The following is a 57,671-nucleotide window of genomic DNA, read 5'->3' as shown; positions in this document are numbered from 1 at the left end:
GCGCCGCCTTCCCCTGGCCTCTAGACGGGTCGCTGAACTCCCGCACGCGACGGCTTGACTCGAAGGCAAAGCGCCAACAGTCTCGCCCTAGGCCATATAGCCGCCATCAATCGCCGATACCGCATGCTCGGTGTATAGCTTGAGCACTCCATGATCAAAGCGCGAAGGGCGAGGGACCCATGCGGCTCGACGCTGGGCAAGCACCGCCTCGACCTGATTGGGGGGAAGCTCAACACCCGCAACGCCCACAATGTCGAGAGAACGTCCTGCAACGTCGATTCGAATCAGGTCCCCCTCCTCCACGAGCGCGATTGGGCCGCCCGACGCCGCCTCAGGAGAGACGTGACCAATTGCGGGCCCCTTCGAAGCGCCGGAGAAGCGGCCATCGGTAATGAGGGCGATGGACGTCCCGAGCCTCGCATCGGAGGAGATGGCCTCGGTCGTGTAGAACATCTCGGGCATGCCGGAGCCCTTCGGGCCTTCATAGCGGATGATTACCGCATCGCCAGGCTCGACCTCGTGATGCAGCACTGCCGAGAGCGCCTCCTCCTCGCTGTCAAACGGGCGAGCACGCAGGGTTGCGGAGAACATGCTCTCGGGAACCACCGTATGCTTTACGACCGCACCGTCAGGAGCAAGACTTCCATGCAAGATGGCGATGGAGCCGTTTGTCCCGAGGGGACGCGAGCTCGGCCGAATCACGTCATCCCAGCCGAGTCCTCGCGATGATAGCTCGCGCTCACAGCGCTCGTAGTATCCCGACGAGAGGAGCTCGTCAAGATTTTCACCCAGCGTCTTGCCTGTCACCGTCATGACGTCGAGGTGGAGCTGATCGCGAATCTCCTCCATGATTCGAGGGACGCCGCCCGCATAGTGGAAGAATTGCGCTGGCCACCTACCGGCAGGGCGCACGTCAGTCAGGAAAAGGGCCCCTCGATGGAGCCTGTCGAAATCATCGGCGGTAACCTCGACACCGAACTCCCTCGCAATAGTGGGGATGTGCAGGAGCGAGTTTGTCGACCCAGAGATGGCGGCATGCACGAGGATGAGATTCTCAAAACTATCGCGCGTCACAATCCTCCGAGCGGTGATGCCCTCTCTCGCAAGCCTCACCGCCTGTCTTCCTGCCTCTCGTGCCATGTCGAGCAGGGCATGGCTCGTCGCCGGCAGGAGCGCTGATCCCGGTAAGGCAAGCCCGAGCGCCTCGGCAGTGACCTGCATGGTGGTGGCGGTCCCCATGAAGGAGCAGGCCCCACAGCTCGGACAGGCATTGCACTGATAAAACCTCAGCTCGTCCCTAGAAATCTCCCCTCTTTCGTACTGCGCGGAATACATCCCGAGCTGCTCAAGGGTCAGCAGGTCGGGCCCGGCATCCATGACGCCGCCGGGAACCACGATAGAGGGGATATCGAGCCTTCCGACCGCAATGAGATGAGCGGGCATCCCCTTGTCGCAGCTCGCGACGAAGACCCCCGCGTCGAACGGAGTGGCGTTCGCGTGAATCTCAATCATATTGGCAATCATCTCCCGAGAAGGGAGAGAGTAGTTAATGCCGTCGTGCCCCTGGGCCTCTCCATCGCAGATGTCAGTCGTAAAGTAGCGCGCCCCATGGCCTCCGGCCTCGGCAACGCCGCTCCTGACCTCTTCGACAACGTCCAGGAGACCAACCGACCCCGGATGCGAGTCCCCAAATGTGCTCTCAATCATCACCTGGGGCTTTGACAGGTCCTCGACCGTCCATCCGGTTCCAATGCGCAGGGGATCGAGCTCCGGAGACAGCTCTCTGTATCTCTGGCTGCGCAGGGGACGCTCGCTTCCTGCGGACGCGGTGTGATTATCCATGAGACCTTTCCCTTCGCGCATCGGCTACGCGTCCATATGACGCACATATGCCTTGATGACCATTACTTCCTCCCCTTGGACCTCGGGCTCGATAACGTAGGGACCCACTGAGGCGGGAACGATGAAAGTCTCGGCATAATGGATCTTGAAAGGCGGGAATTCGTTTCCCGGACTCGTTATCAGCGCCCCCTTACCGCTGACGAGGTTCAGCACGTTGAGGGTCCCCTCGGTGTTGTGGCGGGAGGGCCCGGTCATGGTATACCGACGCGTCTCGATAAATTCCAGCTCATGAAGACCCGTACTCTCCACAAGGTCTGCCCCACAGGGCTCATCGACGGGAGTGGCGCGATTGACCAGGTTTTCTCGAACCCAACTTGTCGTACGACCCCATCGAATCACGCGGGAGCCGTGATCTATATGAACCGGGCGAGGACGCCCATCAAGTCCAACACGGCCCCAATCCCAGAGTTTGAACGTAAAGATGTATGGGGTGGCGCTAATCTCCAACACCATCGCGTTTCTTCCCGAGCAATGCACGGTGCCAGCAGGGATGAGGAAGTGGTCATGCTGATGGGCGGGAAATACGTTCACGTAGCGCTCTGCGTCGAATGGCTCTCCCCCGCTGTTAGCACGACGCAGGGCGTCCACCATCTCGCCCGGGTCGATTCCCTCTCTTAGGCCAAGATAGACACAGGCATCATCACCCGCATCAAGGATGTAGTAGCTCTCGTCTTGCGTGTATGCCATTCCAAACTGTCGATGAATGTATTCTGATGTCGGATGCACCTGTAGGCTGAGATTCTGTCCGCCCATCGTATCGAGGAAGTCGAACCGAATGGGAAACTCAGCTCCAAAGCGAGCAAAAACCTCCTCACCAAGCAGCTCAAGCGGCTTCGCGAGGGTAAGGTTCATCGCGGGAACGTGCAGGAGGCTCCCCCCGAAGTCGAAACAAATCTCGTTCTCCTCGGGAACCCCGTCAAAGCTCCAAGCATAGTTGGCAGCATCCGCGTCAAGCCCACAAACGCGTCGCATCCACTGGCCACCCCAGACCCCCGGGTCGAAGTAGGGAACGGTGCGGAACGGGCGACACGCCGCCTCGTCCAGCGCATACCGAAGCGTGCCTCCCTCGACCATGCTCCATTGGTCACGACGCGTCGCATCGATATACCAATCCACGCTACCGAGAAGCGCGGACTTCAGCTTGTCCGCAAGGCGCCACTCGACAAAATAGCCTCGCTTTATCTTGCGCAGCGGGTCCTCAGAACCGTTCAGACAATGGTAGTTGGGCATGCCATCCCTATAGCGCAGCTGTATCTCCCAGCGCGTGATATCGACCTGACATGTCATGTCACCCTTGGCCACCAGCGATGCCCCAAAGCCGCACACCACAGTAAGCCCAGTCGCGTCGGCCACGATGGCGCGAGCGCGACCGAGGGCATCCCCATCCATAAAGTCGGAGATGGTTCCGTAACACATTCTGCCGAAGACCCTATCCTCCGTGAGAAACGGCCTCATGCGTGCCGTCAGCTCGTCCTCGCTGGGAAACAGGTCCCGCGTATCAATCAACGTATCTGCCCCGAGGCCGGAGAAAAGCTCGAGAAGGGCATCGTCGTCAACGCCTGGATACGCCTCGCATACAACGGTAAGGGAATCGTCGGACGTACGTTGCTCCCCGATTGCCTCAGAGAGACGACCGGCAATCTCGTCCATGCCCGACCACACGGGACGTTCTTCAAGGGCTATCGTCGGGCTCTTGTCGTAGACGCCTTGCACCGCGTCACTCATTGCGTAACCTCCCCGCCCTGCCGGTTCTCGGCAACCACGCTGATCGAGCCGTCCTTCTCCTTGAACACCCGGGCTCCGAAGGGGAGCTGCTCGACAGCCCGATAGTCATGACCTGCGTTGCAGCCCCAGCAGGCCCCGACCGCAAAATCGACGTCGCCCGTATTGATGAGGCGGTGTGCCCAATGGCCATCGATGTGATGTACGGAACCGGGAAAGACATGCTCTGCCCACGTGCGTCCGGACTCGTCCATCAGCATCAGCAGGCCCGTGCCCGACAGCCCATAGTAGAACTCGACACACGCGCGCTCCTCGTGCCAGTGGCCGCGCGTCATGTTGCACTCTCCTGCGACCGTGACCGGGGAGAGGATGGTCACACCTGAGTTCAGGTTTCCTGAACGTGTGTTGTTCCCTTCGGTATAGCTATAAACGCGATACATCACGGTCTCGTCTGGGAGGCAGCCAGGGTGGAGGTACCAACCCTTCGCGTCAGAGAAGAGCTTAGCGCCAACCTGAACTTCCTCCCCCACGAGCTCGTGGTCCAATGTCAGCCTCACGGTGGGGTCAGTGATTTCAATCATGCGTTCCTCCAGACATCTTGGGCCAGCTCGGGGCGCGAAACAAATAGGAATCGATCCGGGCTGTCCTGGAATTGGCGGTATATGGGTACTCCTGGCTCAATTCCCAGTTCAGGATAGGTGCGGGCGGGAGACACGCGCAGCAGCGATTGCCTGTAGCTCCCGTTTGAGCTCCAGTAGATTCCGTCCTTCTCAACAATCGGGAAGTAGGCGAGGCCACCATGAGCGCGGACGTCATCGTACTCGAATCCAAAATCACGGACGCACCATGCCCCGAACGTCATGCGGCGACGAGGGTCAGCGTTCACCGTCGCATGCGCCCAACCGGGCGGAACTACCACCACGTCACCCGGTCCAGCATGTACGGCGATGCATCGGCCGGCTTCATCCGCAGCGCGTTCCTGCATGTAAATAAATGCCTCTCCGTCCCAGACCTCATACACCTCACACGTGGAGCAACCACAGGATGTCGATACTGCATGCACATGACCCTGTGACCTAACGGGTTCGTTCCCAATCTTGCCTGCGGCATAGGTAACTACGCCGAACAGCAGGTTTCGGTCAAGCATCGCGGCGCGGTCATTCTCAAGACCGACGTCCATAACAATGCTGTAGAGGATATCGGGGCCGTCACTGTCCGGATCAGCAAGTGATGGACGGATGTCATCAAGTCGACGAAGCTCTGGCTTGGGTCCGAAGACGCCTACGCCGTATCGATAGCCGGACGTAGTCTCATCGAAGGCGATGTCAAAACCAGGATCAAACTCCATGAGAGACCTCCTTTCCTTTGCGGCGGGCGATTGGCATCCAAAAGCGGGGACGGCCCTATCTGGGTCGAGAAGGCAGTCCCCGCCTCGAACGAAAAGTCCGCGCACCGCAGAGCCTTCGAACGCTACTTATTGAGCGACAAGGAGCGTGCGACTTTCTGCAAGTCGCTTGTGCCAGTAAGCAGACTTCTTCGGGATGCGCTTAAACCCGTCCTTCGGATCTACACGAACATACCCATACCGATTCTTGAACGCATTTCTCGGCGAGATGCAGTCCGTGAAGGACCAGAGCATGTAGCCCTCGCACGGAGCTCCCTCCTCGACCGCCTTGATAAGCTGAGACATATGGCGAGAAACAAAGTCGATGCGATAGTCGTCCTGCACTATGCCGCACTCGTTGAGAAAGGCCTCCTCGCCTTCCACTCCCATTCCGTTCTCGGTCACGACCCAGGGAATGCGTCCATAGTTATCAAGCAGGTAATGGGCAATGTCGTACATGATTGGCGGATAGATTTCCCAACCACGCGAGAAGTTCATCTCGCACCCTGGCAGGCGATACTCGTCATAAAGCATGTCAGGCGCGAATGGCTCCTCCGGGTGGCGGACAAAGCGCGGCGCGCAAACGCGCTGCGGAAAATACGAGTTAACACCAAGGTACTGAATCGTGTGGTTCGCAATCACGGCAAGGTCATCCTCATCGAAAGCAACCTCAATGCCGTGCTCTGCGCAGATCTCGACAATCTCTGAGGGGTATACTCCCTTAATGAGCGGGTCGAGATAGATTCGGTTATAGAATAGATCGAACAGGTGGGCAGCCTCTCGATCGCGCTCCGAGGAGGAACGTGGGTACGCAAGGTGGATGTTGATGATGCATCCGATTCTGCCTTCGTATCCACCCTCCTCGAACTCCTGCACCGCACGTGCTGTGGCAAGCACCTTGTGATAGTTCCACAGCAGCCACGTTCCCGTTTCGCCGGGACGATGTGGCCATGCGCCTCCGTCAAGGAAGATATGGGTGGGGACTACCACAGGCTCGTTGAAGGTAAACCAGGTCTTTACTCGATCCCCGAAACGGTCAAACGCATCTCGGGCATATCGTGCGAAGAGCTCGACAACGTGACGCGAGGACCAGCCGTCATATCGGTCGAACAGCTCCTGGGGAAGTTCGTAGTGCTGAAGGCAGAGCATCGGCTCCACTCCCGCCGCAAGAAGAGCATCGATGACGGCATCGATGTGGGCGGCATACTCCTCGTCAACGATCCCTTGCTCGTAATCAGTATAAAAGCGGGACCAGTTAATTGACGTCCGGTAATGCGTGATGCCAAACTCGTGCATGAGGGCGGCATCCTCCGCGAAGCGGTTCATGAAGTCCGTCGCGACATCAGGGCCGAGGCGATCTTTCCACACGTTAGGTTCACGCTGAAACCAAGCGTCCATGAAGGAGTCCTGACCGGGCTTCTTGCCCGACCAACCCTCGGTCTGCTCGGCAGAAGCCGAGGCTCCCAAGATAAACCCTTCGGGGACTTGAACGAGCTGCATGCTAATCCTCCTCAAGCTGAGCCGCGGAATCGGCGTCGGCGTCAGCATGACGATCCATCGCCTTGACAAAGGGGAGGTAGATGAGCACGCCGACAACGATGCAAATCAGCTGGGTGATAACGGCGCCGATGTTGCCGCTCGTAGCGATGAGAGCATTGATGATGGGAGGCGTAGGCCAAGGCACGAGGAACACGGCGGGGGCGGCGAAGCCAATCACCGTCGCAAAGTAACCGATGCAGCCCGTAACGAGGGAGACAATGACAAAGGGAATTGCAAGGATCGGGTTGAGCACGATGGGAAGACCGAAAATCACAACCTCGCCAATGTTGAATAGGTTACAGGGAAGGCTGAGCTTGGCAATCTCGCGGAAGTCCTTACGACGAGCAACGATGAAAATCGCGATGGCGAGGCAGAGAAGCATGCCGGAGCCGCCAACCTTCATATACATGCATTCGAAGGAGTCAGAGAAGATGTTGGGGATAGGCTCACCCGCGGCGAACGCCTCAGTGTTGGCGGTAATCGCCGGAATCATGAGCGGGTTGTAGATTGCCGAGATCAGGCTGTTGCCGTGGATACCGAACACCCAGAAGACCTGCGCAATGAGCTGCAGCAACAGAACGGTCGGCAGACCCTGGGACAGACCGAGCAGCGGCACGGTGATGACTGAGTACACGATGTCATACGGGTACATGCCCGTAAGAGACTTGACGACGAAGCACACGACGCTGAAGACCACCACGGTGATGATTGTCGGAATTAGTGCCGAGAAGCTCGCGGACACGTTCGCGGGGACCGAGGGGGGCATCTTGATGCGCAGAGCGTCCTGCCTACCGAGGAAGCACCAGAGCTCACTTGCGGCAATCGAGACAACAATGCCGATGAACAGGCCGTTCGCATCGGTGTATTTTGAAGCAATCACGTTGCTAACCGGTACCGTGAGGTCGCCCGACACCGCCTCCATGATCGTAGGGGTCAGCGCGATATAGGACATCACAGCGACAATGCCCGCGAAGTAACCCTTCACCTCGTTAATCTTTGAAACCTCGAGGCCAATCAGGAACACTGCGTAAATCGTCAGAACTTTGAGAGTGGCATACGCGACGCCATCAGCAATAGGCTTGAACGTTGCCAGAAATGCCGCCCACTCAAACTGGGCCAGACCCATCGAAGGATCAAAGACCATCGTCTTGAACAGAGTCGCAAAGGCGCCGACGATAACGACCGGGATCAGATGCTGGAACGCATTCCTGATCACAATGATGTAACGCCAGCTTTCGATACGCGTCGACGCGCGACCGAGCACATCGCTCATGCGATCCATAATGCCGTCTACATTACTCACCTTGTTTCTCCTAACTCGTCTTTGGTGGCCGTCTGACAACCACCACTTCCATTCCAAAGAGCTACCTTGTGCCTCCCTCCACCTGATCGATACGCCGGTAAACATCTATGAACGCATCAGCAAGGATGCCGAATGCCTCTGCACTCATGAGCTGGTCCTCCGCATGGGTGAGAATCAGGTTCATCGAGGTGTTCTCGCCGCGCGCCTCGGCCTGGATGAGGCCGGTGTGGGCCTTATGGCCATTTGAGAAAGCCTTTCGAGCCGTCTCGATGAGCTCGTTGGCCTGCTCATAATCTCCGTCATGTGCTGCCTTGATGGCATCGATGTAGCAGCTTCTGGCGTTGCCCACCTCGACGATGATTTCAAACGCCGCGCTGACCATCTCGTCCTCTTCCCTAATCATCGAGCACCTCCCGCGCATTCCTCAGGATTGCGGCGCCATCCATCCGCCCATAGGCCGAGAACTCAATGGGCATCACCGGGCAGGCAACCTGCGCCTCAATCGCTTTCTGCCGAAACCTCACCTGAGGCCCAAGGAGAATCAGGCTGACATCGGCGTCGAGCTCAGCTATGTCAGATGCCGCGAATGCCGACACCCTGCAGGGATAACCAGACTCGTCCGCAGCATCCTGCATGCGCGCGGCAAGCAAGCTCGTAGACATACCTGAACCGCAAATCAAAACGATCTTCTTCATTGCTAATTCCTCTCGATCGAAGCGATAATCTGGGACATCGCATCCCAGCTCTGTTCGGCCATAAGACGTTCCAGAGCCCCCTTATCAGTGATGAGCTTGACCATGTCCTCGTAGAATCCCTGCACCTCCTTTCTGTTGGTCGCGGAGATGGTCACAAGGAAGACAACGCGAACCTGGTGCTCCCCCCATGTAACGTCTTGATCGAGCACCCCCACGCATACGATGGTTTTCTCGCCCACTGGGCGTATTGGATGAGGCATTGCAACACGCCCTCCGAACGCCGACGGGGCAACGCTCTCCCTCTCCCAGACAAGCTGCTCGTAGTCCTCAGGCTCCTCGATTACGCTTTGTATTCGCTCGCACATGAAGCGAAGGACCTCTTCGCGCGTTGTTTGGGGCAGGTGAGGCAGAAATAGCTCCTCAGAGAAGTAGCACGCAAACGACCCCGACCGCTGCTCGCCCTCGAGGAAATCTCGAATATCCCGGCTATCAAGCTCGTCAAAGAGCATCCCGACCTGTCGTACAGGAGCAGGCAGTTCCTTGTTGAGCGGCACGGTGCTGAATATATAGTCGATGGTCTTGAAATCTATCGAGTCAAGTTCTGAGGGGTCGCAGGTCTGAGCGGACTCGATGTAGGAGCCAAACTCCTTCAGGTACTGCCACTGGAGAAGGCGCGCGGTTCCAGCACCAGAAGCGCACACAATCAAAATCCTCTTCTTACATGGCTCGACGCGTCGTTCGAGGGCAAGGGCATAGGCGAGGGCGAGAAATCCGACCTCGTCGTCACTAAGCTCGGTTTGATAGCTCCGCGCAAGCACCGAGGCCGACTCCCGCCCCATGGCCCACGCAAGGGGGAAGCGCGCGACAATATCCTCGAGAATTGGATTCTTTACGTCCAAATGAAACCGAAGTCTAGTAACCAGCGGTACGAGATGCTTCGCGAGGTTCATCCTGAGCTCAAGGTCATGTCGCAGGTCAAAGCGAAACGTTTCCCAGACGGAATCAAGCATCTCGCCGACCATGTTCCAAATCTCATCGGAGATAACCATTCCCTCGCCATCCGAGGCGCTCTTCACGTGCTTGCTGGTGAGATGAATGCAGATGTAGGCAATCTCATCCTCTGGCAGATGGACTCCGAAGCACTTCTCGATCTGAGCCGCGATAGCCCCTGCTACCTCATACTCCTCCGATTCGGCCAGAGCATCGACTTCCTGCCTGCCCACAGAGACATAGCTTCCATTTCGAATTCGCATAATCGCAATAATGATGTGAATCAGAAGGTTTTGATAGACGGCGGAACCGATATTCAGGCGCCCCTCTATCTCCGCATTGATTATCCCTGCGACGTCGTCAATCTCACGATCGAGCTCGTCTGTCCCTATCATCCCGCGAACGTTCCTCGCCCAGGCATGCGCAAGGCATATTCGACGGCTCATCTCAGGGCCCAACACGCGAATCCCGTAATGGGGCTTCCTCTCAAGTGTGAGACCGTAGCGCGTCAGCTCCCGCTCCACATGAGAGAGGTCATCCTGAACTTTGCGCCGTGAGGTGTAAAGCGCCTCGGAAAGCTGGTCAATCGTGACCCACCGCGTCCGACACAGCAAATCGTTCAACAGGTACTGAACCCGACTCTCACTATCATCGGGGAGCCCGCTTCGGAGGGCACGTTCGGCAGATCGATAACAACTCTCGAAACCCTCCGCATCGGAGATATCAAGAGAGTAGCCGTGCGATCGCTCTGAGACGATGCACGCATAGGGACTGAGTTCGCTGTTCGCCTGGGCGATACGCGACCGAATCGTCCGAGTGCTTACTGAAAAGCGCTTGGCCAGGCCCTGCGAATCCACGCCAGGTTCACTGAGAATGGCCTGCACGATGTCAAACACGTTCTCGTTCACGCTTTCCACCTCCTGAATTCAGGATGCGTCTACCGCGAGACGCTTTCCACGCCGCATATTTCCGCAATACTGGAAGAGCGGCGGCGTAATCGCGCGGTAAGCAGATTTGTCGTTTACAAAACAATATATCTATTCGTTATGTTATTGCTGGGAGCTTCCCCCGTTGTTGAACGGTCTATGAGCTCGAACAGGCGCCCCTATTTGGGAACACCGTAAATCTAACGTCTTGTCCCGGAAAAGGACATACTGCTAAATGTGCCGCCAGCCACTACACGTGCACCCTCACCGCGCCGCGCGGAACCGGCACGCCAAAGAGCGCCCGCTCGAGCCCCATCCCGCACCGCGTTGCGCGCAGGAGCCGCTGGTGCAACTCTGCCACCTCCTCCTCGGAGGCGGGACCGCCCGGCTGGCGCGGGACGGCGCCCTCGAAGAGCGCGACCGCGCGCATGAGGGCCGCATGGTCTGCCATCTGGTCGAGCTTGATGGTGTTTATCGTCCACCCCATGTGCTCGAGCGCCTCCTTGCGACGCAGGTCCTTCTCGGGGTCGAGGTGAAACGCCAGGCTGTCGTACTCCACGCCGCGGCGAACGCCCGGCCAGGCAACGTCTATCGAGCAGCTCCTCGTCCCCGTGATGACCGCCGCCACCTCATCGAGCGGTACCTCGTAGTTGAGCTCGGGCCTCACGAAGGCGAGGCCCTTGTGCCGTCCGGGCAGGAAGAGCTCCGCCGACAGCGCCGTCTCCATCGGCGAGCGGGCGCCGTCACGCACCCAGCGCAGGGCCTCGCGCGCCCGGCTGACGCCATAGAGCCCGGGAAGGGCGCTCACGGCCTCCCCGATCTTCTCGACGGACGTGAGCGGCGGGCGCTCGTAGTATCCGGAGACCATCTCCGAGAAGTGCGAGTATCGGCCGCAGAGCTCACAGCCCAGCACGACGGCGCCCACGAGGGAGGACTTCCTCGCCATCTGGATGAAGCAGAGCTCGGGACCGGCGGCATACACGCCTGGGGAGAGCTCCAGCAGCAGGCCGCCCGGCATGACGGCGGGACCGAAGTGATGCGTCTTCACGCCGGATGACTGAATCTCACGGGCGGACCTCGACACGAGGACGTGGATGGGATCCCTTCGGATGCCAAACGAGCGCACGTCGAGGGAGCGGAGCTCGCGAGAATCAGTCGAGATGTCCGCGAGCCGCAGCGGCTCCGCCACGTGCGGATACATCCTCACCTGCGGCGGAACGCCGCGCAGGAGCTCAAGGGCGGAGCTGTGAGAAAGGATGACCGGCATACCACTCCCCTCGCTTGGGAGCGATGGGGGTCGCCTGAGGACACTCTATCACAGGCGGGTTTGGCGGTCAGCCCGGACCTCACGATGGTAGTTCGAGAATTTACCTACTTCAAAACCATGTAGCAACTCGCCTCGGAAGGGCCGTTTCCGACATTTGGCCCGGGTTGCTACATGGTTTTCCATGTAATAAATACCTGAATCAAGGAGGAGGTCAGCGCCGGGCGAGAAGAACGGGCGGGTCCGTCCACGGGAACGATCCGGCCCGGACTCGGGGACGACCCGGCCCGGGCTAAAAAAGGGGACGGGGCCGAAGCCCCGTCCCCTTGGACGTGCGTATGCCGAGAAGGACTAGTCCTGGTTCTTCTCGATGCCGCGCATGACGGCCTTGTAGACCTCCATGATCGGGATGATCAGAAACGCGAGGCCAAGGGCCGCGGCGAGGGCCTCCACCGGGAGCTCCATGAAGCCGAACATCTCGGCGAGGAACGGGACCTCGACGACGATGACGGTGAGGACGAGCGCGAGGATGGCGGCGCCCCAGAGCCACTTGTTCTGCTTCTTCATGCTGAACAGCGACTGACGGCGGCTGCGCATGTTGAAGCAGTGGAAGATCTCCACCATGGACAGGGTGATGAACGCCATGGTGACGCCCTCCTCGTCGGCGGTGCCGGCGATCATGTCCGCGATGTTGATGTAGCCCATGTCGAGGTAGACGCCCACGAAGAACGAGGCCAGCACCAGGATGGTGATCACGATGCCCTGGAAGAGGATGTCGACGCCCATGCCGCCCGCGAAGACGCCGTCGGACGCTTTGCGCGGCTTGCGCTTCATGATGTCACCCTCGGCCTCCTCCATGCCGAGCGCGAGCGCCGGGAAGCAGTCCGTGATGAGGTTGATCCAGAGCAGCTGGACCGGCTGGAAGATCGTGAAGCCCACGAGCGTGGCCACGAAGACCGAGAGCACCTCGGCGATGTTGGCGGAGAGCAGGAACTGGATGACCTTGCGGATGTTGTCGTAGATCCTGCGGCCCTCCTCCACCGCGTTGATGATGGTGGCGAAGTTGTCGTCCGCGAGGACCATGTCCGCCACGTTCTTGGTGACGTCGGTGCCGGTGATGCCCATGCCCACGCCGATGTCGGCGCGCTTGATGGACGGGGCGTCGTTCACGCCGTCGCCGGTCATGGCCACGATCTTGTCGCGGCTCTTCCACGCGTCGACGATGCGGGCCTTGTGCTCGGGCTGGACGCGGGCGTAGACGCTGTACTGGGTGACGGCGTCCTTGAAGTCCTCGTCGGAGATCTTGTCGAGCTGGGCGCCGGTGATGGCCTCGGAGGCGTCCTTGCAGATTCCGAGGTTCTTGGCGATGGCCACGGCGGTGTCGATATGGTCGCCGGTGATCATGACCGGGCGGATGCCGGCCTCCCTGGCCTCGGCGATGGCCGGGGCGACCTCGGGACGCTCGGGGTCGATCATGCCGGAGAGGCCCAGGAAGGTGAGGTCGTGCTCGAGCGCCTCGGGACTGCAGTCGGCAGGCTTCTCGTCATGCACGCGCATGGCGGAGGCGAGCACGCGTAGCGCCTGGTTGGCCATGTCCTTGTTGGCGGCCATGATCTTCTCGCGGCGGGCGTCGGTGAGCTTCTCGACGGAGCCGTCGGCGTTCATGACCGTGGTGCAGCGGCCGAGGACCACGTCGGGGCCGCCCTTGGTGTACTGCTCGAAGGTGCCCTCGGGGGTCTTCACCACGACGGACATCATCTTGCGGCCGGAGTCGAACGGGGCCTCGCCCACGCGCGGGTACTTGTCGGCGTTGCCGCCCTCGTAGAAGCCGAGCTTGGCGGCGTCGTTGACGAGCGCGCACTCGGTGGGCTCGCCCACGGACTCGCCCTTCTCGGGGTCCCACTTGGCGTCGGAGCAGAGGGCCATGGCGCGGACGTGCAGGTCGTCGGGGCCCTCGACCTCGTGCTTGACGACGGTCATCTTGTTCTGCGTGAGGGTTCCGGTCTTGTCCGAGCAGATGATCTGGGTGCAGCCGAGCGTCTCGACGGCGGTCATCTTGCGGATGATGGCCTGGCGACGGGACATCTTGGTGACGCCCATGGAGAGCACGATCGTGACCACGGCCACGAGGCCCTCGGGGATGGCGGCGACGGCCAGCGACACGGCGACCATGAAGGTGTCGAGGATCATCTCGGGGTTGGAGCCGAGCTCGGAGCCGTGGCGGATGAGGTCGACGGCGAAGATGATCACGCAGATGGCCAGCACCAGCTTGGTGAGGATGCCAGAGAGCTCGTTGAGCTTGATCTGGAGCGGGGTGAGCTCCTTCTTGGCGGTGGTGAGGGCATCGGCGATCTTGCCCATCTCGGTCTTCATGCCAGTGGCGGCAACGACGGCCTTGCCGCGGCCGTAGACCACGGTGGAGCCCATGTAGCACATGTTCTTGCGGTCGCCCAGGGGCACGTCGTCGGTGCCGGCGTCGAGCGCGATGGCGTCGGTGTGCTTCTCCACGGGCACGGACTCGCCGGTGAGGGCGGCCTCCTCGATCTTCATCGAGGCGCTCTCCAGGACGCGGCAGTCGGCGGGCACGGAGTCGCCGGCCTCGAGCAGGACGATGTCGCCCGGGACAAGCTCGGCGGAGGGCAGGTGCGCCATCTTGCCGTCGCGGATGACCTTGGACTGCGCGGCGCTCATCTGCTGCAGGGCCTCGAGCGCCTGCTCGGACTTGGCCTCCTGGACCACGCCGAGCACGGAGTTGATGATGACGACCGCCATGATGATGATGACGTCGGCCCACTCGGACTCGCCCTGGATCATGCCGGTGACGGCGGAGATGACGGCCGCGACGATGAGCATGATGACCATCGGGTCGGCCATCTGCTCGAAGAAGCGCTTCCAGAGCGGGGTCTTCTCCTCCTTCTCCAGCTCGTTGGGCCCGTACTGCGACAGGCGGCTCGAGGCCTCCGCCGCGGTCAGGCCGCTCTCCTCGTCAGAGGAAAGCTCGCCCAGGACCTTGTCCTTGGACTCTAGGTACTCCTTCATTCAGTTCCCCTCCTGGGAATTCGGCGCCCGGCAGATTGATGCCCGATCATAATTCCCCAGGAAGGGGCAAGGGCCCATCAAGGCTGCCATGCCGGACGCATGGACAAGAAACACGAGGCTTATTCTACCCGACGCCGGACCTACATTTCCCTGTTCCTTTTACTCCTCTGGCGGTTGCGTCCCGCGCCGGCGGATAGTGCGGCGACCACGACGGCCACAGGCGCCGTCAATGTGAGCGCCGGGAAGAACCATGCGAGGTCGACCGACCCAAAGAGCGCCCCGCCGATCACGGGGCCGAGCGTCATGCCGACGTCGAACCCCATGTAGTACGTGCTGTTGGCAAGCCCCACGCGCCCCGCCCCCACCGCGCGCACGGCCGTTGACTGGCAGACCGAGCACATGACGCCGTAGCCGCCGGCCATGAGCGGCGCCGCGAGCAAAAGCCCCGCCGGGCCGTCCATGGTGGCGAGAAGGGCGAGCGACGCCGCGGACGACGCGCCGGACGCCACCACGAAGGGCACGAAGCCCACCCGGTCGAACGCGCGGCCGAGAAGGACGCGCAGCGCCATGAGCGCGGCGGCGTAGACCGTGAAGAAGGCGCCCGTGGGGACGTCCAGCCCGCGGGCCTCCGCGTAGCTCACGAGGAACGACTGGGTGGCCATGTACGGGATCGTGAAGAGCGCCACCACGACGGCCGCCGGGACGGCGCGACGATCGAGCAGGCGGAGCCGGGGGCGCACGTCCTTCTCGCCCTGAGCGCCCCGCCCGCCCCGCGTGGCTCCCCCGTCACGGACGAGAAGAACGCCTGCGAGCGAGAGCGCCGCGAAGGCGGCGGAGAGGCCGAGCGCGGGACGGTAGCCCAGCGCGTCCGAGACGGCGATCCCGAGCGCGGGCCCCACGGCCATGCCGAGGGCGTTCATGAGGCCGAAGATCCCCATCCCCTGCCCCAACCGCGCGGGCGGGAGCGTCTCGGCGAACCACGTGGACATGCACACGGAGCAGAGCGAGTAGCCGGCCCCGTTGGCGAGGCGCATGACGGCGAGAAGGGCGGTGCTCGGCGCCAGCGCCTGCCCGAGCGCGGTCACGAGCATGAGGGCAGCGCCCGCGAGGGCGAGGCGGCGCTTGGGGAGGCGGTCGGAGAGGTTGCCGGCGACGGGGCGCACGACGAGCGAGCACGCGTTCATGAGCGCGGTGAGCACGCCCATCATCGCAGCGGTGGCGCCGAGCGTCCCGGCGAAGCCCGCCACGAGCGGGTTCGCGAGCATCGTGCTCGCCAGGTAGCAGAACGTCGCGGCGAGAAGAACCGCGCCGTTGCGCGTCACCAGCATCTCCTCACCTCCCCTCGCGCACGGCAGGGGGACGGAGCGGTAGCGGTCCCTCCGTCCCCCGTCACATGCTAGACCTCATCCCAGAACTGGTCGCCCACGACCTTGAAGCATATCTTCTTGATTGCTCCGGGCTCCGCGCCCGGGGTCACGAGGTTGGGCATGTGCGGCTCGCCGATCATGAAGACGACGAAGCGCCCGCCGGCGAGGCACCCCTCGAGGAGGTCGTCGTTGCCCTCGGCCGCGTGGCAGTAGCCCTTGTCCGTGGCCTCGTCGAAGTCACCGGCGGGCACCGTGGCGCCCGGGGTGGTCTTGAAGCACTCGGCGCCCTCGAGGTCGATCTGGACGTCCATGTACTTGCGGTGCGTCTCGAAGCGGGCGTCCTTCTCGTACTTGGTGCTCGCGTTCATGACGTTGGCGTAGACGCGGTTGCCGTCTATCTGGGTGATGCCGAGCGGCAGGTCGGCGGGGTCGTTCTGACCCAGCCAGTCGATGAGCACGTCGAGGCCGCGGGAAAGCCCGCGATAGAGCCCGATGGCGCCCAGTCCGTCGTAGATCATGGTGTTCTCCTCTCGTTTCTCTGACAAGCCTGTCAAGGTTGCGCGACTAGCGGCAGCCCTCGCCCGAGGTGGGGTTATAGGTGCCGGCACCGCGCTTCTCGCCGATGACGTCCTCCTCGCGCAGCGTCACCCACTTCACGCCGCGACGGGTCTCGAACGCGTACGCGAGGTGCAGCATGCCGTCCGCGGCCTGGATGAGGCAGGGGTACTCGTACTGCATGTTGTTGGAGCGGTTCTCGTCGCCCACGTAGCCCTGGCCGCGCTCGATGTGACGGATGAGCGGGAAGGTCTTGCCCCCGTCCTCGGACAGGGCGATGGAGACGGGGCAGCGGAGGCCGGGCCAGGCGCCCTTCTTGCCGTATGCCTGCGGGGCGCTCGAGTGGTTGTAGGCAACCGCCACGCGGCCGCTCGCGAGCCTCGTCGCGGCAATGCCGGAGTTATTGTTGGGCAGCGGCGTGGGCTCGGGAACGCTCCAGGTGTCGCCGTAGTCGAGCGACTCGCTGCGATAGACCCAGTCGGCCTCTCGGCTGCGCATGAAGGCGACGAGGTGGCCGTCCTCGAGCTCGACGACGCTCGGGTGGACGCGGCCGGCAGAGCCCGGCATGTCCACGCGACGCCACGTGGCGCCCTGGTCGTCGGAGATCGCAAAGGCGCTCGGGTCGCCGGCGAGGCCGCTCGCGCTGTCCGTGCAGAGCCACAGGCCGTAGATCCAGCGGCCGTTGGAGAGGACCTGAATCGCCTGGCGGGCGAAGGTGCCCTCCTCGGGGAGGACGACCTCGGGCTCGGACCAGGTGAGGCCGTCGTCCGTGGAGACCTGACGCTTGATGACCGAGGTGTACTGCATGTTGTCCTTGCCGGGCTCGCGGCCGCGCTGCGAGGTGTACATGCACCAGACCTCGCCGGACGGCGCCAGGAACAGCGACGGGTTCTGGTTTGAGAACTCGTTGTCACAGGAGACGTAAATGGGCTTGCTCCACTGGTCGGAGCCCTTTTCGAGGCGCGACACCACGATGTTGATGTCCGTATCCCCTTCGAAGGTGCCCGCGAACCAGCAGCACAGGAGCGTGCCGGCAGGCGTCTCCACGAGGCCGGGGCCGTGGGCGGACGCCCAGGGGCCGGGCGGGAGCATGGCCTCGGTGAGCTTCATCTCAGGGTCGAAGTAGATCTGGCCGTCGGGCGTGAGCCCGGGGAGGGTCTTGACTGCCATCTTGCTTCCTCTCTTCTTTCATGTGACGAGAAGGGCCCGCCCCGTGGGGAGCCAGGGCGGGCCGGGGGAGAAGCTACATCGGGAAGACGATCAGCGCGCCAGCGCACAGGAAGAGGATGCGGACGATGTACTGCGGGATCGTGAACTTCCAGAACTCGACCATCGTGTACTTGCCCATGCCGTAGGCCATGGCGGGCAGGCCGTCGATCGGCATGTAGTGGCCAGCCCAGCCGGAGAGCGTGACGGCAACGCAGGCGGCCATGGGGTTGTAGCCGAGGCCCTGGCACACGGCGATGGCGAGCGGGGCGAAGATCATGACGATGCCCACCTGGGAGCCCGTGAAGCACGCGAACGTGGAGCAGAGCACGGTGAAGATGACGAGAAGGACGAACGGCGGGATGCCGGTGCCGATGAATCCGGCGACAGTGTTGCCGACGAGCGTGGAGAGGCCGGAATCGGCGAGGGCGTTTGCCACGGGGATGACGCCGGCGGTCATGAGGATGATCGGGCTGAAGAGGTTGTCGCGGAACTCGTTGAAGTCGAGCACCTTGATGAGGAGCATGAAAATCGCGGCGGCACCGGGGATGATGTAGGAGAGCTGGCCGAGGGTGTCGACGAACATCATGGCAACGATCGAGATGACGAAGGCCAGAATCGTGGCGACCTCCTTCCAGGAGGCCATGGCAGCGGGGCCCTCGCCCGCGAGCGCGGCAGCGTTCTCGACGGTGGGCTCGGCGACGGGGTGGCTCGGGAGGAACTTGTAGCCGATGATGGCCCAGACCAGGAAGCCCGCGGACAGGAAGAACGTCACGATGGCGAACTGCACCATGGTGATGCCCTCCTGGAGGCCGGAGGCGGCAAGCACGGACACGGCGACGCCATACTGCAGGGCGACATTGATCGGGATGAGCGGGTGGTTGGACGCGATGCCGAGCGGGAGAACCAGCTTGGAGCTGGGAAGCTTATCGCTATAGGGCATGGTGACCACGAGCGAGAAGATCAGGACGTAGAAGGCGGTGGAGCCCATGCCCAGGATGGAGGCGCCGAGCATGACCACGATGAGCAGCATGACGTAGCTCTTGAAGCCGCCCTTCTCGACGAGCTTGGTCATGACATCCTTGACCTTGTTGATCATCTGGGTCTTCTGGATGGCGGCGAGAATGACCATGAAGAACGCGAGCATCCACGTGGTGTTGTTGGTGAAGCCCGCGAACGCATACGAGATGTCCCATGCCTTGGGCAGCTCCGTCATCTGGCTGCCGAAGAGCGAGCCAAAGATGACGATGAGGACGCAGCACGCGATCGGCGGCATGCCGAACGGCAGAACGTCGAAGAGAATCATCGCGATCATCGCGACGAGAACGACAAGCGAGAGAATCATCGCAAGTGTCATTATTCTCCCAACTCCTTTCAAAAATAGACAGACGTGCGAGAATCACTTGCGAGGGCCGTCGTCCGCCGGATGACGGACCCCCGCTTTCATCGGGCTCTGCGAGGCCTCCAGTCGCCAAACCTCGGCCTCGCAGAGCCCACCCCCCTACTCCTGTGCCTTGGCGGCCCTCCCCGCCGCCATGCGCAGTGCGTAGTCAATGGCGTTCACGAGCGAGAGCTCGTTGGACGTCCCCTTGCCGGCGAGCGCGAAGCCTGTGCCGTGATCGACCGACGTCCTGATGATGGGGAGGCCGAGCGTGACGTTCACGCCCTCGACGGCCTTCCAGGAGCCCGCCTCGCGGTCGTACACGAAGCCGAGCGTCTTGGTGGGGATGTGTCCCTGGTCGTGGTACATGCAGACGACGATGTCGTACCAGCCGCCGTTCATCTCGGAGAAGACGCTGTCCGGCGGGCAGGGGCCCACGGCGTCGATGCCCTCCGCACGAGCGAGCTCGATGGCGGGGATGATCTCGTCGATCTCCTCGGTGCCAAAGAGGCCGTGCTCGCCCGAGTGCGGGTTGAGGCCCGCGACGGCGACCTTGGGGCTCTCGATGCCGAGGTCGCGGCACGCCTGCCACCCCAGCCTGATGACCTCGAGGACGCGCGGGGTCTTCACGCGGTCGCACGCCTCGCGCAGCGAGCAGTGCGTGGACACGTGCACCACGCGGAAGTCGTGGTGGGCGAGCATCATCGCGTAGTGCTTGGTGCCGGTGTAGGTGGCGTAGATCTCCGTGTGGCCGTCGAAGTGCATGCCCTGCGGCGCGAGCGCCAGGTTCATGGCCTCCTTGTTGAGGGCGTTGGTGACGGTGGCGTCGACCTTGCCCTCCATGGCCAGCTCGATCGTGCGCTTGACGCTCTGGAAGGCGGCGTTGCCGCCCTCTGCGGAGACCTCGCCCAGCTTGAAGGAGGCCACGTCCTCGATGAGGTCGAGGTGGTAGACGTCGATCGTGCCCGCCTGGAACTTGGCGTCCGCGACGTCAGAGACGGGGTTTACCTCGATCTCCGGATGGTTCACGAAGCCCTTGGCCTGCTCGATCATCTTTGCGTCACCGACCACGATGGGACGGCAGCGCTCATAGAGGGCGGGGTCGGAGAGCGCCTTCACCGTGATCTCCGGGCCGTTGCCGGCCGGGTCGCCCATGGTGATGGCGACGATGGGGAGCTCGGCCGCCATTAGCACATCCCCTTAGCCTTGTCGGCCTCGAGCGCGGCGCTGAGCGCCTCGACGCCCTCAGGGCAGAGATAGTTGAACGGCGCGCGGCACTTGCCGACGGGATAGCCAAGAAGGTTGACGGCGGTCTTCACCACGGTGTTGGGGTTGCCGTACTTGAAGCAGTCGCGCAGCGGCGCCACGGCCGCCTGGCAGGCCTCGGCGGCCTCGTCGTCGCCCTTGGCCCAGTTCTCGTAAATGCCCACCATGTTCTTGGGGTAGACGTTTGCGCAGCCGGCGATGGCACCCTTCGCACCGCGGCGCAGCGCCTTGAGGATCAGGGCGTCGTTACCGGAGAGCACGCCGAAGTCCATGTCCTTGGTGAGGTCGATGTAGGCGGAGAGGTTGTCCCAGTTGCCGGAGGAGTCCTTGGCGCCCACGATGTTGTCGATCTTGGCAAGCTCGACGATGGTCTCGGGCTCGAGGGCGTTGCCGGTACGCGCCGGGATGTTGTAGAGGACGATCGGCATGTTGGGCACGGCCTCGGCAACGGTGGTGTAGTGGACGATCAGCTCGTGCTGGCTCGCCTTGGCGAAGGACGGCGTGATGACGGAAAGGATGTCGGCGCCCGCGGCCTCGGCCATCTTGCACTGCTCGATGGTCTCCTTGGTGGAGATGCAGCCGGTGCCGGCGTAGACGGGCACGCGACCGGCGACCTGGTCGATGACGGTCTCGAGGACGAGCTTCTTCTCGTCGCCGTTGAGGATGTAGCCCTCGCCGTTGGTGCCGAACGGGAAGATGCCGTGGATGCCGGCCTCGATCTGGCGGTCGACCTGGCGACGCAGCTCCTCGAGGTTGATGGACTCATCCTCGTTCATCGGGGTGACGATGGGGACGACGATGCCCTTGAGCTCAGTCATGTCCGTTTCCTTTCTTCTCATTACCGGGCGCACCCGGTCCTTCCTGACGTTTTTCTCGGCCCCTAGAGGACCTGCGCGTAGATGGCCTTGGCGTCCTCGAGCGTGACCTCGCGCATGTTGTTCACGAGCAGGCGCTGGACGGTCATGCCAGCGGCGGCGAGCTGGTCGACGTTGGCGTCGGTCACGCCAAGCTCGTCGAGCTTCTTGGGGATGTCGAGGTGCTCACGATTTGGTCCATGCGCTCGATGACGGCGGCGGACTTCTCCTCGACCGTGGCTGCGTCGCCGCGGATGGCGCGGTCATAGGCGGCGGCGAGGCGCTCGCGAATTGCCGGCTCGTTGAAGTGCATGACGGGGCTCAGCAGGATCGCGTTGGAGACGCCGTGCGCCACGTGATACTTGCCGCCGAGCGGGTAGGACAGGGCGTGGACGGCCGTGGTGCCGGAGGCCGTGATGGCGATGCCGGCGTAGAAGCTCGCGATCTGCATGGCGCGCTTGGCGTCCATGGCCTCCGGGTCGTCGCAGGAGGCCTCGATGTTGTTGATGATGAGGTCGAAGGCCTCGAGGGCAAAGACGTCGGAGAAGGGGTTGGCCTTCGTGGACGTGTAGCACTCGATGGCGTGGCAGAGGGCGTCGATGCCCGTGGACGCCGCGATCGGGCGCGGGAGGTTCTTGATCATGCGGGCGTCCAGGACCACGTAGTCGGCGATCATCGCATCGTTCACGATACCGACCTTGAGCTCGTCCTCGGGCACGGCCACGATGGCGTTGGGCGTGGCCTCGGCGCCGGTGCCGGCCGTAGTGGGGACCATGAAGGTCGTGAGCTGCTTGGTAGCGCGGGACGGGTCGGCGAGAAGGTCGTGGACGGTGTAGGCGTCCGTGGCGCAGACGCCGGCGAGCTTGGCCGCGTCCATGACCGAGCCGCCGCCCACGGCCACGATGGCGTCCGCGGAGGCGCCCTTCACCTGGTCTACGACGTTCTGGACCTGGGAGTAGGTGGGCTCGGCGGGGATGTCGTCGACGATCTCGTAGGTGGCACCTGCGGCCTCGACGGCCTCGAGTACCGGGTTCACCAGGCCGAGCTTGTGCAGGGACGCGTCCGTGAACACGACGACGCTCTTGGCACCCTCGCGGCGCAGCGCCTCCGCGAGCTCGTCGGTGGGGTTCTCGCCCCCGTAGACGACCTTGGGGAGCCTCAGGGAATACTTGCTAAGCATGGGCACACTCCTTTGCCATCTCACGGGAGCGGCCCGCCATCTCGACGAGGAGCTCCCTGCTTCCAAACCCACCTGACTTTGAGAAGATCACGAGCCTCTGGCCCCGGAGATCGAGCTCGAAGCCGACAATCCCCGGCGCGGGCTGGTCGAGCGGGCGCACGCGCTCGACCCCCGACTGAGCGAGGAAGCTCGCGAGGATGTCACCGCCCGTAACGAGCACGCGGCCGTGGAGGCCCTGCTCGCAGATGCTCACGAGAATCGCGCCGATGTGGTCCGCGACGACCTGGCGGACATCCGTGCCCTCGGGCACGAGCCCCGTGAGGTCCTCGAGCCCCGACCCATCGACGACGGTGAGGGGGGCATTCCCCCACGACTCGCTCGCGCGGGAGACGAACGAGCGGCCGTCCTCCGAGTCGAGCCAGGAGTCGTCGCACTTCTCGCGCTCCCCGATGCGCATGACGCGGGCACCGGAGCCCTCCGCGAAGCGGCACTGGGCGCGGGAGGCGCTGTTGACGCTCCCGCAGACGGCGAGCAGGTTGCCACTGTCAAGGCTCTTCTCGCCGTGCATCCGACCCAGGTCGAGGACGCCGGCGAGGGCGTCGGTCACGCCCGCGCACCCGGCGACGACCCCGAGCTCCCCCGCGTCGCGCAGCTCCCGGACGCGGGCGACCATGGACTCGGTCGAGGTCGCGTCGTAGATCACGATGCCGCTCGCGTCGAGCGGGGCGGGAGAGCCCTCCTCGACGAGGTGCACGGGGGCGTCGGTCTGGGACGAGACGAGCGCGCGCACGTCCGAGACCCTGACGGGCTCAAAGGGGTCGCGCCCGAAGGCGCTCTCGGCGACGGGAACCCCGTCCACGTAGTGGACGCCCCCGCGCGTCACGCGGCCCATCTCGGGCAGGGCGGGAATGAAGTGGATCCTCGGAAGGCCCGACGCGCGCCAGGCGGCGGTGAGCTCGGCGCCGACGTTTCCGCGCAGGGCGGAGTCCGTCTTCTTGACGACGCAGGGCACTCCCGCCTCGCGCGCGACCTCCACGAGCGCGGCGACGCGCGCGGCAGCGGAGACGGCATCGAGGTGCCGCGTCCCGGCGTTGACGGAGATGGCGGCGGGGCACGAGCTCACGAGCTCGCACGTAACCCCCTCGGGGGACGTGGCGACGAGGACGTCGGCGGGGAGCAGGCACACGCCCGCGTCGAGCGCGCCGGTCAGGTCGTCCGCTATGAGCATGGTCTTTGCCATGGTGTCCCTCCTTTTCTCTAGGCTCATCTTGCCGGTCCTGATTTGGCCGTTTAAGCCTCTCCTAAGGCAATTACTGTTACAATCTGAAACGTCTTTGCCGAAGAAAGCGTTTCAATATTGGACGATTGGAGACGCATGGCGGAATACCGGGTTCTTCTCGTCTCCCCCTACCCCGAGCTCGTGGAGGTGGTGGGTCGCGTATCGCGCGAGTTTCCCGACCTCGACGTCGTGGTCCACCAGGGCGACCTCTCGCAGGGCCTCGAGGTGGCGCTCGGCAACATGGAGTCCGACTTCGACGTCATCGTCTCGAGGGGCGGGACCGCCCAGATGCTCGAGGACGAGCTCTCCCTCCCGGTCGTGGAGATCGACGTGTCCGCGGCGGACCTCCTCGAGGCGCTCGCGATTCACAACCCGCGGGGACGGCGTTGTGCCGTCGTGGGGTTCTCCAACGCGCTCGACGCGGTCCGCGAGGTGGCGGACTTCTCCGACTTCGACCTCGACATCTACGACGTCTCCTTCGAGGACGAGCTGCCCCTCGTGCTTGAGGACGTCTCCGCCGGGGACTACGAGATCGTCCTGTGCGACACGTTCTCCCAGGACGCCTGCACGAGGAGGGGCATGGACGCCCATCTGCTCATGTCGGGCGAGAAGAGCGTCGCGAAGGCCCTGCGACAGGCGCTCGACTTCTGCGAACGAACGGATGCGCTGCGGTCGCAGAACCACGTGCTCTGGCAAATCATCCGAAGCCTCCCCACCAAGACCGCCCTGTTCGAGGGGTCGGGCAAGCTCGTCTACGCCAACCTGGGCGAGCACCGCCAGTCCCTTCTCGCCCTCATGCGCAACCATCTCGGCGGGCCCATGTCGGAGCGCCTGGTCCTGCACCGAGGAAGGCGCACCTACCGTGTCTCCAAGACCTCCTTCGAGCTCGAGGGGGGGCCTCTACGTTGCCTACAGCGTCCTGGCGCAGAGCACGCCCTCCGCGGAGAGCCTCACGGGGATCGTCCGTAGGAACCGTGACGAGGTCGAGCGGACCTACCACGAGAGCGTCTTTCACGCCGTGGAGGCAGAACAGGGGTTTTTGCCCCTCATCGCCGCGGCGTCGCGCGCGAACCGCCCGGTCATGCTCGAGGGCGAGGTCGGAACTGGGAAGGCACGCATCGCCGAGCTGCTGTACCTGAGCGGTTCGTGGAGCAGGAGGCCGTTCGTCACCATCGACTGCCCGCTCATCACCGAGAAGAGCTGGGAGCACCTCATGGACTCCCCCTCCTCGCCACTCTACGGCGAGGGTGAGACCCTCTGGTTCAAAGCCGTGCACGCCCTCTCCCTCGAGCGGGTGCGCCAGCTCGTCGACGTCATGGTGCAGACGGGTGTCTGCGAGAGAGACCACGTCATCATCTCTGCCAACGACAACCCTGACGCGACCGAGACCGACGTTGTCACCGAGCTCGTCGAGTCCCTGCGCTGCCACGTGCTCACGGCGCCGCCCCTCAGGAGGCGCCGCGACCTCCGCCGCGCCGTGGGCCTCTTCCTCGACTCGGAGGCCCGCCAGGCGGGAATCGCCCCTCCCCTCGTCACCGACGAGGCGATGGACCTCCTGCTCGCCCATCCCTGGCCGCGCAACTACATCGAGCTCCGCCAGGTCCTCCAGCGCGCAGGCGCCACGGCCGAGGATGGAACCATGCGGGCGCGCGACGTGCGCGAGGCCCTCGACCGCGAGGGCGCCACGCGCTTCTCGTCCCTCGACACGCCGAGCGAGACCTCGAGCATCGACCTCCTTCGCCCGCTGCGCGAGATAGAGCGTGACATCGTGCGCATGGTGGTGGAGAAGTACGGCGGCAACCAGACGGAGGCCGCGCGCACGCTCGGCGTGAGCCGCACCACAATCTGGAGAATCCTCAGAGACGAGACCCCCGCGTGACGCAACGCCATCCAGCTTCACCTGCATGAGAACGTTCTCTGAAGCAAGAAACACACGCCTTACGTTGCGTTTGCCTGTACTAAACTGAGTGGGCGTAGGATACGTGTCGCGCGCGTCCGAACGCGCGCTGTGAAAGGACCCCCCTATGAACATACTTTTCTATGGAACCGCAAGCTACGACAAGGACTCCTTCACGAGGGAGCTCAAGGACTACCCCGAGATCAAGATCGACTTCACCGAGACCAACCTCACGCCCATGACCGCCGCCCTCGCCAAGGACTATGACGCCGTCTGCGCCTTCGTCAACGCCGACTGCGGCGCCATGACCCTCGAGATCCTCGCCGGCCTCAACGTGAAGCTCCTGCTCATGCGCTGCGCGGGCTTCGACGCCGTCAACGTCGACAAGGCCAAGGAGCTGGGCATCAAGGTCACGCGCGTCCCCGCCTACTCCCCCGAGGCCATCGCCGAGCACGCCATGGCGCTCGCCCTGGCCGCCAACCGCCGCATCTGCAAGGGCTACATCCGCGTCCGCGAGAACGACTTCTCCCTCGACGGCCTCGTCGGCGAGACGCTCCACGGAAAGACCGCCGGCATCATCGGCACCGGCCGCATCGGCGCCGCGCTCTGCCGCATCTGCAAGGGCTTCGGCATGAAGGTGCTCGGCAGCGACCTCTATCCCAACCAGGGCCTCGTGGACGCGGGCGTCATCGACGAGTACGTGGACAACGACGAGCTCTATCGTCGCAGCGACCTCATCTCGCTCCACGCCTTCCTCAACGACGAGAGCCGCCACATGATCAACGACGAGTCCATCGCCAAGATGAAGGATGGTGTGATTTTCGTGAACACCGGGCGCGGCGGCCTTGTGGACACGCAGGCGCTCATCCGCGGCATCCTCTCCGGAAAGATCGGCGCCGCGGGCATCGACGTCTACGACGAGGAGGGGCCGAACGTCTACCAGAACCGCGCAGGTCAGGTCATTGATTCCATCACCGCGCGCCTCTGCTCCTTCCCCAACGTCGTCATGACGAGCCACCAGGCGTTCTTCACCCACGAGGCCCTCGGCGAGATCGCGCGCGTCACGCTCGACAACGCGCGGGCGTTCGCCAACGGCACTGACTTCGTTGAACGCAGCGTCGTCTGCTAACATCGGTCAGTTGGCTCAGGCCATCGCACATACAAGAGAGAGGTACACATGGCGTTCAACAAGAAGAAGACCAAGATCGTCTGCACGATGGGACCCGCGACCGAGGATGAGGAGGTGCTGCGCCAGCTCATCCTTCACGGCATGAACGTCGCGCGCTTCAACTTCTCCCACGGCAGCCACGAGTACCACCGCAAGAACATCGAGCGCGTCCGTGCCCTCTCCCGCGAGCTTGGCATCCCCGTGGCCATCATGCTCGACACCAAGGGCCCCGAGGTTCGCACCGGCCTGCTCAAGGACGGCGAGAAGGTCGCGCTCGAGACAGGCAAGACCTGCATCGTGACCACCGACGACGACGTCGTCGGCACCGCCGAGCGCTTCTCGCTCGACTACAAGCCGCTCCCCTCCGAGGTCGAGGAGGGCACGGTCATCCTCATCGACGACGGCCTCATCGGCCTGGAGGTCGTGGGCGTCGAGGGCACCGACATCACCTGCAAGATCACCAACGGCGGCCTGCTCGGCGAGCGCAAGGGCGTGAACTTCCCCAACCTCAACATCAACCTGCCGTCGGTGACCGCCCAGGACCGCGCGGACATCATGTTCGGCTGCGAGCTCGGCATCGACGCCATCGCCGCGTCCTTCATTCGCGACGGCAAGGCCGTCGAGGAGATCCGCAAGATCTGCATCGAGATGGGCGCGCCCGACGTCCTCATCTTCCCCAAGATCGAGAGCGCCCTCGGCGTCAAGAACTTCGACGAGATCCTCCACGTCTCCGACGGCTGCATGGTCGCCCGCGGCGACCTCGGCGTCGAGGTTCCCGCCGCGCAGGTCCCGCACATCCAGAAGACCATCATCAAGAAGTGCAAGCAGCACTACAAGCCCGTCATCACGGCAACGCAGATGCTCGACTCCATGCAGCGCAACCCGCGCCCCACGCGCGCCGAGGTCAACGACGTCGCCAACGCCGTCTATGACGGCACCGACTGCGTCATGCTCTCCGGCGAGACCGCAGCCGGCAAGTACCCGATCGAGGCCGTGAAGACCATGTCCGAGATCTGCAAGGAGACCGAGAAGTACCTGCCGGAGCGCAAGGAGTACTTCGACCGCGGCGGCGTGCGCAACGTCAACGGCGCCACCGGCTTCGCCGCGCTCGAGATGGCCGACCGCGTGGACGCCAAGTGCATCCTCGCCCCCACGAACTCCGGCCGCTCCGCGCGCCTGATCTCCACGTTCCGCCCGAGGATGCCGCTCTTCGCCACCTCGCCGCGCGAGCAGACCATCCGCCGCACCTGCTTCTACTGGGGCGTCTACGCGTACCGCACCACCGAGCAGGGCTCCCTCTCGAGCACGCTCTACGACGCGCTGCTCACCGCCAAGCGCAACGGGCTCGTCGAGACCGGCGACATCGTGGTCATCACCGCCGGCGACCCGCAGACCTCGCCGCGCCTGGGCGACTACACCACCTCCACCAACGTCGCGATGGTGGCCCAGGTGCAGTAGGCGGTCACCTCTTCCCGCGAGCTGTGAGGCCCCGCGATGCTTCCTCCAGGCGTGCTCTTCGAGAAACGCCCTCCGGAAGCATCGCGGGGCCTCTCGCTGTCGGGGCGCCCTTGTCGGCTGGGGTTTGGGGCGCGAGGTTCTTCTCGCTTGTTGCGCCAATTGGGGTTGTGGCAATCATGCCGCTTCCGGCGTTGTCCAGACGGGGGTTATGGCAGCAATCGGTCTGCCATAACCCCCGTTCCCGCAACGCATGGCGAGAAACGCCCTGTTGACGCGACCCGACGATTGCCGCAACCCCGATCGTCGCAACGCGCGCGAGACCCGGATTGCCGCAACCCCGATCGGCGCAACGCGCGCGGGAATCCGGACGGGCGCGCTCTCGTCCTTGTTGAAAAAGCTCCCCCGCTCGGAGAACATGGAGGGCATGACACGGCAACCCAACGAACGAGGAGGTCGCATGGGCAAGCTTGAGGGAAAGGTCGCCATCGTCACAGGGGCGTCCAAGGGAATCGGCGAGGGGATCGCCCGCGTCTTCGCGCGGCATGGCGCCAAGGTGGTCCTCGCGGCGCGCGGCGAGGACGTGATGGCGCTCGCGCAGGAGCTTCGCGACGCGGGCTTCGACGCGCTCGGGGTGCGCTGCGACGTGTCCAGCTACGAGGACTGCCAGCGCCTCGCCCAGGCGGCGCTTGACGCGTACGGGCACATCGACTTGCTCGACTGCAACGCCGGCATCTGCGTCCTCGGCGACTTCCTCTCGGCGGACGACTCCTGGCGGGACAGCCACATCGATATCAACGTCAAGGGCGTCTGGAACGCCTGCAAGGCCGTGGCCCCCGCAATCATCGACGCCGGCGGCGGCGCCATCGTGATCACGAGCTCGGTCACCGGCGACATGGTGGCGGACCCCGGCGAGGTCGCCTATGCCACCACCAAGGCCGCGCTCGTCGGCTTCACCAAGGCCCTCGCGCGCGAGCTTGCGCCAAAGAACGTGCGCGTGAACTGCATCTGCCCCGGCTACGTGCGTACCCCGCTCGTCGATGGCATGGCCCAGCAGTCCGACCCCGACGACCCCGAGCGAGCCATCGCCGCCATCGCGTCGGCAGTGCCCCTCGGCCGGCTCGGCACGCCCGAGGAGTGCGGCGAGCTCTGCGCGTTTCTCGCCTCCAGCGAGTCGAGCTACCTCACCGGCACGCAGGTCGTCATCGACGGCGGCTCCACGCTGCCCGAGACCTCGTCGATGGGCCAGTAGGGCGGGCGTTTCCTCCCGCGAGGTGTGAGGCCCCGGGCGTTCCTCCGAGAAGTGCGCTGCGCGGAACTTCTCTCCGGAACGCCCGGGGTCTCTCGCTGTCGGGGCGCCCTTACCGCTGGGAAAAGAGCTCCTCCGTCGGCTGTGGCCGGCACTCATAAGTGCCGGCTTGAGGCGGGATGCGAGCCGGCACTTCTCGCCAAATGCCGAGAGGCAGCCGACACTCCTCCGCGCACAGCCCGAAAGATGCCGGCACTCCTTGCCGGCACTCATACGTGCCGGCTGCGGCCTTATCGGATGGAGTGTCTGCGAGGCAGGCCGAGACGTCGCCCCTACCGCTCGCAGCGCCAGTAGTACGCCGAGTAGGGCCTGAGCTCCGAGCCGCCGCCGAAGTCGTGCTCCTCGCCGGTGATGAGGTCCACGGCGCGGCCGCACTGGGCGTCGAAGTGCACCGTCGCGGGCTCGCCGCTCGCGTTGATGGCCACGATCACGCGCTCGCCCTCGCTGCGGCGCTGGAAGACTAGCTGCTGCGGCTGGCACTGAAGCTGCGTGTAGTCGCCCCACACGAGCGCCTCGCTCCCGGCCCGCGCCTTCGCCAGCGCGGCGATCCAGTCCGTGAGCTCGTTCCACTCCGGCGCGTCGAGCGCGGGGCGCAGCTCGTGGTCTCCGGGGAGCTGCTCGCCCTCGATGCCCCACTCGCTGCCGTAGTAGACCGCCGGCACGCCGCTCATGGCAAAGAGCAGGCCGTAGAGCGGGACCAGCTGGTTCTTGTCGTCAAGCTTGGTGGCGATGCGCGGCACGTCGTGGTTGTCCACGAAGTCGAGCATGTGTCGGCCGGTGTAGAGGTCCCACGGGTGGCTGCCGCTCTGGCGCTCCAGCGCGTAGGCGATCTCGTGCATGTTGGCCGCGTTCATGGAGGACCACAGGCCCTTGTAGGCCTCGTAGTTGGTCACGGAGTCGCAGAGGTCCTCGCCCATCCACTGGTTGTAGTCGCCGAACATCGTCTCGCCCACGAGCGGGAACTTCTCGCCGCGCTCGCGCCCGATCTCGTCGGCAAGGCCGCGCAGGGAGCGCAGGTAGCCCTGGTCCAGGCAGTACGCCACGTCCAGGCGCAGGCCGTCGATGTCAAACTCGCGCACCCAGCCGCGGATGACGTCGGCCAGGTAGTTATTGAGGTCCTGGTTCCAGTGGTTGAGCTTCACCAGCGCCGCCGCGCCCTCCCAGCAGCTGTAGGAGAGGCCGTCGTTGAAGCAGTTGTTGCCGTTGAAGTCGATTTCGAACCAGCCGACGTACGGGCTCTCGCCGCGGCGCTGCAGCACGTCCTGGAAGGCCCAGAAGCCGCGCCCCACGTGGTTGAACACGCCGTCGAGAAGGACCTTGATGCCGGCGGCGTGGCAGGCGTCCACCACGGCGCGCAGGTCCTCGTTGGTGCCCAGGCGGCAGTCCACGCGCGTGTAGTCGCGCGTGTCGTAGCCGTGCGCGTCCGACTCGAAGACGGGGTTGAGCAGGAGGCACGTCGCGCCCAGCTTGGCCATGTGATCGACCCAGCCGTCATCAATGAGCTTGAGCAGTCGGTGCTCGAGCACGCCGTCGTTCTCGTGCGGGGCGCCGCAGAGGCCAAGCGGATAGATCTGATAGACAAAGGAAGGCTCGTACCAGCTCATGATGGAGCTCCTCTCAAAGACAGCGGACCCCCAACATTCTAGCGGCCTCCCGCTCGCCTAATTTCGCCATGGGCGAGCGGGAGGCGGAGCGGGCGGGACGCCAAAGCGCGCCCCCGGGAAGACCCCGGGTCGGGGCGAGAAGAACGCGCGGCACGGACGAGGCGGCCCCGTATGGGGCCGCCTCGGAAGGGGGCTGTGAGCCGGGACTACGCGCGCTCGTAGACGGTGCGTCCGCCCACGATCGTGCGGACGACGTCATAGGAGTCGTCCATGAGCACGAGGTCGGCATGCGCGCCGACGGCGATACGGCCGCGGTCCGTCCAGCCGAAGAGGCGCGCGGGGTTCTCGGAGAGCGGCTTGGCGGCCTTCTCCACCGGCGCCCCGGTGAACTTCATGAAGTTGCGCAGCGCGGTGGCCTGCGTGAGGGTGGAGCCGGCGCGCACGCCGGTGGAGGCGAGCTTGGCGTCGCCGTCCTCCACCACGACGTCGTTGACGCCGAGCTTGTAGTTGCCGTCCGGCAGGCCGGCGGCCATGATGGAGTCCGTGATGCCGAGCAGGCGGTCCCACCCCTTGGCCTTGACGTAGAGGCGCACCGTTCCCGGCACGAGGTGGCGGCCGTCGCAGATGGTCTCCGCGTAGATGTCGCTCTCGAGCGCCACGCCAAAGATCGCGGGCTCGTGCTGATGGAAGAGGCGCATCGCGTTGCCCACGTGCGTTGCGGCCTTGGCGCCCGCGTTCACGCACGCCCAGGAGAGGTCGTAGCCGGCGCCGCTGTGCCCGATGGCACAGGTGATGCCCAGGGCCTCGAGCTGCGGGATGAGCTCGGGCACGCCCGGGACCTCCGGGGCGAGCGTGGTGTAGAGGACGTGCCCGCCGGCAGCCTCCTGGTACTGGCGGAAGAGGTCGGCCGAGGCCTCGTGCATGAGCAGGTGCTCGGGCATGGCGCCCTTGTACTCGCTCGAGAGGCACGGCCCCTCCAGGTGGATGCCGAGGAGCGCGGCGCCGTCGTAGGGGCCGCCCTCGATGACCTGTCGGGCCTGCTCGATGCACCAGAGCGTCTGCTCCGGCGTGTCCGTGAGGATGGAGCAGAGCCAGCCCGTGGTGCCCTGGGAGGCGAAGAAGCGGCCGATGGTGCGCAGGCCCTCGACGTCGGCGGCGTTCACGTCAAAGCCCGCGGCGCCGTGCGTGTGCACGTCGATGAAGCCCGGCAGGGCGAGAAGCCCGCTCGCGTCGACGACCGGAAGGTCCTTCTCGTTGTCATAGGCCGAGGAGAGGCCGGTGACCACGCCGTCCTCGACGGTGACGTTGAGGCGTGCGAGCTCGTCGCCCGCGAGCACGCGCGCGCCGGTGATGTAGCAGTTGGACAGCATGAGCGCGCCTCCCTAGTACGCCTGGTGACGGGCCACGTCGTTCACGTAGATCTTGGCGTCGGGGTGACCCTGCAGGAGCGTGGCCGGGAAGGCGGCGGTGGGCTCGCCGTAGGCGGCGCGGCGCACGACGCCGCGGTGCCAGTCGCGGAACACGCCAAGGCGGACCTTGCGGGCGCCCAGGATCTCGCGCATGCCGATGGTCACGCAGCGGTGCGGCATGTCCTCGAGCGCGCCGCCGAGGTCGCCCACGGAGTTGGTGGCGCGGGTCTCGGGGTGGATGTCGAGGGCGCGGGTCTCGAGCGCGGCGAACTCCTCGCAGGTGAGCTCCGGCTGGGGCTCGTTGAAGGCGAGGTGCCCCGTGATGCCGATGCCGCCGAAGGCGATGTCCACGCCGCCGAGCTCGTCGATCACGCGGCCGATGTGGCCGGGGTCGTGCGGGTCGGGGAAGATGCGCTGCTCCTCGGGCATCACGAGCTCGGGGTCGATCCTGTCGTAGACGTTGCGCGCCATGAAGCCGCGGAAGGAGAGCGGGTTGTCGATGCTGATCCACTCGTCGTTGTCGTCCAGGTACTCGTCCATGTTGATGAACCAGCAGTCCTTGAGGGAGATGCGCTGGTCGTTGACCATCTTCACGAAGTAGGGGTAGTGGCCCACCGGGCCCACCGGGCAGATGAAGACGGTTTTCTCGCCACGGGCGTTGTGCTCGCGGATGGTGCTCACCATCTCGAGGGCGAGGTCGAAGAACACCTCGGCGGAGTCGGCGGCGCAGACGAGCGGGACGCGCGCGTCGCGACCGAGGTCCTCGGCGGAGATGTGATAGTAGTCCATGCTTCCTCCTTGTCTCGCATGAGCGAAACGGCCTCCCCGCGCGGATGGGGAGGGACACCCCGCTGCGGAGAGGCCGTAAGTTGGGGGGACCGGTAGGGGCCCTCAGGTTCCGATCACCTCAGAGCGTACTACTTGATGGTCTCATAGAGCTCGTCGGACTCGGTGATGACGTCGACCAGGACGTAGTCCTCGACCGGCACCTCGGCCTCGATCTGACCGCCGTCCAGGAAGACCTTCTGCTGGGCCTCGTAGTAGCCGGTGATGACGTCAACGTTGCCGATGGCGTCGACCGCGCCGGCCCAGTCGCCCTCGCCCGTGGACTGAAGGAGCGTGTCCTCGGGGACGCCGAGCTCGGAGGCAAGGAGCTTGGCCACGTCGTCGATGTGCTCGTTGCGGTAGACCTTGCCCTTGTCCAGGGCGGCGCCAAAGCGGACGAGGACGTCGTGGTTCTCCTCGGCGTACTCGGGCAGGCAGACGTAGGAGCCGGGGAAGGCGACCTCGTCGGAGTAGTCGGTGTTGGTGCCGAGGACGAGGTAGTCGTCGCCGAGCTGCTCCTCGAGGGTGACGGTGTTGGGCGACCAGGTGGCGGCGGCGTCGATCTGGCCGGAGATGAGGGCCGTCGTCATGCCGGAGACGTCCATCTCGACGGTGTTGATGTCGTCGGTGGTGAGGCCGGCGTCCTTGAGCACGTACTGGAGGATGATCTCAGAGGAGGTGCCGGAGGCGACGCCCACCGTCTTGCCGGCGAGGTCGGCGCCGGTCTCGATGCCGTGGGACTTGTTGGCGACGACGCAGTCGGCCTGGGAGAGCTGGTCGAAGGCGAAGATCTTGGCCTGGCCCTGGATGCAGAGGGAGTGGGCGCCGTGGCCGATCTGGGAGATGTCGACGGAGCCGGACTGCATGGCCGTGATCTCGGCCGGGCCGGCCTGGAACTGCTCGGTCTCGACGGTGATGCCGACCTCGTCGAAGTAGCCCTGGTCGATGGCCGAGAAGAGCGTGGCGGCAGAGCCCAGGTTGGGCATGAAGGCCACGTGCACGGTGACGGGCTCGTACTCGCTGCCGGCAGGCTCCTCGGAGGCGTCGTCGGAGGTGCTGTCGGCCTCGGGCTCCTTGGTCCCGCCGTCGCAGCCGGCGAGGACGAGGCCCGAGCCCACGACGCCGGCGGCACCGGCGACCTTGAGGAACGAGCGGCGGGTGAGCTGGTTCATGTCAAGCTTCTTCATTGCGTTTCCTTTCCTTCCGACGGCGAGTCCTTCTCGCCGCCCTCCCGTGTTGCGGGGGCGCACCCCCGTGAAAAACCTGCTGGAACGCTACTTGCGAACGGACAGGTACTCCTGGTAGACCTGGCTCCAGATGTGGTTCTTGAGCTCGAGGAAGCGCGGGCTCATCTTGGTCTCCTGCGTGCGGGGATACGGGATGTCGATGTCCACGATCTCCTTCACGCGGCCCGGGCGGGCGTACATGATGACGACGCGCTGGGCGAGGATGATGGCCTCCTCGACGTCGTGCGTGATGAAGAAGCAGGTCTTCTGCTCCTTCTCCCAGGTCTCGAGCAGCTCGGACTGGAGCTGGGTGCGGGTCTGGGCGTCAAGGGCGCCGAAGGGCTCGTCCATGAGCAGGACCTTGGGGTTGACCGCATAGGCGCGGGCGATGGCCACACGCTGCTTCATGCCGCCCGAGAGCTCCTTGGGATAGGAGTGCACGAAGTCCTGGAGCTCGACGAGCTTGATGTACTTGAGCGCGATCTCCTCGGCCTCCTTGTCGGACTTGCCTTGGAGCTTGAGGCCGAACTTGACGTTCTCGAGCACCGTGAGCCAGGGGAAGAGCGCGTACTGCTGGAAGACGATGCCGCGGTCGGGACCGGGGCCCGTGACCTCCTGGCCGTCCACCAGGACGCGGCCCTCGGTGGGCTCCTCGAGGCCACCGATGATGTTCAGGAGCGTGGACTTACCGCAGCCGGACGGCCCGACGACGCACACGAACTCGTTCTCGTGGATGTCGAAGTTGGCGCCGTTGAGGGCGACCACCTCGCCCTTGCGGGTGTTGAACTTCTTGACCACGTTCTCGATGTGGACCTTTACTGCTGAATCGTTTCCTGCCATCCCGTGAACCTCCTCTCAAGGAACCGAACGATCTTCTCGAAGCAGATGCCGATGATGCCGAGCAGGATGATGCCCAGGAGCACGACGTCCATCTGGTAGTAGCCGCTCGCCTGCTGGATCATCATGCCGATGCCCTTGTCGCCGCCGACGATCTCGGACGCCATGAGCGTGGTGAGCGAGGTGGAGAGGCCGAGGCGCGCCGCGACGAGGATGAACGGCGTGGAGGCGGGGATGGTGACCTTGAAGAAGATGTCCTTCTGGGTGGCGCCGAGCACGCGCGCCGCCTTGATGAGCGTGACGTCCACGCCCTTGACGCCCTGGTAGATGGTGATGACCATGACGAGGAACGCGGCGATGAAGATGACCGTGATCTTGGAGGTCTGGCCGATGCCGAGGGCGGCGATAATCAGGAAGACGTAGGCCAGCGGCGGGATGTTGCGGATGAACTGGATCCACGGCTCGACGACGTGGCGGAACGGGTCATACCACGCCATGAGGAACGCCACCGGGATGGACACCACGAAGGCGATGCCAAAGCCCGTGAGGACGCGGGAGACCGACGCCCAGACGTGCTCCCAGAGCAGGCCGCTCTCCGCACGCTCGAGGAAGGCCGCGAGGACCTTCTCAGGAGACGCGAAGACGGCGGGCCACGTGCCCGATGCGGCGAGCCACAGGGCCACGGCCAGCGCCAGGGAGATCAGCGCCCAAGCCCAGCTTGGCACCTTGCTCCAGATGGGTACTTTCTTCTCTTTCAATGACGGCCTCCTTCGTTCGATCCCGTCATCCCCCTCCTTCCGAACTGCGTGGGGGCGGCGGGAGCATCCGGCGTTTGAGCGTGCGCGGTGGTGCTATCAGAGCAAGAGCTGCAAGCGAGAAGAACGGGGAGAAACGAAGTGCGACTCAGTCGTTTTCTACTCAAACGATTAAGTTATGGACATGTAAACACGGCTTTTCGGGAATTGCTAGAGTTAAGTTCTCGTAAATACCGCTTGCAGCGAATTTGGTACCGCTCGGGACCTATCTGACCCTCTAGCTCGGTAAACGGTAGTTATTTGACCGTAAGCGTGTTTCTCGAAGTTTCTGAGCCTTTACCCCGCAGGTCATGGTAAACAGATAGTATCTCGCTTAATCGAAAAAGCGAGAATGACGATAGGAGGCGAGATGGGCAGGCGAACCACGCTCAAGGACGTCGCACAGGAAGCCGGGGTTACGGCGGCCACCGTCTCCTACGTCATCAACAACACCCCCGGCCAGTCCATCCGACTGGAGACCCGCGAGCGGGTGCTCCAGGCGGCGCGCAAGCTCAACTACATGCCCAACGCGCACGCGCGCACCCTGAGGAGCCGCAACATCCCCTGCGTGGGCGTCGTCCTGAGGAGGAACCTCGCCGTCCCCCGCTTCAGCCAGATGGCCTACGGCATCCAGACGCGGCTCGAGCAGGACGGCTACAACGTCCTTCTCCTCGGCAACAAGGTCGACAGCCTCGGGCACGCCGACTACGCGAGCGCCTACCTCGCCGGCCGCGTGGGCGGCATCATCTTCATCGGCATCGAGAACGAGGGGCCCGACGAGGAGAGCCTCAAGGTCCTCCAGGAGGAGCGCGCTCCGCTCGTGGTCTTTGACTGCCAACGGCAGGCGGACGCCTACAGCACCGTCGACCTCGACTACCGCGGCGGCGCCCGTCTCGTCACCTCGCGCGTGGTGGAGCGGGGCTGCCGGCGCGTCCTCTACCTGAGGCCCCAGATCGACACCGCCCAGGAGCGCCTGCGCGAGCAGGGCGTGCGTGACATCTGCCAGGCGTCCGGCGTGCAGCTCGAGGTCCGCGACGCCCCCATCGACCTCAGCAACATCGACATCTGGGACGAGCGCTACACGGTGGGCAACACCGAGGACGGCATCAGGCTCACCGCCCGGCTCCTCGAGATGGCCTCGGGCATCCTCTCCGAGACGCGTGACGGCGACGCGATCATCACCAGCTGGGCCACCTGGACCCACTTCTTCCGGAAGATCGACTCCGACCGCAACATCGTCTACGCCGAGCTCGCCAACAACGGCGAGAACTGGCTTGCCGCCAACTTCTATACGCGCCTTCCCAACTACGAGACGGGGGTCGCCTGCGCGGACGAGATCGTCTCGCTCATGCGCGGCGGGGCCCCCTCCGCACGAATCATCAAGCTCACCAACGTCATCGAGCCCAAGATCGAGCCCCGGCGGCACTAGCGGAAGGAGGGCCGCCCGCCGGCGAGCACAGAGCATACGCACCACCGCGAGAAGCACCGTCAGCACCGCAATCTGTCAGCGCCCGGGTAGGCCGGGCACGAACAAGGAGATGGTCACATGGCACTCGTTCCGCTCAAGCCCGTCCTGGACGCCGCGCGAAGGGGCGGCTACGCCCAGGGCGCGTTCAACGTCAACGCCGTCTGCCAGGCAAAGGCCGTGATCGAGGTCCACGAGATGCTGAGGAGCGCCGCCATCCTGCAGGGCGCCGACCTCGCCAACGCCTTCATGGGAGGGCGCGCGGACTTTGCCAACGGCACGGTCGAGGACAAGATCGTCGGCGCCAGGAACATCGGCGACGCCGTGAAGAGGTACGGCGAGAACAGCCCCGTCCCCGTGGTCCTGCACCTCGACCACGGCCGTGACATGGAGAGCGTGAAGGCTGCCATCGCCGGCGGCTACACCTCCGTCATGATCGACGGATCGTCCCTGCCGCTCGAGGAGAACATGGAGCTCACGCGAGAGGTCGTCAAGTACGCGCACCCGCGCGGCGTCTCCGTCGAGGGCGAGCTCGGCGTGCTTGCCGGCGTCGAGGACCACGTCTTCGCCGCGTCGAGCACCTACACCAACCCGCTCACCGCGGTCGAGTTCGTCCGCAACACCAAGGTCGACGCGCTCGCCATCAGCTACGGCACCATGCACGGCCCCTCCAAGGGCAAGGACGTCAAGCTCCGCCGCGAGATCCCCATCGCCATCCGCGAGTGCCTCGCCCACGAGGGGCTCGACTGCGCGCTCGTGAGCCACGGCTCCTCGACCGTCCCCGCCTACATCGTGCGTGAGATCAACGCCCTCGGCGGCAACATCCAGAACGCCTACGGCATCAGCCTCGACGAGCTCAAGGCCGCAATCCCCGCCGGCATCAACAAGATCAACGTGGACACCGACATCCGCCTCGCGGTGACCCGCAACATGCGCGAGCTCTTCGCCAAGCGCCCGGAGCTCCAGGAGAGCCCGTCGATCGGCGGCGTCTACCAGCTGCTCAAGGAGCACCCCGAGAACCCGGATCCGCGCGTCTTCCTCCCCGCCGTCTACGACACCGTCATGTACGGCGTGGTTGAGGACGACGACCGCGCGGCTCTGGTCGAGGTCATCGAGGCCGGCGTGAAGGAGGCCGTGGCCACCCTCATCGTCGAGTTCGGCAGCTATGGCCACGCGCCCGACACCGAGCTCGTCACGCTCGAGGAGATGGCCGAGCGCTACGAGAAGGCGGGGATCTAGCCATGGCGGCAGACGGCCTGCTCGTCGTCCACGGCGGCGGCCCCACCGCGGTCATCAACGCGTCGCTCTACGGCGCCGTCGACGAGGCCCTGAACACGCCGGGCGTCGGGCGGGTGCTCGGCGCGCTCGGCGGCGTGGGCGGCATCACCGACGGCAGCCTCGTCGACTTTGGCCAGGTGCCGCGCGAGAAGCTCGACCTGCTGCCCTTCTCGCCCTCCTCGGCCATCGGCACGAGCCGCAAGCCCCTCGAGGACGAGGACTACCGCGAGCTCGCGCACGCGCTCGACCGCCAGGGCATCCGCTGGCTCCTCTGCACCGGCGGCAACGGGACGATGGACACCTGCGGCAAGATCTGGCGCGCCTGCCATGAGGAGGGCGTGCCCATCGACGTGGTGGGCATTCCCAAGACCATGGACAACGACATCGCGGTGACCGACCACGCGCCCGGCTTTGCGAGCGCCGCGCGCTACATGGCGGCGACGACGTCGGCCATCTGCTGCGACGTGCGCGGGCTTCCCATCCACATCGTCATCGTGGAGGCCATGGGCAGAAACGCCGGCTGGGTCACGGCCGCGAGCTGCTTTGCCGACGAGTCCGGCACCGGCGGCCCCGACCTCATCTACCTGCCCGAGCGCGACTTCGACGAGCGCGCCTTCCTCGACGACGCCCAACGCCTCATCGACGAGAAGGGCTCGGGCGTCGTGGTGGTGAGCGAGGGCCTGCACGCGGCCGACGGGACCCCCGTCGCCCCACCCCTCATGACCGTGGGCAGGGCAACGTACTTCGGCGACGTCTCTGCGCACCTCGCCAGGCTCGTGATCTCCGAGCTGGGCTACAAGGCGCGCTCCGAGAAGCCCGGCCTCATCGGCCGCGCCTCCATCGCCTGGCAGAGCCCCGTCGACCGCGAGGAGGCCATCGACTGCGGGCGCGAGGCCACCCGCGCCGTGCTCGAGGGCGACTCCGGCAAGATGGTGGGCATCGAGCGCGTATCCAGCGAGCCCTACGAGGCGTGCCTCATCCGCATCCCCATCGAGCAGGTGATGCTCGACGAGCGCACGATGCCCGACGAGTACATAAACGAGCGCGGCAACGGCGTGACCGACGCGTTCCGCAGCTGGTGCCGCCCGCTGCTGGGCCCTGCCCTCCCCCGCTTCGCGAGCTTCGTGTGACGCGGGACGGGCGGGAAGCAAAGAGATTGGAGCCTTCATGAAGCACATCTTCCTCAACCTCAAGCGCTTTGACATCACCCCCGAGCTCGGCGGCGTCAACCGCCTCGCCGAGCCCGCGCGCTGGGGCGAGACCGTCGCCTCGTCCATCAGGGGCGTTGCCGAGAAGTACGCCGACGTCGCGGAGTTTGCGGCGTTTCTCCCGGAGGCGCACCTCGTGGGCGCCTGCGCCGGCGCCGAGGGCAGCCCGCTCGGGATCGGCTGCCAGGGCGTCCACGTGGCCGACACCGCCCCGGGCGGCAACTTCGGCGCCTTCACCACGCTGCGCACCGGCAACTCCGTCGCCCAGCTCGGCTGCGGGTGGGCCCTCATCGGCCACTGCGAGGAGCGCATGAACCTCCGCGCGATCCTGGGCGAGGTCGGGGCGGACCCGGCCGACGTCGAGGCCGCCGTGAGCCGCATCCTCTCCCGCGAGGTCCGCGCCGCCCAGGCGGCCGGCCTCAAGGTGCTCTTCTGCATGGGCGAGCGCGAGGAGGAGGTCGACGACTGGGAGGTCGTCCTCACCGCTCAGGTGACCCAGGGCCTCGAGGGCGCCGACCTCTCCGGCGTGCGCATCGCCTACGAGCCCGTCTGGAGCATCGGACCCGGCAAGACGCCCGCCGACGCACCCTACATCACCAAGGTCGCCCGCCTCGTCAAGAGCGTCGTCCCCGGCGTCGACGTGGTCTACGGAGGCGGCCTCAAGGCCGACAACGCAGAGATGCTCGCCAGCATCCCCGAGATCGACGGCGGCCTCATCGCCCTCACGCGCTTCATCGGCGAGATCGGCTTCTACCCCGAGGAGTACGCCCAGATCGTCGACCTCTACCTCAAGTGACGTGCAAAAGGGACAGTCACTTTTGCACGCCCCCTCACGTCCGTCCCACAGAAAGGAAACCTCATGCATCTGGACTTTGAGTACGGCAACGGCATGCTCGGGGCCGAGCTGCCCGACAGCACCGACGTCTTCATCACCGGCGAGACCGTCAAGGACCCCGAGTGCCTGCCGCAGGACTGGGACAGCCTCTACAGCGCCACGCTCGAGAGCATCCGCAACCCCATCGGCATGGAGCCGCTCGCCGACCTCGCGCACCCCGGCGCCAAGGTCGTCATCGTCATCCCCGACATCGTGAAGGGCGGCACGCAGCCCACCTCCCACCGCAAGGTGGCCATCCGCGCCTGCCTCGACGAGCTCTTCGCCAACGGCGTCTCCCACGACGACGTGCTCCTGCTCTTCTCCAACGGCCTGCACCCCCGTACCTCCACCGCCGAGGCCAAGCTCATCCTGGGCGAGGACCTCTACAACGAGTTCGAGGGCACGGGCCAGATCACGAGCCACGACTCCGAGGACTACGACCACCTCGTCGACCTCGGCTTCACCCCGCAGGGCGACCACGTGATCATGAACAGGTACGTCTACGACGCCGACATCGCCATCCTCATCGGCCACACGCAGGGCAACCCCTACGGCGGCTACTCGGGCGGCTACAAGCACTGCGCCACCGGCATCACCCACTGGCGCTCCATCAGCGCCCACCACGTGCCGCGCGTCATGAGCCGCCCGGACTTCGTCCCCGTCTCCACCTCCTCCCTCATGCGCGACAAGTTTGACCAGCAGGGCATGTTCATGGAAGAGAAGATGGGCAAGAAGTTCTTCTGCTGCGACGCCGTGCTCGACACCTGGAGCCGCCAGATCGCCATCTTCTCCGGCTACGCCGCCGAGATGCAGCCCGTCTCCTGGAAGCTCGCCGACAAGCGCACCTACGTGCACTGGGCCGAGAAGAAGTACGACATCGTGGTCATGGGCATGCCCACCAACTTCCACTACGGCGACGGCATGGGCACCAACCCCATCCAGATGATGCAGGCCGTCTCCGCCCAGGTCATCCGCCACAAGCGCATCCTCTCCGACCACTGCGTCTTTGTCATCGCCAGCTACTGCAACGGCTGGTTCCACGACGAGCGCTGGCCCTACCTGCGCGAGCAGTGGGAGCTCTGGCAGTCCGACAAGATGAACACCCTCGACGAGATGATCAAGTACGGCGAGTACTTCGCCACCAACGAGGAGTACATCCGCAAGTACCGCTTTGCCAACGCCTTCCACCCGTTCCATGGCTTCAGCATGATGACCTGCGGAAACCTTGCCGAGAAGTACCTCAGCGCCACCTACATCGTGGGCGCGCAGAAGCCCGGCATCGCCCGCACCATGGGCCTCAAGACCCGCCCGACCTTCGAGGAGGCCATCGCGGACGCCACGCGCAAGTTCACCGACGGCAACCCCAACATCCTGGCGCTACCGCACGCCTACAACCGCGCCGTGCCGCACCTCTGCATGAAGGACCCGTCCCAGAACAGCCACTTCCGCGACGACGCCCCCGCGCACCCCTGCGGCTGCTAGGCGCGACGGATGCTTCGGCTTAACGAGACGTTCCTCGGCGCCCGGGTGACCTCCGACGAGGTCGCCCGGGCCTCGGCCGCCCACGCCGACGTGCTTGCGCGCTGCCAGGCGGGCGAGGGGCGCCACGCCGGCTCCCTCGGCTGGCTCCACGTGGACGACTGGGCCTCGGACGAGAAGATCGCCCGGGTCGAGGGCCTTGCCGCGCAGCTGCGCGAACGCGCGGACACCTTTGTCCTTATCGGCGTCGGCGGCTCCAACAACGCCGCGCGCGCCGCGCTCTGCGCGCTGGGCGCGCGCGGCGGCTCGCTCGACGGGATGCACCGCGTGGTCTACGCGGGCAACACCCTCTCCGCCTTTGCGCTTCGGCGCGTTCTGGAGGACCTCGAGGGCCACGAGGTCGTCATCGACTGCGTGGCCAAGAACTTCGAGACGCTGGAGCCTGGGTCATCCTTCCGGCTGCTGCGTCAGTGGCTCGTCGAACGGCATGGCGAGAAGAACGCGGCATCGCGCATCGTCTGCTGCGGCACGCCGGACTCCCACCTCGAGAGGCTCTGCCACGACCACGGCTATACGTTCACGACCTTCCCCGGGCCCGTGGGCGGGCGCTACACGGCGCTCACCGAGGTGCACCTCCTGCCCCTCGCCTTCGCCGGCGCCGATGTCCGGGCCCTCGTGGCCGGCGCCCGCGCCGAGGAGGCCCTCCTGCGCGACGGCACGGAGGACCCCCTGGTAAACGCTGCCTGGCGCTACGCGCTCATCCGCAGGCTCGCCTGGGACGCGGGGCTGCGCGTGGAGCTCCTGAGCTTCTTCGAGCCTCGCTTCCGCTGGCTCTCCAAGTGGTACGAGCAGCTCTTTGGCGAGAGCGAGGGCAAGGACGGTCGCGGACTCTTCCCAGCCTCGGCCGAGTACTCCGAGGAGCTTCACAGCCTGGGCCAGTACGTGCAGGACGGCACGCCCCAGGTCATGGAGACCTTCCTCGACGTGCTCGAGCCCGGCGAGGGAGACTCCCTCGTCCTGGGGGGCTCGGACATCGACGACCGCTTTGGGTACCTCGACGGCGTCGACTTCTGGGACGTCAACAAGGCGAGCTTTGCGGCCACGCGCGCCGCGCACGCATCGGCGCTCCCCTGCCCCACTCTTGAGCTCGACCGTCTGGATGCCGAGCATCTGGGAAGGCTCTTCTACTTCCTCATGTTCTCGTGCTACCTCTCGGCGAGCCTGCTCGGCGTCAACCCCTTCGACCAGCCCGGGGTGGAGTCCTACAAGCAGCTCATGTTCCGCACGCTCGGGCGCCGCTAGGGCAGCGTCACACGCCCCCCAGGCGCGCCCCCGCGCCACGTCCTTCTCGCCACCTGCGAAGGTGTGAGAAGGACCGCGTGGGGGACGCGCCTCCCTTGTGCCGGGGCTAGCCTCGATGGCCGGCAAACGAGCGCAGGCCGCGCACGATGGTGTCATGCGCCTCCTGGCGGGCCGTATCGAAGAACTCGGCACTGAGCAGCTGATAGACGGGCACGCCGCTCACGTGCTCATCGCGGTTCTTCTCGACGATGCGCCGTGCGACGTCGGCCGCGGCACGCGCGTCGCGCTCGAGGATCGAGTACGGCGGAAACGCGGCACACTGGGCGAGAAGGGCCTCGTCGACGCTCGGGACCATCGAGATGTCGAGCGTGCGGCCAAAGAGCGCGAAGTCCGCCTGCTTGCCGATGCGCGCCCGCTCGCCGGGCTTCACCCCGATGAGCTCCAGATAGCGACGCGTATGGGCGTTGTAGACGTGGTCGGTCACGAGATGTGCCCACGCGCCGAGCGTGAGGTCGCTCACCTGCTCCTGGCGCGCCACGTAGAAGTTCCAGAACTCGTCATAGCTGGGCAGGGGGATGTGCTCGCGCAGGGCCTGGTGCGTGAGCTTGTAGTCGATGCGGTACGTGGTGTCGGGGACCATGTAGCCCACGTAGATGTCCGGGGCGAGGTTGCCCAGGAGAAACGCGTTGGCGTCGCGGACGCCCAGCGACTCGGCGCCCTCCTCCCGGAGGAGCCGCTCGACGTGCGCGGTGTGGATGTTCCAGCTTGGCATGGATGCCCTCCGGGGCTAGATGTACGCAGACCCGCGCGCCTGCTCGAGCTCGAGAATCGTCGCGGCGTTGCGCTGCTCGGTGTAGCTCAGGATCGAGCCGGAGCGGGCGTCGAAGTCGTCAGGCGAGTAGGTCGGGGTGTACCAGGACTTGTCGCTGAAGTAGCGGACGAGGTCGTCGTTTCTGAACTCGCGGCCATGGCGGGCATAGATCTCGTTTCTCGCGAGGTAGAGCTCCCAGTCGCTCAGGTGGGAGATCTCGCTCGTCGAGTACTCGTACGTGGCGCTGTACGGGAGGATGTAGTCGTCGTTCACGTGCACGACCGTCGATGCGGGCGGGGCGGGCGCTCGGTCGTTGCCCTCGACCACCACGACCACGTTGTTCTGCTGCGTGCCGACGGCATCCCCCGACGCGTCGTCGGCGCTCGCATCCTCCTCCGATTCGGCCTTCCCCGCTTCGGCCGCCTCGTCCTTCTCGGCCTCCTCATCAGAGGCCTCGGCCTCCTCCGCGGGGGCTGGGTCATCCGCAGGCTGCTCCTGGACGCTCTGAGCCGGCTCGTCCCGCGGGCCGCCGAAGGGGTTCGCCACCACGACGACGAGCGCGACCACCGCGACGAGCGCGACCACGGACATGACGACGGCCACGATGGAGCTGCCGTGCGGGCGCGCCCCGCCGGGCTGAGAAGGCGTGGAGGGGACGGGAGGGGCGGGCGCAGCCGGTGGGACGGCGGCGGTCTTGTCGGCATCGCCCGTGCTGACGGGGGCGCCGCACGAGTCGCAGAACTTCGCGCCGTCGGAAATCTCGGCGCCGCAGTTTGAGCAGAACATGGTCCCTCCTTGCAACAGCGTCACCCAGACAGTGTAACCCTAACGCGGCGCGGCCGGACGCAATCGCGCCCGGCCGCCGTCATGACAGATAAACCCGTCCCCTTTGTCAGGCTAGCTGCGGACCTCGCCGCCGGTGGACTTGCAGACCTTGGTCACGAGCTTGGAGTGGGCCTTCTCCACCTCGTCGGAGGTGAGGGTGCGGTCGGCCGCACGGTAGGTGAGCGAGAAGGCCATGGACTTCTTGCCCTTGCCCACGCGCTCGTCATCGCGGTAGACGTCGAAGAGGCGGACGTCAGCGAGCAGCTTTCCGCCGGCCGAGGAGATGCGCTGCATGAGGGTCTCGCAGGTCACCGACTCGTCCACGACGATGGCGAGGTCCACGTCCACGCCGGGCAGCGTGGGCACGTCCTCGTAGGGCAGCTGGTCCACCGCGAGGCGCAGCAGCGCCGCCTGGGAGAGCTCGAAGGCCACCACGGGCGCGTCCACGCCCATGGCCTTGAGGCCGCGCGGGTGGACGTTGCCGACCCAGCCGATGACCTGGCCGCCGCCGGCCGTGACCTCGGCGGCGCGGCCCGGCTGGAGCCACGGGTACTGATCGGGGTCGGCGACCTTGAAGCGGACCTTCGTGAGGCGCAGGGCGTCGAGCAGCTCCTCGACCACGCCCTTGGCGTCGAAGAAGTCGTACTCGTCAAAGTGCTGGTTCCACGCGTCGTCGGCGCGCTTGCCGGCCATGACGCCGCAGACGTAGCTCGGCTCGTCGGGGAGGCTCCGGCTCTCGTGGCCAAAGAAGACGCGGCCGATCTCGTAGAGCGCGACGTTGGCGACGCCGTGATCGAGGTTGTACGCCACGGAGCGGAGCAGCCCCGGCAGCATGGAGCGGCGCATCTCGGACTGCTCGGCCACGAGCGGGCGGATGATCTTCACGGGCACGCCACGACCGGTCTCGGGGATGCCCAGACGGGCGAGGTCGTCCGGCGCGGCGAAGTTGTACGTGGAGGTCTCCGAGAGGCCGCAGGAGCGCAGGACCTGGCCGATCTTGCGGACGCGGCGCTGCTCGACGGTGAGGCCGCCGGCGTGGTTCTTGGCTGCGGGCAGCGTGGCCTCGATGTCGCCCTCGCCCCAGAGGCGCACGACCTCCTCGATGAGGTCGACCTCGCGGGTGAGGTCAGGCCGGTTGGTGGGGGCGGTCACGACGTAGTGCTCGATGTCGTTCTTCTCGACCGTGCAGCCAAGGCGCTCGAGGCGGGACATCATGAACGAGTTGGTGATGGGGGCGCCGGCAAGCGCGCGGGCGCGATACGGGCGGAACTCGATGCGCGCCGGGGCGTCGTCCGCCTCCCCGGGGTAGACGTCCACGATGCCCGGGCAGACCTCGGCGCCGCAGCACTCCTCAAAGAGCGCGGCCGCGATCTCGGTCACGTTGGCGCAGTTGGAGCCGTCGACCTGACGCTCGTAGCGGATGGAGGCCTCGCTCATGAGGTCGAGGTTGCGCGAGGTGCGCGACGTATGGCCGCTCGAGAAGTTCGCGCTCTCGAGAAGGACGTCGACGGTCTCCTCCGTGATCTCGGAGTCGAGGCCGCCCATGACGCCGGCAAGCGCGATCGGGGTGTGACCGTCGTCGGTGATGAGGCACATGTCGTGCGTGAGCTCGCGCTCCTGGCCATCGAGCGTCACGAGCTTCTCGCCGTCGTGTGCGGCGCGGACCACGATGTGGCGGCGGCCGTCGCGCTCCGTGAGCTTGCCCAGGTCAAAGGCGTGGAGCGGCTGGCCGGTAAGGTACATCACGTAGTTGGTCACGTCCACGACGTTGTTGATCGAGCGTCCGCCGGCGGCGGCAACGCGCTGGGCGAGCCACTCGGGCGAGGGGCCGATCTTGACGTTGCGCACCACGCGAGCGGTGTAGCGCGGGCAGAGCTCGGGATCGTCAATCGTCACGTCGACGAGGTCGGCGGCATTCGGGCCCTGCTCGACCTTCACGGCGGGCAGCTCGATGTGGGTGTCCTCGTCGAGGATGGCCGCGACCTCGGTGGCGATGCCGGTCATGGAGAGGCAGTCGGGGCGGTTGGGCGTGATCTCGCAGTCGATCACGGTATCGGACATGCCGAGGTAGTCGGTGAAGTCCATCCCCACCGGCGCGTCCTCGGGCAGGATCAGGATTCCCTCGTGGTCGTTGCCGAGGCCCAGCTCCCGGGCCGAGCAGTTCATGCCGCAGGACTCGACGCCGCGCAGCTTGCTCTTCTTGATCTTGAAGTCACCGGGCAGCACGGCGCCGATCATGGCGCACACGATGTGGTCGCCCTCGTTGAAGTTCTGGGCGCCGCAGACGATCTGCAGGGGGACGGGGTTGCCGTTCGCGTCCACGTTCTTGTCGCCCACGCTGACCTGGCAGAGCCACATGTGGTCGGAGTCGGGGTGAGGCTTCTTGCTCACGACCTGGGCCGTGACCACGTGCTCGAGGTTGGCGCCGACCTTCTCCACCGCCTCGACCTCGGTGCCGGTGCGGGTGAACTCGGCCACGAGCTCGACGGGGTCTGCCGGCACGTCGACCATGCTCTTGAGCCACTCATATGAGACGCGCATTTCTCTTCTCCTTCTCGCGCGATTCGAAACATGTTTCCGTCAGTTCTGTGCCACTGGCGTCAGGTTTATTTGGCATGCCAAATAAACCTGACGCCAGTGGCGCGTTAGAACTGACGGAGGAAGCGCATGTCGCCGGTCATCAGCATGCGCAGGTCGGGCAGGTCGTAGCGAAGGGCCGCCACGCGCTCGACGCCGATGCCGAAGGCGAATCCGGTGTACTTCTCGGGATCGATGCCGCAGAACTCGAAGACGTTGGGGTCCACCATGCCGGCGCCCAGGATCTCAAGCCAGCCGGTGTTCTTGCAGAAGCGGCAGCCCTTGCCGCCGCAGACGCCGCAGGAGACGTCGACCTCGCAGCTGGGCTCGGTGAACGGGAAGAAGTGCGGGCGGTAGCGCGTGGCGCGGTCCTTGCCGAAGATCTCGCGCGTGAAGTAGTCAAGCGTGCCCTTGAGGTCGCCAAAGGTGATGCCCTCGTCCACGACGAGGCCCTCCACCTGCGTGAACTGCGGCAGGTGGTTAGCGTCGGCGGTATCCGGGCGGAAGACGGTGCCCGGGCAGATCATGTAGATGGGCGGCTTCTTGTTCTCCATAACGTGCACCTGGACGCCGGAGGTCTGGGTGCGCAGCAGGATGTCGGACTCGCCCTGGACGTTGGTCTCCTCGGCGTGGAGCATCGTGCCCGGCGCGTTGTCCACCACGTAGAAGGTGTCCTTGGCGGAACGGCTGGGGTGGTCCTCCGGCGCGTTGAGCGCGGTGAAGTTGTACCAGGTGCTCTCCACGTAGGGACCGTCCTCGACGGTGTAGCCGAGCCCCACGAAGATGTCCTCGATCTCCTCGCGAATCTGGCTGATGAGGTGCTGGGTGCCCTGGGAGAGGCGACGTCCCGGCAGCGTGACGTCAACGGCATCGGCGGCCATCTTCTGCTCCAGGAGCGCGGCGGAGAGCTCCTCCTTGCGCGCCTTGAGCGCGGCGTCCACGGTGGCGCGGACGGTGTTGGCGAGCTGGCCCATGGCCGGGCGCTCCTCGGGCGGCACCTTGCCCATCGAACGCATGATGGCCGTGAGCTGGCCCTTCTTGCCCAGGTAGCTCACGCGCAGGGCCTCGAGGGCCTCCATGGTCTCGGCGGCGGCCAGGCCCTCCTGGAACTGGGCCTCGATCGCCTTGAGGTCGTCGGACATCGACATCGTGCAATCCCTTCTCTACTAAAAAACCGCCCCTCGGCAGCCGTGCTGCTGCCCAAGGACGGAATGATCCGCGGTACCACCTCGGTTGGCGCGTCGGGTTGTCTCCCCCGAGCGCCCGCTCTTCTGCCCCGTGCCGTGGGACTGACGGCTTCCCTACTGAGCGTGCAAAGGGGACAGTCACTTTTGCACGTTCCGTGCGTGACCGCCCGAGCGTGCAAAAGTGACTGTCCCCTTTGCACGCCGCACGACCGTTCAGGTCGCGGCTGGTGGAGTGAACTCCGGGCCTCTGCCTTGGAGGGGGCTCTCAGCCGGTGACCCCCATCTCTTGTCCGCTGGCAACGCGACGCCCAGACCTCTCCGTCATCGCCTAGCGTGACATGATAGCACAGCCCGGGCAAGCGGCATACCCCTATGTGCAATTGTCCCGATAGTGTGAAACTTTCGAGCCAGTCTCTGCAATCAGGGGGATAGTGCGAAGCCATTTTTGCCGATTTCCTTCTCCACGAGCCCCAAATTTTGATTTGATTTCACATAAACGCAGATGTTTTGAGAGGCGCTACTCAGACGGAGGCGAAAAACCCTTCGCACTATCCCCCTGACTGCAGAGGCATGTCCGACTTTTTCGCACTATCCCCCTGACTGCAGAGGCATGTCCGACTTTTTCGCACTATCCCCCTGATTGCATCGAACGGCCGTCGAGCGCCGCTCCGATCTGGGCGTCACGTGCTATACGAATGTCAGGGCAGAGGCGTCCACGACATCGAGCCAGGCAATATAGGTGTTGGGGTAGTGACTGGCAAGGAGGCGCCCCGCGTCGACGCCAAGGCAGAGACGGGTCAGCGTGAGCAGGCCGGCAGGGGACGTGAGCTCGTCGAAGCTCGACACCTCGCTCCCCAGCTCGCCCAGCATCCCGTCCACCGTCTCCCGGTCGGAGGGGTCGTAGGGGCACTCCGTCCCCATGCTGCGCTCGTACGAGTCGCGCATGGCGCCATACGACCGGTCGAAGGCCGTCTGGCCCTCGGCGGGAAGCCACACGTCCTGACCGTACCGGCGGTAGCCCCACTCTGCGAGCGGCAGCTGGGGAACCAGGTCGGAGGGATTGAGCACGTTGAAGACGTTGTCGTAGGTGGCGTCACGCGCGTCTTCCGCCGAGGTGCAGTTGGGGGTGGCAAAGGTATACGCGCGCACGTCCCCGGCGGAGGGAATCGCACCGTGCGCCCCCGAGGCCCCGTCCGCGTAGCTCGCGAGGAGGTTGGCCACGGCACCACCGCGGCTGTGTCCGCAGAAGAGGTAGCTCCGCTCCACCCCGGGGTCCACCGCGACGGCACGCTCCTCGAGGTCGAGGACGATCTCGGCGGCGGCGAGCGTGAAGCCCAGATGGTCGGCATCTCCCAGCTCGCGCGCCACGTCCGAGGTGCCCTCGATCCGGATGTTGGAGAGCCACTCAGACCCATACGACCCGCGCACCACCACGACGCAGAGCTCCTTCTCGGCCCCGGTCTCCCGCGAGCGCAGGCGCTTCGTGGCGAGCGTGTAGGCAACGACGTCCGTTCCGTCGAGAAGCCCCCTCAGCTCGTCGAGCACCTCACTGCGATACCGGTAGGAAGCCGTCGACACCTCGTCGAAGCCCAGGCTCGCAAACGCGTTCTCCGCGAAGGCGGGCACGCTCGAGCCCTGCTGGTAGTAAGCGCTCTCGGCATTGGCGACGGCGGAGAGGACCGCGCAGGTGTGCGCGAGCTCGGCATTGTAGGCCGTCGGGTCCTGGAAGAACCACTCGTCGTCCCAAGTGACCTGTGAGGAGACCTGATGGCCGTCGCCCGAGAACAGCGCGGCGTACTCGATGTCCGTCGTGAACGAGGGAGGCCGCTCCACCGCGCTGACCTCCGGCGCGATGACCGCGTTTGCTCCCGTCGCCTGCTCGATGCGGCGCGCGTGCAGCACCGCTGCCCCGGCCAGCGTCGCGCTGTCGAGAAGGACGACCGTGACAAGCAGGACGAACAGCAGGCTCCGCCGCCGCCTCGTGCGTCTCCGTCCCTCGCCGCGCAGCCGCATCGTCACCTCCGTCCGCCCTTTTTACCATGATACCCGGCAACGCGCCGCAGCTGGCATGCGGCAGGCAACATGACGAAACCGTTAGAAAGGCGGCGGGGCGTCCGCTGGGGGACGCCCCGCCGCAAGCCCCTCGCAATCCGTTCAGCAGGCCCGTTTATTTCTTTTGCTCTTTTTTATTTCTTTTGCTCTTCAGAGAAAGCTCAGGTCAGATATGTCTTGTCCGGCCTACGCAAGCGCGAACTTCCAGATGTTGTACACGTTGATGAGGATGATCAGCACCATGAGGCCCATGAAGAGCTTGTCCACGGTCTTGTCGTCGATCTTGGCGTTGACCTTGCGGCCCACGATGCCGCCCAAGATGCCGCAGACCACCATCGCCGCCAGCAGCACGAGGTCCACGCCCACGTAGCCCCCGGTGACGATGGAGCTCGCGGTACTCGTGGCCTGGGAGAACAGGATGATGTAGAGCGAGCTCGAGGCGGCGCGCTTGGTCGCCATGGTGAAGAAGTAGAAGAGCACCACCAGGTTGATGGGGCCGCCTCCGATGCCGAGGAACGAGGAGCACACGCCCAGGACGAAGCCGATCGCGAGACACGCCACGGCGGACGTCACCTGAAGGGTGGGGATCTTCTCCTTATAGATGGTGTAGACGAGCGTCCCCAGCGTAATCACCAGCAGCGCCCCCGCCTGCACGGCGCCAGCCGTGTTGGGGTCGGGGAAGAGCCCCGCCACGAGGGAGAAGAGCTCCTTGCCCGCAAGGCCGCCCACCGCGGCGCCGATGGCGAGCGGCGTGTCGGTCTTGGGGTCGATCGTGGAGGTCCCGGAGAGCTTTGCCTTGAGGACGGAGTAGAGCGTCATCGAGAGCACCGTGCAGCCCGAGAGGAAGTTGATCGTGGCGACGTCCGCCACGCCCGTGGCGTCGAGCACCGGCTTGATGATGATGCCGCCGCCGATGCCGCAGATGGCGCCGACGGTGCATGCGAAGAAGCTGACGAGAAGAACGAGCACCTGCATGGAAGCCCTCCTTAGGACGGGAATGCGAACGACGGGAGCCGCCTAGCCCCTTCCCCCGTCGTCCGCGCCCGCATCGGGGCCGACCGCGGCCTCGAAGACGTCTCTGACCTGCTCAAGATACTCGTTCGCCCGCTTGACGTCACCCTTGTTCTCGTACTGGACGGAGAGCAGGTAGAGCAGCGTGGTGCGCTCCGGCCCCGTGGCGTCCTTGAGCTCGGCCTCCATCTGGTCGACGTAGGCAGAGCTCTTCTCGGCGAAGATCGCGTAGGTGCGCTCGCACCCGGCGAGCTGCTCGGGCGAGGCCTTCTCGCGCAGCTCCTCGAGCAGCTCGCCCGCGCGCTCGTAGTCCTCCTGCTCGACGAAGAAGTTGAAGGCGCGCAGGAGCAGCACGAGTCGCTGCTTGTCGCTCGAGTTCAGCTCGAGCATCTCGTCGATGGTGCGCCGCGAGGCGTCCGTGTCCGCGAGGCACATCTGCGCGTTGAGGCGCATGTAGAGCTGGTTGTAGCGCGGGTAGACGATCTTCGCGACGGGTCCCTCGAGAACCCGCAGGCAGCCCTCGAAGTCGCCCTTCTCGAAGAGCTTCTCGTACCTCGAGAAGATGAGGCGCTTCTGGACCTCGGTGTAGACGAGCGAGATGACGCAGAGCGCCACCACGATGATTCCTATCAGCCTGAGGTCCATGTGCCTCTCCTCCCGACGCCGTCAGGCGCCCTAGCCTCTCTCCAATACGGTCCTGGGCGTCCTGCCCACGACGAGCCCGTCGTTCTCGACGTAGCCCTCTTCGCGACCGCGCAGCTCGTCTATGAGTATGGCACTGAGCTCCGCGACGCGCTCGGCATGGGCCGGGTCACGGGCGAGGTCGTGCTCCTCGCGCGGGTCGGCATCGAGGTCGAAGTAGCGCTCCACGCCCGTCTGGGTGAACCAGACGTACTTGTCGTGCCTGGTCAAGATCCACTGGTTGGACTGCTCGTGGCTTCCGGAGTGCTCGCCGTGGAGGTACGCGCGCTCGAGGCTCTTCTCGCCCGTGATCTCGCCTCTGAGCGAGGAGCCCTCGACGGTCTCGGGCACCTCGGCGCCCACGAGGTCGAGCAGGGTGGGCATGACGTCCATGAGCTCCACCACCGCGTCCGAGCGCCGGGGCGCCGGCCGTCCGCCGGGCAGCACCTTGGAGCCCACGCGCACGATGAAGGGGATGCGCGCGCTCCCCTCGTAGGGAAGCACCTTGCGGAACGAGCTGTGGTCGAAGAGCATCTCGCCGTGGTCCGCCGTGAAGAGCACCACGGTGTTCTCGTAGGTCTCGTCGTTCTCGAGCGCCGTGATGAGCCGGCCGATCTGGTGGTCGAGGTGCGTGATGCAGCCGTAGTAGCCCGCCATGGCCTCGTGGCGCAGCGTGGCGTCGCGGCAGCCGTGCACGCTGTCGATGACCATGCCGTCGCGCTCGGTGGCCTCGGCGTCCTCCCAGTCCCCGTGCGCCGGCTCGCGCAGCTCGCGGTCGAGGTACGGCTGGTAGTAGGCCGCGGGGGCGTCGAAGGGCGGGTGCGGGCGAACGAAGCTCGCCATGAGGAAGAACGGGCGGGTGCGGTCACGCGTCTCGAGGAAGCGGATGGACTCGTCGACGACCCAGTTGGTGGGGTGGAGGCGCTCCTCGTAGACCCACGGACGCGAGATCCAGGAGTTGTTCTCCACGCCCGTGCCGTTGACATCCGCCTCGGGACCCAGCTCGGAGCGGAGGAAGCGCAGGTAGTCGTCAGAGACGTCCTGGTGCATCCAGTGCGGGAGGTTGGCCTTGCGGTAGTGGCCGATGTAGCCGTCGTGCAGGCGCAGGTGCTGGAAGCCGCAGGCCAGGCGCGGCGGGTGCACGTGCATCTTGCCCACCATCGCCGTCTGGTACCCGGCGGCCGAGAACTCCTCCGGCATCATGTGCTCGTAGCGCCAGGGAACGCCGTCCTGGTAGCCCACGCGGCCGTTGGTCGCGGGCGTAGTGCCCGTGAGCAGCGACGCGCGCGCCGGGATGCAGCTCGGGCACGCCGCGTGCGCGTTCTCGAAGTAGGTGCCCTGCGCGGCGAGCGTGTCCAGATAGGGCGTCTTCACGTCGGGGTGGCCGTCAAAGCCGAGGCAGTCCCCCCTGAACTGGTCGCACATGATCAGGACGACGTTGGGACGGCGGCTCTCGAGGCCGTCGCCTGAAATGCTTGCCATCAGTCCTCCCTGTCCGTGGGTTGGGGGCAGCCCCCCCGATTTGCAGAAACGTTCTATGCGAATTGGGGACCGTCCCCCATTCGCTGGCGCACGAGCGCGCGGGCCGTCTCGGCGAGGGGCTCGTACGCGTGCTCGAGAAACTCCCGGTAGCCGCAATACGTCTCGTCGTAGTACGAGGCGTTGAGCCGCTTGCAGTTGCGGTGGCAGATGCCCTCGAACGGGCAGTCGGCGCAGGCCGCGCACTCCCGGCGCGGCTCGGACAGAAACCCGCGCATGACCTCGCAGGAGGCCATCTCCTCGAGCGAGTCCTCCCGGATGTTGCCGCAGCGGTACTCGTCGAGGGCGTAGAAGTCGCAGGGATAGACGTCGCCGTTGCTCTCCACGACGAACTGCGGGGCGCAGCGGCCGAGCATCCCGCAGGCCTGGGGCCACTGGCCGAGCGAGAGCTGCATCACGTTGTCGAAGAGCCCCACCGAGAAGTAGCGGCCCGCCTGGACCTCGCGCAGCCACAGGTCGAAGAACGTGCGATAAAACGAGAAGAACGCGCGCGGGGTGAGGGCGTACTCCTCCCCCTCCCCGTCGAAGCCCGCCAGGCACGGGATGAGCTGCACGTAGTCGATCTTCTCGCGCTGGTAGAACTTGAACACCCGCTGTGGGTGCCGGGCGAGCTGAGCCGAGAGCACCGTGAGGACGTTGAACTCGACGCCCGCCTCGCGGAGCATCCGGATGGACTCCATGACGCGCGCGTGCGTCGGCTCGAGGCGGATGTCGCCGCGGAGGCTGTCGTGGAGCTCCCGGTAGGCGTCGACGGAGACGCCCACGAGAAAACCGTGCTCCCGGAAGAAGGCTGCCCACTCGGGCGTGAGGGAGTGGCCGTTGGTCTGAAGCGCGTAGCTCACGGTCTGGTTGGTGCGGCGCGCGTCCACGTAGGCCGTGAACGCGCGGAAGAAGTCGAGCCCCGCGAGCGTGGGCTCGCCGCCCTGGAAGGCGAAGGTCACCTGCGCGTCGGGGCCGAGCCCGAGGGCCCGGTCCACGAGCGCGTGCACGGTCTCCTCCGACATGAGCTCCCTCACCGCGTGCGCGCGATGGTCCGCGACGTCACGGTAGAAGCAGTACGAGCAGCGCATGTCGCACGCGCTCGACGCCGGCTTTATGAGGAAGCTGATGTACTTCACGTCTCTCCCCGTCCCGTCCGCGGACTAGAAAACCTGACAAAACACCCTGTCACCTTTGTCAGGTTTACGCAAGGCCGAGGCGGGCGAACTGCTCTGCGGGGGCGCCGTGCTCCTTGAGGCCGCGCCTGAGCAGCCCGACCATGCGCGCCTCCGCGTCGGCGTCCTCCCCCACGAGATTGTGGGTCTGGCCGTAGTCGGCCTCCAGGTCGAACAGCATCGAGTCATGGACCTCCTCGAGGCAGTCCTCGCGCTGGTCGATGTTGGCGGGCTTGCGGCACGGGAACCTGTAGACGGGATAGTCCGTCCACGAGAGGAAGCGGCCCATCTCGATCTGGTCCACGCAGTCGGTGCCCATCTTCTTGCGGATGGTGTGGGGAATCGCCGCGTACTCGTAGCAGGGCTGGTTGCCCGGCACGGGCGCGCGGAAGTAGGTGTGGCGGCCGTCGGTCACGTTGACCGTCATGGCGTGGACGCCGTAGAGGGCGTACTCGCGGGTCGATGCGGCGCCGTCCGTGGCGAGCGGCATGAGCGAGGTTCCCATGACGGTCTCGGGCACGGGGCGTCCGTGGGCCTCGAGCACGGTGGGCATGATGTCGATGGCCTGGGTGAGCTGGTGGGCCCGCTCGCCCGCGCGCTCCCCGTGGGGGAACTTCACGATCAGCGGCAGATGGGCCATCTCGTTGTACATGTGCATGTAGTTCTTGCCCAGGTAGTCGCGGCTCCCGAGGAAGTAGCCGTGGTCCGTGGTCACGATGACGGTCGTTCCCTCGTACATGCCCTTCTCCTTGAGCTTGTCGACGAGGGTTCCGAACCAGTGGTCGGTCATCGTGACGAGCGCCTTGTAGCGGCGCTGCACGTAGTCGACGGCGCTCTCGGGGATGTCGGTGTCGGAGACGCGCTTGTAGGGCGGGATCTCAAAGTAGTCGCGGTCAAGCCCCTCGGAGCCGCCGTACTCGTCCATGTAGCGGTCGGGCACGTCGAAGGGCTCATGCGGGTCGAAGGCCTCGACCATGAGGAAGAAGTCGTCCTTCCCCTCGTTCTGGTCGATGAACTCGCACGCGGAGCGGAAGGTCCTCGGGGAGGGCATGTCCTCCTCGCTGGGCCACCTGAGGCGGTTCTTCTGGTACTGCTCGCGCACGCGGCCATAGAAGGTCTCGGGCATGTTGTCCGGCTCGTCGATGCGGCTCACCCACGGGTCGCCCTCCTGGCCGCGGAAGAACTCGAAGGTGTTGAAGAGCTGCAGGTAGCCCTCGCCGCCGGTGCGCGCGTAGTGACAGTGGTCCGTGGAGATGTGCGTGCGGACGCCCCCGGCGCGCAGGCAGTCCACGAGCGTCACGTCGAAGGGCTCGATCGGGCCCCAGGGGCGCTCGAGGAAGTTGTAGCGCCCGCACATGATGTCGCGCCGGGCCGGCATGCAGGGCGCCGAGCCGATCCAGTGGTTGTCGAAGGTGACCGCCTCGCTCGAGAAGGCGTCGAGGTTCGGGGTTCGCGCGCTGCCCCCGGGGTTGTAGCACCCGAGCGCGTCCCGGCGCAGCGTATCCATCAGGACGAGTACGGTTCTCATGAGTCCTCCGAAAATTGATATGAGGTGCCCCGCCCAGAGGGGTGGGCGGGGCACCGAGAAAGGGCGCTTCCTACGAGAAGATCTTCGGGAAGCCGGGGATGTAGTAGTTGAGGGCGAAGAGCACCAGGCACACGGCGATGATGCCGAGGATGATCTGGGCGGAGTTCTTGCCCTGCCCCTTCTTCAGGAGTCGGTAGCAGATGAAGGTCACGATGATCGGCAGCAGGCACGGCAGGACGGAGTCGAGCTGGGTCTGGAGCACGAGCGGGTCGCCCTCGCCGAAGGAGAACTCGATGGCGGTCTTGAGCTTGACCGTCGTGGCGA

The 57,671-nt window shown here is 65.3% G+C and carries 48 protein-coding genes (1 of these 48 running past the window's edge); 11 read left to right on the top strand and 37 right to left on the bottom strand.

What is annotated here, in order from left to right; genetic code table 11:
- Positions 1 to 87 precede the first annotated feature (87 nt).
- The 20 genes from ilvD to E0L17_RS06430 form a co-directional block, all read right to left on the bottom strand.
- On the bottom strand, positions 88 to 1,842 hold the full coding sequence (ilvD, locus tag E0L17_RS06520) for a dihydroxy-acid dehydratase (protein WP_167930449.1): 1,755 nt from the start codon (positions 1,840 to 1,842) through the stop codon (positions 88 to 90).
- 24 nt (positions 1,843 to 1,866) lie between these two features.
- Positions 1,867 to 3,627 (bottom strand): class I mannose-6-phosphate isomerase, encoded by a 1,761-nt coding sequence (locus E0L17_RS06515; protein ID WP_206109034.1) that lies wholly within the window; start codon positions 3,625 to 3,627, stop codon positions 1,867 to 1,869.
- On the bottom strand, positions 3,624 to 4,205 hold the full coding sequence (locus E0L17_RS06510; RefSeq protein WP_167930448.1) for a glucose-6-phosphate isomerase family protein: 582 nt from the start codon (positions 4,203 to 4,205) through the stop codon (positions 3,624 to 3,626). The genes E0L17_RS06515 and E0L17_RS06510 overlap by 4 nt, the downstream gene beginning before the upstream one ends.
- A complete protein-coding gene (locus E0L17_RS06505; RefSeq protein ID WP_167930447.1) occupies positions 4,202 to 4,972 on the bottom strand; it encodes a glucose-6-phosphate isomerase family protein in 771 nt (256 codons plus the stop codon). The genes E0L17_RS06510 and E0L17_RS06505 overlap by 4 nt, the downstream gene beginning before the upstream one ends.
- A 126-nt stretch (positions 4,973 to 5,098) precedes the next feature.
- On the bottom strand, positions 5,099 to 6,508 hold the full coding sequence (locus E0L17_RS06500; protein WP_167930446.1) for a glycoside hydrolase family 1 protein: 1,410 nt from the start codon (positions 6,506 to 6,508) through the stop codon (positions 5,099 to 5,101).
- Between the two features lies 1 nt (position 6,509).
- Entirely contained in the window at positions 6,510 to 7,820 is a 1,311-nt protein-coding gene (locus tag E0L17_RS06495; RefSeq protein ID WP_286163332.1) for a PTS sugar transporter subunit IIC, read from the bottom strand.
- A 91-nt stretch (positions 7,821 to 7,911) separates the two neighbouring features.
- Positions 7,912 to 8,253, bottom strand: coding sequence for a PTS sugar transporter subunit IIA (locus tag E0L17_RS06490; protein ID WP_167930445.1), 342 nt, complete (start codon positions 8,251 to 8,253; stop codon positions 7,912 to 7,914).
- Complete coding sequence (locus E0L17_RS06485; protein WP_167930444.1) at positions 8,246 to 8,545, bottom strand: PTS sugar transporter subunit IIB; 300 nt, start codon at positions 8,543 to 8,545, stop codon at positions 8,246 to 8,248. Before E0L17_RS06485 ends, E0L17_RS06490 begins: the two co-directional genes overlap by 8 nt.
- Positions 8,546 to 8,547: 2 nt before the next feature.
- Positions 8,548 to 10,443: a BglG family transcription antiterminator gene (locus tag E0L17_RS11230; protein WP_167930443.1), complete on the bottom strand. Its 1,896-nt coding sequence runs from the start codon at positions 10,441 to 10,443 to the stop codon at positions 8,548 to 8,550.
- 268 nt (positions 10,444 to 10,711) lie between these two features.
- Positions 10,712 to 11,728, bottom strand: coding sequence for a hypothetical protein (locus tag E0L17_RS06475; protein ID WP_167930442.1), 1,017 nt, complete (start codon positions 11,726 to 11,728; stop codon positions 10,712 to 10,714).
- 348 nt (positions 11,729 to 12,076) lie between these two features.
- The gene (locus E0L17_RS06470; RefSeq protein WP_167930441.1) at positions 12,077 to 14,764 is read right to left on the bottom strand and encodes a cation-translocating P-type ATPase; all 2,688 of its coding nucleotides are present in this window, start codon (positions 14,762 to 14,764) and stop codon (positions 12,077 to 12,079) included.
- Positions 14,765 to 14,904: 140 nt separating this feature from the next.
- The gene (locus tag E0L17_RS06465) at positions 14,905 to 16,086 is read right to left on the bottom strand and encodes an MFS transporter (RefSeq protein ID WP_167930440.1); all 1,182 of its coding nucleotides are present in this window, start codon (positions 16,084 to 16,086) and stop codon (positions 14,905 to 14,907) included.
- A gap of 74 nt (positions 16,087 to 16,160) precedes the next feature.
- Positions 16,161 to 16,649 (bottom strand): NanQ anomerase/TabA/YiaL family protein, encoded by a 489-nt coding sequence (locus E0L17_RS06460; RefSeq protein ID WP_167930439.1) that lies wholly within the window; start codon positions 16,647 to 16,649, stop codon positions 16,161 to 16,163.
- 46 nt (positions 16,650 to 16,695) lie between these two features.
- A complete protein-coding gene (locus tag E0L17_RS06455) occupies positions 16,696 to 17,856 on the bottom strand; it encodes a sialidase family protein (RefSeq protein WP_167930438.1) in 1,161 nt (386 codons plus the stop codon).
- Between the two features lie 73 nt (positions 17,857 to 17,929).
- The gene (locus E0L17_RS06450) at positions 17,930 to 19,237 is read right to left on the bottom strand and encodes an SLC13 family permease (RefSeq protein WP_206109033.1); all 1,308 of its coding nucleotides are present in this window, start codon (positions 19,235 to 19,237) and stop codon (positions 17,930 to 17,932) included.
- Positions 19,238 to 19,393: 156 nt separating this feature from the next.
- Positions 19,394 to 20,461: a 4-hydroxythreonine-4-phosphate dehydrogenase PdxA gene (pdxA, locus tag E0L17_RS06445; RefSeq protein ID WP_167930436.1), complete on the bottom strand. Its 1,068-nt coding sequence runs from the start codon at positions 20,459 to 20,461 to the stop codon at positions 19,394 to 19,396.
- Positions 20,461 to 21,357, bottom strand: coding sequence for a 4-hydroxy-tetrahydrodipicolinate synthase (dapA, locus tag E0L17_RS06440; protein ID WP_167930435.1), 897 nt, complete (start codon positions 21,355 to 21,357; stop codon positions 20,461 to 20,463). Before dapA ends, pdxA begins: the two co-directional genes overlap by 1 nt.
- A gap of 62 nt (positions 21,358 to 21,419) precedes the next feature.
- Positions 21,420 to 21,542, bottom strand: a complete 123-nt coding sequence (locus E0L17_RS11070) for a hypothetical protein (protein ID WP_286163330.1) — start codon at positions 21,540 to 21,542, stop codon at positions 21,420 to 21,422.
- Positions 21,539 to 22,573 (bottom strand): iron-containing alcohol dehydrogenase, encoded by a 1,035-nt coding sequence (locus E0L17_RS06435; RefSeq protein ID WP_206109032.1) that lies wholly within the window; start codon positions 22,571 to 22,573, stop codon positions 21,539 to 21,541. The genes E0L17_RS11070 and E0L17_RS06435 overlap by 4 nt, the downstream gene beginning before the upstream one ends.
- A complete protein-coding gene (locus E0L17_RS06430; protein WP_167930434.1) occupies positions 22,566 to 23,813 on the bottom strand; it encodes a four-carbon acid sugar kinase family protein in 1,248 nt (415 codons plus the stop codon). The genes E0L17_RS06435 and E0L17_RS06430 overlap by 8 nt, the downstream gene beginning before the upstream one ends.
- A gap of 135 nt (positions 23,814 to 23,948) precedes the next feature.
- On the opposite strand from E0L17_RS06430, the gene E0L17_RS06425 reads away from it, so the two are divergent.
- From E0L17_RS06425 to ucpA, 5 genes are all read left to right on the top strand, one after another.
- Positions 23,949 to 24,821, top strand: a complete 873-nt coding sequence (locus E0L17_RS06425) for a PrpR N-terminal domain-containing protein (RefSeq protein ID WP_167930433.1) — start codon at positions 23,949 to 23,951, stop codon at positions 24,819 to 24,821.
- A 49-nt stretch (positions 24,822 to 24,870) separates the two neighbouring features.
- Positions 24,871 to 25,731 (top strand): helix-turn-helix domain-containing protein, encoded by an 861-nt coding sequence (locus E0L17_RS06420; RefSeq protein WP_167930432.1) that lies wholly within the window; start codon positions 24,871 to 24,873, stop codon positions 25,729 to 25,731.
- A 145-nt stretch (positions 25,732 to 25,876) separates the two neighbouring features.
- On the top strand, positions 25,877 to 26,878 hold the full coding sequence (locus E0L17_RS06415; RefSeq protein ID WP_167930431.1) for a 2-hydroxyacid dehydrogenase: 1,002 nt from the start codon (positions 25,877 to 25,879) through the stop codon (positions 26,876 to 26,878).
- Positions 26,879 to 26,926: 48 nt separating this feature from the next.
- Positions 26,927 to 28,375 (top strand): pyruvate kinase, encoded by a 1,449-nt coding sequence (gene pyk / locus E0L17_RS06410; RefSeq protein ID WP_167930430.1) that lies wholly within the window; start codon positions 26,927 to 26,929, stop codon positions 28,373 to 28,375.
- A gap of 457 nt (positions 28,376 to 28,832) precedes the next feature.
- The gene (gene ucpA, locus E0L17_RS06405) at positions 28,833 to 29,624 is read left to right on the top strand and encodes an SDR family oxidoreductase UcpA (RefSeq protein ID WP_167930429.1); all 792 of its coding nucleotides are present in this window, start codon (positions 28,833 to 28,835) and stop codon (positions 29,622 to 29,624) included.
- A 329-nt stretch (positions 29,625 to 29,953) separates the two neighbouring features.
- Here ucpA and E0L17_RS06400 read toward each other — a convergent pair whose 3' ends face one another.
- The 6 genes from E0L17_RS06400 to E0L17_RS06375 form a co-directional block, all read right to left on the bottom strand.
- The gene (locus E0L17_RS06400) at positions 29,954 to 31,285 is read right to left on the bottom strand and encodes an alpha-amylase family glycosyl hydrolase (protein WP_167930428.1); all 1,332 of its coding nucleotides are present in this window, start codon (positions 31,283 to 31,285) and stop codon (positions 29,954 to 29,956) included.
- A gap of 206 nt (positions 31,286 to 31,491) precedes the next feature.
- Complete coding sequence (gene nagA / locus E0L17_RS06395; protein WP_167930427.1) at positions 31,492 to 32,655, bottom strand: N-acetylglucosamine-6-phosphate deacetylase; 1,164 nt, start codon at positions 32,653 to 32,655, stop codon at positions 31,492 to 31,494.
- A 12-nt stretch (positions 32,656 to 32,667) separates the two neighbouring features.
- A complete protein-coding gene (locus E0L17_RS06390) occupies positions 32,668 to 33,483 on the bottom strand; it encodes a sugar phosphate isomerase family (protein WP_167930426.1) in 816 nt (271 codons plus the stop codon).
- A 128-nt stretch (positions 33,484 to 33,611) separates the two neighbouring features.
- A complete protein-coding gene (locus E0L17_RS06385) occupies positions 33,612 to 34,706 on the bottom strand; it encodes a substrate-binding domain-containing protein (RefSeq protein ID WP_167930425.1) in 1,095 nt (364 codons plus the stop codon).
- 87 nt (positions 34,707 to 34,793) lie between these two features.
- Positions 34,794 to 35,585, bottom strand: a complete 792-nt coding sequence (locus E0L17_RS06380; protein ID WP_075279592.1) for an ABC transporter ATP-binding protein — start codon at positions 35,583 to 35,585, stop codon at positions 34,794 to 34,796.
- The gene (locus E0L17_RS06375) at positions 35,561 to 36,340 is read right to left on the bottom strand and encodes an ABC transporter permease (RefSeq protein WP_075279591.1); all 780 of its coding nucleotides are present in this window, start codon (positions 36,338 to 36,340) and stop codon (positions 35,561 to 35,563) included. Before E0L17_RS06375 ends, E0L17_RS06380 begins: the two co-directional genes overlap by 25 nt.
- Positions 36,341 to 36,746: 406 nt before the next feature.
- Here E0L17_RS06375 and E0L17_RS06370 point away from each other — a divergent pair, with 406 nt between their 5' ends.
- The 6 genes from E0L17_RS06370 to E0L17_RS06345 all read left to right on the top strand — a co-directional run bounded on the left by E0L17_RS06370 (position 36,747) and on the right by E0L17_RS06345 (position 43,982).
- The gene (locus E0L17_RS06370) at positions 36,747 to 37,805 is read left to right on the top strand and encodes a LacI family DNA-binding transcriptional regulator (RefSeq protein ID WP_167930424.1); all 1,059 of its coding nucleotides are present in this window, start codon (positions 36,747 to 36,749) and stop codon (positions 37,803 to 37,805) included.
- A 117-nt stretch (positions 37,806 to 37,922) separates the two neighbouring features.
- Positions 37,923 to 39,080, top strand: coding sequence for a class II fructose-bisphosphate aldolase (locus E0L17_RS06365; protein ID WP_167930423.1), 1,158 nt, complete (start codon positions 37,923 to 37,925; stop codon positions 39,078 to 39,080).
- 2 nt (positions 39,081 to 39,082) lie between these two features.
- The gene (locus E0L17_RS06360) at positions 39,083 to 40,249 is read left to right on the top strand and encodes a diphosphate--fructose-6-phosphate 1-phosphotransferase (RefSeq protein ID WP_167930422.1); all 1,167 of its coding nucleotides are present in this window, start codon (positions 39,083 to 39,085) and stop codon (positions 40,247 to 40,249) included.
- Positions 40,250 to 40,286: 37 nt separating this feature from the next.
- Complete coding sequence (locus E0L17_RS06355; RefSeq protein WP_167930421.1) at positions 40,287 to 41,123, top strand: triose-phosphate isomerase; 837 nt, start codon at positions 40,287 to 40,289, stop codon at positions 41,121 to 41,123.
- Positions 41,124 to 41,186: 63 nt separating this feature from the next.
- Complete coding sequence (locus E0L17_RS06350) at positions 41,187 to 42,683, top strand: lactate racemase domain-containing protein (RefSeq protein ID WP_167930420.1); 1,497 nt, start codon at positions 41,187 to 41,189, stop codon at positions 42,681 to 42,683.
- 9 nt (positions 42,684 to 42,692) lie between these two features.
- Positions 42,693 to 43,982 carry a phosphoglucose isomerase-related protein gene (locus E0L17_RS06345; protein ID WP_167930419.1) on the top strand — a complete coding sequence of 430 codons (1,290 nt, stop codon included), beginning with the start codon at positions 42,693 to 42,695 and terminating at the stop codon, positions 43,980 to 43,982.
- A 106-nt stretch (positions 43,983 to 44,088) separates the two neighbouring features.
- Here E0L17_RS06345 and E0L17_RS06340 read toward each other — a convergent pair whose 3' ends face one another.
- The 11 genes from E0L17_RS06340 to E0L17_RS06290 all read right to left on the bottom strand — a co-directional run.
- Positions 44,089 to 44,754 (bottom strand): hypothetical protein, encoded by a 666-nt coding sequence (locus E0L17_RS06340; RefSeq protein WP_167930418.1) that lies wholly within the window; start codon positions 44,752 to 44,754, stop codon positions 44,089 to 44,091.
- Positions 44,755 to 44,769: 15 nt separating this feature from the next.
- On the bottom strand, positions 44,770 to 45,579 hold the full coding sequence (locus E0L17_RS06335; RefSeq protein ID WP_167930417.1) for a YARHG domain-containing protein: 810 nt from the start codon (positions 45,577 to 45,579) through the stop codon (positions 44,770 to 44,772).
- A gap of 111 nt (positions 45,580 to 45,690) precedes the next feature.
- Positions 45,691 to 48,159: a phenylalanine--tRNA ligase subunit beta gene (gene pheT, locus E0L17_RS06330; protein WP_167930416.1), complete on the bottom strand. Its 2,469-nt coding sequence runs from the start codon at positions 48,157 to 48,159 to the stop codon at positions 45,691 to 45,693.
- Between the two features lie 104 nt (positions 48,160 to 48,263).
- Positions 48,264 to 49,343 carry a phenylalanine--tRNA ligase subunit alpha gene (gene pheS / locus E0L17_RS06325; RefSeq protein ID WP_167930415.1) on the bottom strand — a complete coding sequence of 360 codons (1,080 nt, stop codon included), beginning with the start codon at positions 49,341 to 49,343 and terminating at the stop codon, positions 48,264 to 48,266.
- Positions 49,344 to 50,069: 726 nt separating this feature from the next.
- Entirely contained in the window at positions 50,070 to 51,395 is a 1,326-nt protein-coding gene (locus E0L17_RS06320) for a lipase family protein (protein ID WP_286163337.1), read from the bottom strand.
- Between the two features lie 225 nt (positions 51,396 to 51,620).
- The gene (locus tag E0L17_RS06315; RefSeq protein ID WP_167930413.1) at positions 51,621 to 52,409 is read right to left on the bottom strand and encodes a sulfite exporter TauE/SafE family protein; all 789 of its coding nucleotides are present in this window, start codon (positions 52,407 to 52,409) and stop codon (positions 51,621 to 51,623) included.
- Positions 52,410 to 52,451: 42 nt separating this feature from the next.
- The gene (locus tag E0L17_RS06310) at positions 52,452 to 53,090 is read right to left on the bottom strand and encodes a hypothetical protein (RefSeq protein WP_167930412.1); all 639 of its coding nucleotides are present in this window, start codon (positions 53,088 to 53,090) and stop codon (positions 52,452 to 52,454) included.
- A 30-nt stretch (positions 53,091 to 53,120) separates the two neighbouring features.
- Positions 53,121 to 54,608 (bottom strand): arylsulfatase, encoded by a 1,488-nt coding sequence (locus E0L17_RS06305; RefSeq protein WP_167930411.1) that lies wholly within the window; start codon positions 54,606 to 54,608, stop codon positions 53,121 to 53,123.
- Positions 54,609 to 54,661: 53 nt separating this feature from the next.
- Positions 54,662 to 55,783, bottom strand: coding sequence for a radical SAM/SPASM domain-containing protein (locus E0L17_RS11225; RefSeq protein ID WP_167930410.1), 1,122 nt, complete (start codon positions 55,781 to 55,783; stop codon positions 54,662 to 54,664).
- A 64-nt stretch (positions 55,784 to 55,847) separates the two neighbouring features.
- Positions 55,848 to 57,347 (bottom strand): sulfatase, encoded by a 1,500-nt coding sequence (locus E0L17_RS06295; protein WP_167930409.1) that lies wholly within the window; start codon positions 57,345 to 57,347, stop codon positions 55,848 to 55,850.
- Between the two features lie 70 nt (positions 57,348 to 57,417).
- Positions 57,418 to 57,671, bottom strand: partial view of a PTS system mannose/fructose/sorbose family transporter subunit IID gene (locus tag E0L17_RS06290; RefSeq protein WP_167930408.1) — the 3' portion only. Its footprint extends 580 nt past the window's final position; 254 of the gene's 834 nt are visible here — the last part of the coding sequence; the start codon falls outside the window, past its right edge — the gene reads right to left on this strand; its stop codon occupies positions 57,418 to 57,420.

The sequence above is a fragment of the Olsenella sp. SW781 genome, from assembly GCF_012027725.1.
Taxonomy (GTDB): Bacteria; Actinomycetota; Coriobacteriia; order Coriobacteriales; family Atopobiaceae; genus Thermophilibacter.
Note: the sequence above shows the minus strand (reverse complement) of the source record. Positions and strands in the feature narration are given on the sequence as shown.

What these genes read in the sequence shown, in the direction of transcription:
- ilvD (WP_167930449.1), bottom strand. Translation starts at nt 1,842, where the DNA reads ATGGATAATCACACCGCGTCCGCAGGAAGCGAGCGTCCCCTGCGCAGC.
- E0L17_RS06515 (WP_206109034.1), bottom strand. Translation starts at nt 3,627, where the DNA reads ATGAGTGACGCGGTGCAAGGCGTCTACGACAAGAGCCCGACGATAGCC.
- E0L17_RS06510 (WP_167930448.1), bottom strand. Translation starts at nt 4,205, where the DNA reads ATGATTGAAATCACTGACCCCACCGTGAGGCTGACATTGGACCACGAG.
- E0L17_RS06505 (WP_167930447.1), bottom strand. Translation starts at nt 4,972, where the DNA reads ATGGAGTTTGATCCTGGTTTTGACATCGCCTTCGATGAGACTACGTCC.
- E0L17_RS06500 (WP_167930446.1), bottom strand. Translation starts at nt 6,508, where the DNA reads ATGCAGCTCGTTCAAGTCCCCGAAGGGTTTATCTTGGGAGCCTCGGCT.
- E0L17_RS06495 (WP_286163332.1), bottom strand. Translation starts at nt 7,820, where the DNA reads ATGAGCGATGTGCTCGGTCGCGCGTCGACGCGTATCGAAAGCTGGCGT.
- E0L17_RS06490 (WP_167930445.1), bottom strand. Translation starts at nt 8,253, where the DNA reads ATGATTAGGGAAGAGGACGAGATGGTCAGCGCGGCGTTTGAAATCATC.
- E0L17_RS06485 (WP_167930444.1), bottom strand. Translation starts at nt 8,545, where the DNA reads ATGAAGAAGATCGTTTTGATTTGCGGTTCAGGTATGTCTACGAGCTTG.
- E0L17_RS06475 (WP_167930442.1), bottom strand. Translation starts at nt 11,728, where the DNA reads ATGCCGGTCATCCTTTCTCACAGCTCCGCCCTTGAGCTCCTGCGCGGC.
- E0L17_RS06470 (WP_167930441.1), bottom strand. Translation starts at nt 14,764, where the DNA reads ATGAAGGAGTACCTAGAGTCCAAGGACAAGGTCCTGGGCGAGCTTTCC.
- E0L17_RS06460 (WP_167930439.1), bottom strand. Translation starts at nt 16,649, where the DNA reads ATGATCTACGACGGACTGGGCGCCATCGGGCTCTATCGCGGGCTTTCC.
- E0L17_RS06455 (WP_167930438.1), bottom strand. Translation starts at nt 17,856, where the DNA reads ATGGCAGTCAAGACCCTCCCCGGGCTCACGCCCGACGGCCAGATCTAC.
- E0L17_RS06450 (WP_206109033.1), bottom strand. Translation starts at nt 19,237, where the DNA reads ATGATTCTCTCGCTTGTCGTTCTCGTCGCGATGATCGCGATGATTCTC.
- pdxA (WP_167930436.1), bottom strand. Translation starts at nt 20,461, where the DNA reads ATGGCGGCCGAGCTCCCCATCGTCGCCATCACCATGGGCGACCCGGCC.
- dapA (WP_167930435.1), bottom strand. Translation starts at nt 21,357, where the DNA reads ATGACTGAGCTCAAGGGCATCGTCGTCCCCATCGTCACCCCGATGAAC.
- E0L17_RS06435 (WP_206109032.1), bottom strand. Translation starts at nt 22,573, where the DNA reads ATGCTTAGCAAGTATTCCCTGAGGCTCCCCAAGGTCGTCTACGGGGGC.
- E0L17_RS06430 (WP_167930434.1), bottom strand. Translation starts at nt 23,813, where the DNA reads ATGGCAAAGACCATGCTCATAGCGGACGACCTGACCGGCGCGCTCGAC.
- E0L17_RS06425 (WP_167930433.1), top strand. Translation starts at nt 23,949, where the DNA reads ATGGCGGAATACCGGGTTCTTCTCGTCTCCCCCTACCCCGAGCTCGTG.
- E0L17_RS06415 (WP_167930431.1), top strand. Translation starts at nt 25,877, where the DNA reads ATGAACATACTTTTCTATGGAACCGCAAGCTACGACAAGGACTCCTTC.
- pyk (WP_167930430.1), top strand. Translation starts at nt 26,927, where the DNA reads ATGGCGTTCAACAAGAAGAAGACCAAGATCGTCTGCACGATGGGACCC.
- ucpA (WP_167930429.1), top strand. Translation starts at nt 28,833, where the DNA reads ATGGGCAAGCTTGAGGGAAAGGTCGCCATCGTCACAGGGGCGTCCAAG.
- E0L17_RS06400 (WP_167930428.1), bottom strand. Translation starts at nt 31,285, where the DNA reads ATGAGCTGGTACGAGCCTTCCTTTGTCTATCAGATCTATCCGCTTGGC.
- nagA (WP_167930427.1), bottom strand. Translation starts at nt 32,655, where the DNA reads ATGCTGTCCAACTGCTACATCACCGGCGCGCGCGTGCTCGCGGGCGAC.
- E0L17_RS06390 (WP_167930426.1), bottom strand. Translation starts at nt 33,483, where the DNA reads ATGGACTACTATCACATCTCCGCCGAGGACCTCGGTCGCGACGCGCGC.
- E0L17_RS06385 (WP_167930425.1), bottom strand. Translation starts at nt 34,706, where the DNA reads ATGAAGAAGCTTGACATGAACCAGCTCACCCGCCGCTCGTTCCTCAAG.
- E0L17_RS06380 (WP_075279592.1), bottom strand. Translation starts at nt 35,585, where the DNA reads ATGGCAGGAAACGATTCAGCAGTAAAGGTCCACATCGAGAACGTGGTC.
- E0L17_RS06370 (WP_167930424.1), top strand. Translation starts at nt 36,747, where the DNA reads ATGGGCAGGCGAACCACGCTCAAGGACGTCGCACAGGAAGCCGGGGTT.
- E0L17_RS06365 (WP_167930423.1), top strand. Translation starts at nt 37,923, where the DNA reads ATGGCACTCGTTCCGCTCAAGCCCGTCCTGGACGCCGCGCGAAGGGGC.
- E0L17_RS06360 (WP_167930422.1), top strand. Translation starts at nt 39,083, where the DNA reads ATGGCGGCAGACGGCCTGCTCGTCGTCCACGGCGGCGGCCCCACCGCG.
- E0L17_RS06355 (WP_167930421.1), top strand. Translation starts at nt 40,287, where the DNA reads ATGAAGCACATCTTCCTCAACCTCAAGCGCTTTGACATCACCCCCGAG.
- E0L17_RS06350 (WP_167930420.1), top strand. Translation starts at nt 41,187, where the DNA reads ATGCATCTGGACTTTGAGTACGGCAACGGCATGCTCGGGGCCGAGCTG.
- E0L17_RS06345 (WP_167930419.1), top strand. Translation starts at nt 42,693, where the DNA reads ATGCTTCGGCTTAACGAGACGTTCCTCGGCGCCCGGGTGACCTCCGAC.
- E0L17_RS06340 (WP_167930418.1), bottom strand. Translation starts at nt 44,754, where the DNA reads ATGCCAAGCTGGAACATCCACACCGCGCACGTCGAGCGGCTCCTCCGG.
- E0L17_RS06335 (WP_167930417.1), bottom strand. Translation starts at nt 45,579, where the DNA reads ATGTTCTGCTCAAACTGCGGCGCCGAGATTTCCGACGGCGCGAAGTTC.
- pheT (WP_167930416.1), bottom strand. Translation starts at nt 48,159, where the DNA reads ATGCGCGTCTCATATGAGTGGCTCAAGAGCATGGTCGACGTGCCGGCA.
- pheS (WP_167930415.1), bottom strand. Translation starts at nt 49,343, where the DNA reads ATGTCGATGTCCGACGACCTCAAGGCGATCGAGGCCCAGTTCCAGGAG.
- E0L17_RS06320 (WP_286163337.1), bottom strand. Translation starts at nt 51,395, where the DNA reads ATGCGGCTGCGCGGCGAGGGACGGAGACGCACGAGGCGGCGGCGGAGC.
- E0L17_RS06315 (WP_167930413.1), bottom strand. Translation starts at nt 52,409, where the DNA reads ATGCAGGTGCTCGTTCTTCTCGTCAGCTTCTTCGCATGCACCGTCGGC.
- E0L17_RS06310 (WP_167930412.1), bottom strand. Translation starts at nt 53,090, where the DNA reads ATGGACCTCAGGCTGATAGGAATCATCGTGGTGGCGCTCTGCGTCATC.
- E0L17_RS06305 (WP_167930411.1), bottom strand. Translation starts at nt 54,608, where the DNA reads ATGGCAAGCATTTCAGGCGACGGCCTCGAGAGCCGCCGTCCCAACGTC.
- E0L17_RS06295 (WP_167930409.1), bottom strand. Translation starts at nt 57,347, where the DNA reads ATGAGAACCGTACTCGTCCTGATGGATACGCTGCGCCGGGACGCGCTC.